Source organism: Pseudomonas sp. SF2 (genome assembly GCF_036858055.1).
Classification (GTDB): Bacteria; Pseudomonadota; Gammaproteobacteria; order Pseudomonadales; family Pseudomonadaceae; genus Aquipseudomonas.
Window position 1 is genome coordinate 133829 of record NZ_JAMBDI010000039.1, and the last position, 46690, is coordinate 180518.

The 46690-nt window shown below is 62.2% G+C and carries 43 protein-coding genes, 1 tRNA gene and 2 pseudogenes; 23 read left to right on the forward strand and 23 right to left on the reverse strand.

Going from position 1 to position 46690, the window contains the following annotated elements:
- Nucleotides 1–65: 65 nt before the first annotated feature.
- Together M2S36_RS20865 and M2S36_RS20870 are read right to left on the reverse strand one after the other, a co-directional pair.
- Entirely contained in the window at nt 66–530 is a 465-nt protein-coding gene (locus M2S36_RS20865) for a protein YgfX (RefSeq protein ID WP_333957774.1), read from the reverse strand.
- Complete coding sequence (locus M2S36_RS20870) at nt 514–768, reverse strand: FAD assembly factor SdhE (RefSeq protein WP_003252043.1); 255 nt, start codon at nt 766–768, stop codon at nt 514–516. The genes M2S36_RS20865 and M2S36_RS20870 overlap by 17 nt, the downstream gene beginning before the upstream one ends.
- A 133-nt stretch (nt 769–901) precedes the next feature.
- On the opposite strand from M2S36_RS20870, the gene ygfZ reads away from it, so the two are divergent.
- Nucleotides 902–1843, forward strand: a complete 942-nt coding sequence (gene ygfZ, locus M2S36_RS20875) for a CAF17-like 4Fe-4S cluster assembly/insertion protein YgfZ (RefSeq protein ID WP_207833001.1) — start codon at nt 902–904, stop codon at nt 1841–1843.
- A gap of 55 nt (nt 1844–1898) precedes the next feature.
- Nucleotides 1899–2705, forward strand: coding sequence for an HDOD domain-containing protein (locus M2S36_RS20880; protein WP_207833003.1), 807 nt, complete (start codon nt 1899–1901; stop codon nt 2703–2705).
- A gap of 109 nt (nt 2706–2814) precedes the next feature.
- Here the strand turns inward: M2S36_RS20880 and M2S36_RS20885 are convergent, their stop codons facing one another.
- Both M2S36_RS20885 and M2S36_RS20890 read right to left on the reverse strand, forming a co-directional pair.
- On the reverse strand, nt 2815–4194 hold the full coding sequence (locus M2S36_RS20885) for a sensor histidine kinase (RefSeq protein ID WP_207833005.1): 1380 nt from the start codon (nt 4192–4194) through the stop codon (nt 2815–2817).
- Nucleotides 4187–4858, reverse strand: coding sequence for a response regulator (locus tag M2S36_RS20890; RefSeq protein ID WP_063913183.1), 672 nt, complete (start codon nt 4856–4858; stop codon nt 4187–4189). Before M2S36_RS20890 ends, M2S36_RS20885 begins: the two co-directional genes overlap by 8 nt.
- A 200-nt stretch (nt 4859–5058) precedes the next feature.
- Between M2S36_RS20890 and M2S36_RS20895 the strand changes: the two genes are divergently transcribed.
- The 5 genes from M2S36_RS20895 to M2S36_RS20915 all read left to right on the forward strand — a co-directional run bounded on the left by M2S36_RS20895 (nt 5059) and on the right by M2S36_RS20915 (nt 10575).
- On the forward strand, nt 5059–6348 hold the full coding sequence (locus tag M2S36_RS20895; RefSeq protein ID WP_207833022.1) for an OprD family porin: 1290 nt from the start codon (nt 5059–5061) through the stop codon (nt 6346–6348).
- 46 nt (nt 6349–6394) lie between these two features.
- Nucleotides 6395–7375, forward strand: coding sequence for a Bug family tripartite tricarboxylate transporter substrate binding protein (locus M2S36_RS20900; RefSeq protein WP_207833007.1), 981 nt, complete (start codon nt 6395–6397; stop codon nt 7373–7375).
- Nucleotides 7376–7574: 199 nt separating this feature from the next.
- Complete coding sequence (locus M2S36_RS20905) at nt 7575–8033, forward strand: tripartite tricarboxylate transporter TctB family protein (protein WP_233694164.1); 459 nt, start codon at nt 7575–7577, stop codon at nt 8031–8033.
- A gap of 3 nt (nt 8034–8036) precedes the next feature.
- Nucleotides 8037–9551: a tripartite tricarboxylate transporter permease gene (locus tag M2S36_RS20910; RefSeq protein WP_207833012.1), complete on the forward strand. Its 1515-nt coding sequence runs from the start codon at nt 8037–8039 to the stop codon at nt 9549–9551.
- A complete protein-coding gene (locus tag M2S36_RS20915; RefSeq protein ID WP_207833014.1) occupies nt 9544–10575 on the forward strand; it encodes an AbrB family transcriptional regulator in 1032 nt (343 codons plus the stop codon). The genes M2S36_RS20910 and M2S36_RS20915 overlap by 8 nt, the downstream gene beginning before the upstream one ends.
- 120 nt (nt 10576–10695) lie before the next feature.
- Here the strand turns inward: M2S36_RS20915 and ung are convergent, their stop codons facing one another.
- The gene (ung, locus tag M2S36_RS20920; RefSeq protein WP_063913189.1) at nt 10696–11388 is read right to left on the reverse strand and encodes a uracil-DNA glycosylase; all 693 of its coding nucleotides are present in this window, start codon (nt 11386–11388) and stop codon (nt 10696–10698) included.
- Between the two features lie 126 nt (nt 11389–11514).
- Here ung and M2S36_RS20925 point away from each other — a divergent pair, with 126 nt between their 5' ends.
- The gene (locus tag M2S36_RS20925) at nt 11515–12621 is read left to right on the forward strand and encodes an enoyl-CoA hydratase/isomerase family protein (protein WP_333957778.1); all 1107 of its coding nucleotides are present in this window, start codon (nt 11515–11517) and stop codon (nt 12619–12621) included.
- A gap of 147 nt (nt 12622–12768) precedes the next feature.
- Here M2S36_RS20925 and M2S36_RS20930 read toward each other — a convergent pair whose 3' ends face one another.
- Nucleotides 12769–13218 (reverse strand): hypothetical protein, encoded by a 450-nt coding sequence (locus M2S36_RS20930; RefSeq protein WP_241105957.1) that lies wholly within the window; start codon nt 13216–13218, stop codon nt 12769–12771.
- Between the two features lie 143 nt (nt 13219–13361).
- On the opposite strand from M2S36_RS20930, the gene M2S36_RS20935 reads away from it, so the two are divergent.
- The 6 genes from M2S36_RS20935 (at nt 13362) to M2S36_RS20960 (ending at nt 18808) form a co-directional block, all read left to right on the forward strand.
- The gene (locus tag M2S36_RS20935) at nt 13362–13574 is read left to right on the forward strand and encodes a cysteine-rich CWC family protein (protein WP_207836556.1); all 213 of its coding nucleotides are present in this window, start codon (nt 13362–13364) and stop codon (nt 13572–13574) included.
- Between the two features lie 9 nt (nt 13575–13583).
- Nucleotides 13584–14276: a pseudouridine synthase gene (locus M2S36_RS20940; RefSeq protein WP_233687027.1), complete on the forward strand. Its 693-nt coding sequence runs from the start codon at nt 13584–13586 to the stop codon at nt 14274–14276.
- Between the two features lie 367 nt (nt 14277–14643).
- Nucleotides 14644–15531 carry a (R)-3-hydroxydecanoyl-ACP:CoA transacylase gene (phaG, locus tag M2S36_RS20945; RefSeq protein WP_207836576.1) on the forward strand — a complete coding sequence of 296 codons (888 nt, stop codon included), beginning with the start codon at nt 14644–14646 and terminating at the stop codon, nt 15529–15531.
- Between the two features lie 111 nt (nt 15532–15642).
- A tRNA-Gly gene (locus M2S36_RS20950) sits at nt 15643–15716 on the forward strand.
- 164 nt (nt 15717–15880) lie between these two features.
- Nucleotides 15881–17587, forward strand: coding sequence for a SulP family inorganic anion transporter (locus M2S36_RS20955; RefSeq protein WP_333957779.1), 1707 nt, complete (start codon nt 15881–15883; stop codon nt 17585–17587).
- A 210-nt stretch (nt 17588–17797) separates the two neighbouring features.
- Nucleotides 17798–18808 carry a DUF4917 family protein gene (locus M2S36_RS20960; protein WP_233687028.1) on the forward strand — a complete coding sequence of 337 codons (1011 nt, stop codon included), beginning with the start codon at nt 17798–17800 and terminating at the stop codon, nt 18806–18808.
- Nucleotides 18809–18840: 32 nt separating this feature from the next.
- On the opposite strand, the gene M2S36_RS20965 is transcribed toward M2S36_RS20960, so the two are convergent.
- The 14 genes from M2S36_RS20965 to M2S36_RS21030 form a co-directional block, all read right to left on the reverse strand.
- Nucleotides 18841–19884, reverse strand: a complete 1044-nt coding sequence (locus tag M2S36_RS20965) for a tetratricopeptide repeat protein (protein ID WP_207836582.1) — start codon at nt 19882–19884, stop codon at nt 18841–18843.
- Between the two features lies 1 nt (nt 19885).
- A complete protein-coding gene (locus tag M2S36_RS20970) occupies nt 19886–20854 on the reverse strand; it encodes a type II secretion system F family protein (protein WP_207836585.1) in 969 nt (322 codons plus the stop codon).
- 26 nt (nt 20855–20880) lie between these two features.
- Nucleotides 20881–21867, reverse strand: coding sequence for a type II secretion system F family protein (locus tag M2S36_RS20975; protein ID WP_241105959.1), 987 nt, complete (start codon nt 21865–21867; stop codon nt 20881–20883).
- Nucleotides 21864–23306, reverse strand: a complete 1443-nt coding sequence (locus M2S36_RS20980; RefSeq protein ID WP_207836593.1) for a CpaF family protein — start codon at nt 23304–23306, stop codon at nt 21864–21866. The genes M2S36_RS20975 and M2S36_RS20980 overlap by 4 nt, the downstream gene beginning before the upstream one ends.
- Before the next feature lie 3 nt (nt 23307–23309).
- Entirely contained in the window at nt 23310–24527 is a 1218-nt protein-coding gene (locus tag M2S36_RS20985) for an AAA family ATPase (protein WP_333957780.1), read from the reverse strand.
- Complete coding sequence (locus M2S36_RS20990) at nt 24521–25027, reverse strand: TadE/TadG family type IV pilus assembly protein (protein WP_333957781.1); 507 nt, start codon at nt 25025–25027, stop codon at nt 24521–24523. Before M2S36_RS20990 ends, M2S36_RS20985 begins: the two co-directional genes overlap by 7 nt.
- The gene (locus M2S36_RS20995; RefSeq protein WP_207836608.1) at nt 25027–25497 is read right to left on the reverse strand and encodes a TadE/TadG family type IV pilus assembly protein; all 471 of its coding nucleotides are present in this window, start codon (nt 25495–25497) and stop codon (nt 25027–25029) included. Before M2S36_RS20995 ends, M2S36_RS20990 begins: the two co-directional genes overlap by 1 nt.
- A gap of 9 nt (nt 25498–25506) precedes the next feature.
- Nucleotides 25507–26850 (reverse strand): TadE/TadG family type IV pilus assembly protein, encoded by a 1344-nt coding sequence (locus M2S36_RS21000; protein WP_233687032.1) that lies wholly within the window; start codon nt 26848–26850, stop codon nt 25507–25509.
- 14 nt (nt 26851–26864) lie between these two features.
- Complete coding sequence (locus tag M2S36_RS21005; RefSeq protein ID WP_063913206.1) at nt 26865–27146, reverse strand: hypothetical protein; 282 nt, start codon at nt 27144–27146, stop codon at nt 26865–26867.
- A gap of 15 nt (nt 27147–27161) precedes the next feature.
- Nucleotides 27162–28673 (reverse strand): type II and III secretion system protein family protein, encoded by a 1512-nt coding sequence (locus M2S36_RS21010; RefSeq protein WP_233687033.1) that lies wholly within the window; start codon nt 28671–28673, stop codon nt 27162–27164.
- Nucleotides 28674–28736: 63 nt separating this feature from the next.
- The gene (gene cpaB, locus M2S36_RS21015; RefSeq protein WP_063913207.1) at nt 28737–29549 is read right to left on the reverse strand and encodes a Flp pilus assembly protein CpaB; all 813 of its coding nucleotides are present in this window, start codon (nt 29547–29549) and stop codon (nt 28737–28739) included.
- 12 nt (nt 29550–29561) lie between these two features.
- A complete protein-coding gene (locus M2S36_RS21020; protein WP_207836622.1) occupies nt 29562–30896 on the reverse strand; it encodes an AAA family ATPase in 1335 nt (444 codons plus the stop codon).
- Nucleotides 30897–30911: 15 nt separating this feature from the next.
- Nucleotides 30912–31430: an A24 family peptidase gene (locus M2S36_RS21025; protein ID WP_233687034.1), complete on the reverse strand. Its 519-nt coding sequence runs from the start codon at nt 31428–31430 to the stop codon at nt 30912–30914.
- 36 nt (nt 31431–31466) lie between these two features.
- Nucleotides 31467–31661: a Flp family type IVb pilin gene (locus tag M2S36_RS21030; RefSeq protein WP_207836634.1), complete on the reverse strand. Its 195-nt coding sequence runs from the start codon at nt 31659–31661 to the stop codon at nt 31467–31469.
- 445 nt (nt 31662–32106) lie between these two features.
- Between M2S36_RS21030 and M2S36_RS21035 the strand changes: the two genes are divergently transcribed.
- From M2S36_RS21035 to M2S36_RS21045, 4 genes and pseudogenes are all read left to right on the forward strand, one after another.
- Nucleotides 32107–32988 (forward strand): helix-turn-helix domain-containing protein, encoded by an 882-nt coding sequence (locus M2S36_RS21035; RefSeq protein ID WP_207836638.1) that lies wholly within the window; start codon nt 32107–32109, stop codon nt 32986–32988.
- Nucleotides 32989–33072: 84 nt separating this feature from the next.
- Nucleotides 33073–33186 (forward strand): annotated as a pseudogene (locus M2S36_RS25165) (DUF4917 family protein); the annotation flags it as partial.
- A gap of 562 nt (nt 33187–33748) precedes the next feature.
- On the forward strand, nt 33749–34723 hold the full coding sequence (locus M2S36_RS21040; RefSeq protein WP_233687035.1) for a hypothetical protein: 975 nt from the start codon (nt 33749–33751) through the stop codon (nt 34721–34723).
- 76 nt (nt 34724–34799) lie between these two features.
- Nucleotides 34800–35567 carry a sulfite exporter TauE/SafE family protein gene (locus M2S36_RS21045; RefSeq protein WP_207836647.1) on the forward strand — a complete coding sequence of 256 codons (768 nt, stop codon included), beginning with the start codon at nt 34800–34802 and terminating at the stop codon, nt 35565–35567.
- A gap of 146 nt (nt 35568–35713) precedes the next feature.
- On the opposite strand, the gene M2S36_RS21050 is transcribed toward M2S36_RS21045, so the two are convergent.
- Both M2S36_RS21050 and M2S36_RS21055 read right to left on the reverse strand, forming a co-directional pair.
- Complete coding sequence (locus M2S36_RS21050) at nt 35714–36928, reverse strand: class I SAM-dependent methyltransferase (protein ID WP_207836649.1); 1215 nt, start codon at nt 36926–36928, stop codon at nt 35714–35716.
- A gap of 288 nt (nt 36929–37216) precedes the next feature.
- Nucleotides 37217–37834 (reverse strand): TPM domain-containing protein, encoded by a 618-nt coding sequence (locus M2S36_RS21055; RefSeq protein WP_207836673.1) that lies wholly within the window; start codon nt 37832–37834, stop codon nt 37217–37219.
- Between the two features lie 186 nt (nt 37835–38020).
- On the opposite strand from M2S36_RS21055, the gene bglX reads away from it, so the two are divergent.
- The 4 genes from bglX to M2S36_RS21075 all read left to right on the forward strand — a co-directional run bounded on the left by bglX (nt 38021) and on the right by M2S36_RS21075 (nt 45143).
- The gene (bglX, locus tag M2S36_RS21060; protein ID WP_063913214.1) at nt 38021–40312 is read left to right on the forward strand and encodes a beta-glucosidase BglX; all 2292 of its coding nucleotides are present in this window, start codon (nt 38021–38023) and stop codon (nt 40310–40312) included.
- Between the two features lie 147 nt (nt 40313–40459).
- Nucleotides 40460–42217: a sensor histidine kinase gene (locus M2S36_RS21065; protein WP_063913215.1), complete on the forward strand. Its 1758-nt coding sequence runs from the start codon at nt 40460–40462 to the stop codon at nt 42215–42217.
- Nucleotides 42211–43545 (forward strand): sigma-54-dependent transcriptional regulator, encoded by a 1335-nt coding sequence (locus M2S36_RS21070; RefSeq protein WP_233687036.1) that lies wholly within the window; start codon nt 42211–42213, stop codon nt 43543–43545. The genes M2S36_RS21065 and M2S36_RS21070 overlap by 7 nt, the downstream gene beginning before the upstream one ends.
- A gap of 278 nt (nt 43546–43823) precedes the next feature.
- Nucleotides 43824–45143, forward strand: coding sequence for an MFS transporter (locus M2S36_RS21075; RefSeq protein WP_063913444.1), 1320 nt, complete (start codon nt 43824–43826; stop codon nt 45141–45143).
- A gap of 277 nt (nt 45144–45420) precedes the next feature.
- On the opposite strand, the gene M2S36_RS21080 is transcribed toward M2S36_RS21075, so the two are convergent.
- Nucleotides 45421–46173 carry a COG4705 family protein gene (locus tag M2S36_RS21080; protein WP_233694151.1) on the reverse strand — a complete coding sequence of 251 codons (753 nt, stop codon included), beginning with the start codon at nt 46171–46173 and terminating at the stop codon, nt 45421–45423.
- Nucleotides 46174–46516: 343 nt separating this feature from the next.
- Between M2S36_RS21080 and M2S36_RS21085 the strand changes: the two are divergent.
- Nucleotides 46517–46690 (forward strand): annotated as a pseudogene (locus M2S36_RS21085) (heme utilization protein); the annotation flags it as partial.

The following is a 46690-nucleotide window of genomic DNA, read 5'->3' on the forward strand; positions in this document are numbered from 1 at the left end:
CCGCGAAGCGCCGCGCGGGCGGCGCTCGATCTCGCAGGCGCTGAAGCTGCCACGACGAACACCTGTCAGCCCTGACTCGCCCCCACCCCTGCCCACCTGCGCCGGCTGAACTTCAACCGCACCCGCAAGCGCCGGTGCTCATCAGCCCCCAGCGCATCCAGTGGCACGCATTGGCTCTCCCCCAACCAGCACCCCGCCCGCACAAAGCGCAACACTACAAGCCCTGGCAACGCCACACTGTCCCGGCACAAGCGCACCGGCTGCCAGCCACGGGCACGGCTGAACACCTGCCAACCGCGCACATCACGGCGCAAGCCAACAACAGCATGTTCATGCGTCAGCAAAATACGTCGGGGAATGGCCCAGCCAGCGTGGGCAATACAGGTAGCGACAACAGCAAGGGCCAACCACCCGGGCAGCGGGCTCGCCCATACGGCGAACCACGCCAGTACCTGGCAACCCAGGTAGGCCGCCAGCAGCAGGCGCGAGCCTTGCCAGCGGCACTCGAAGCACTCACTTGGGCTGAACACGGTCCAGGATGATGCGGACCATGCGCTGCAGCTCCGGGTCTTCGGACTCGGTGCGCTCCATGAACCAGCCGAACATGTCCTGATCCTCGCAGCTCAACAGACGCACGTAGAGTTCGCGGTCGGTCTCGTTGAGCGTGGGGTAGACTTCCTGGGTGAAAGGCACCAGCAGTACGTCCAGTTCCAGCATGCCGCGGCGGCTGTGCCAGAAAAGCCGGTTGAGTTCAGTTTGTTCGACCATGGGGCCCTCCTCGAATGGCCCGCCAGTATACAGCCAGGCGAGCGAAGCGACACCGGGCGTTGGTCTAGTCACCTACCTATTTTGTTACCGGCGTTCTATGATGGCCGCCAGTCTTTAGCCACCGCGATGACCCATGGCCGATTCCGCTTTCTTCTGCCCCCTGTCCCACGAGGGCATCCTCGCCGTCCGCGGCTCCGATGCAGGCAAGTTCCTGCAGGGCCAGCTGACCTGCAACATCAACTACCTCAGCCAGGAACACGCCAGCCTCGGCGCCCGCTGCATGGTCAAGGGGCGCATGCAGTCGAGTTTCCGCATCCTGCCCGAAGGCAACGGCTACCTGCTGGCCATGGCCAGCGAGCTGCTCGACGCCCAGCTGGCAGACCTGAAGAAGTACGCCGTGTTCTCCAAGGCCACGCTGACCGATGAAAGCGCTGCCTGGGCACGCTTCGGCCTGCAAGGCGGCGATGCGGCGCTGCAGGCGCTGGGGCTCGATGTGCCTGCAGCAGCTGGCAGCACCGTGCGCCACGACGGGTTGATCGCCATTGCCGTGTCCGCTGGCCGCGTGGAGCTGTGGGTGCCTGCGGAGAACGCCGCCAGCATTCGCCAGGCGCTGGCCGCCGCATTGCCCGAAGGCAGCCTCAACGACTGGCTGCTGGGGCAGATTCGTGCCGGGATCGGCCAGGTCATGGGGCCGACCCGCGAGCTGTTCATCCCGCAGATGATCAACCTGCAGGCCGTGGACGGCGTCAGCTTCAAGAAAGGCTGCTACACCGGCCAGGAAATTGTTGCGCGCATGCAGTACCTGGGCAAGCTCAAGCGCCGCCAGTACCGCCTGGCACTGGACCAGCAGGCCATTCCGGCCCCGGGCGCCGAGATCTTCTCGCCCACCCATGGTTCGTCGGTCGGTGAAGTGGTCATGGCTGCCGGCAACGGCACAGGCTGCGAACTGCTCGCGGTGCTCAGCGCCGAAGCGGTGGAAGACGACAACCTGCACCTGGGCAGCCTTGAAGGCCCGCGCCTGCAGGTGCTGACCCTGCCCTACGAACTGGACCGCGACCGGGAAATCCAACGCTGACCAGCCTGCCCCGCCGACGTGGCGGGGCCGCACCACCACTGCGGTAGACACGCCCATGAACAAGCTGGCCGAGATGGTTCAAGCACAGTTGCTCGATGCCATCGAAAAGGATGACCTGGTCCTGCCGACCCTGCCCGAGGTTGCCTTGAGCATCCGCGAGGCAGCGGAAGACAGCGAGATCAGCGTAGCGGCCCTGAGCAAGGTGATCGGTCGCGATGCGGCCCTTTCAGCGCGCCTGATCAAGGTCGTCAACAGCCCGCTGCTGCGCGCGGCGGTCGAGGTCACCGACCTGCACACCGCCATCACGCGGCTGGGCATCAACTACAGCTGCAACCTGGCCATTGGCCTGGTGATCGAGCAGATTTTCCATGCCCGCGCGCCGGCGGTTGAGCAAAAACTGCGCGACATCTGGGCCAACAGCCTGGATGTGGCGGGTATCAGCTACGAAATCTGCCGCCGGTACACGCAACTCAAGCCCGACCAGGCCACCCTCGGCGGGCTGGTCAACCAGATTGGCGCGCTGCCGGTGCTGATCTATGCCGAAGAGCACAACGAACTGCTGTCCGACCCGGTGTGCCTGCATTATGTGATCGAGCAGATCCAGCCGGTGCTGGGCGACAAGATCCTCAAGGCCTGGGAGTTTCCGGAGCAACTGGTCAATCTGCCGAGCCAGGTACAGGACCTGGACCGACAGACCGGCAAGATCGACTACATCGACATCGTGCAGATCGCCCGCTGCATCAGCCAGCCCGGGCGCCACCGGCCGCTGGCGGCACTACCGGCATACCGCCACCTGGGCTTGCCGTTTGGTACCGAGCTGGAAGTGGATGAACTGATCGAGGCGCGGAGCATGTTGCGCTGACCGGTGTCAGCCTGTGCCGGCCTCTTCGCGGGTATAGCGCAGCCTTCAGCAGCGGCGCGGTCTCTGTGGGAGCGGGTTTACCCGCGAAAGGGCCGGTACAGGCAACACATCAATCCGCGATAAAACTCACCCGCACCCGCAACCCGCCCTTCGCACCGTCATGCAGGCTCACCTGCGCCAGGTGCGCCCGGCAGATCTCGCCAACGATCGCCAGGCCAAGCCCACTGCCCTGCGCACTGCGCCGGTAGAAGCGCTCGAACACCCGCTCACGCTCGGCCTCGGGAATCCCCGGCCCGTCGTCCTCCACCTCCAGCACCGCCGGCGCCAGCACCCGCAAGATCACGTTGCCGCCCGCCGGCGTATGGGCCAGGGCATTGTCCACCAGGTTGCTCAACAGCTCGTTGAGCAGCGTCGGCTCACCCTTCAGCCACACCGGCGCCTCGGCCTCCAGGGCCAGCGCTACCCCACGCTTGTGCGCCAGCGGTGCCATCGCCATGCCCAGCTCACGAGCCAACTGGCCCAGGTCCAGGCGCTGCGCGCCGCCTTCGGCAATCGCCCGGGCGCCGTTCTCGACCCGCGCCAGCGACAGCAACTGGTTGGCCAGGTGGGTCAGCCGATCAGTGCCCTGGGCCGCAGCCTCCAGCGTCTGCCGCCACTCCTGCGGCTCGGCCGAACGCAAGCCCAACTCGATCCGCGCCTTCAGCGCGGCCAGTGGTGTGCGCAACTCGTGGGCTGCATCGGCAATGAACTGCGCCTGGCGCTCGAACTGGCCGCGCAAACGCTCGGTGAAGTGGTTCAAAGCCCGCACCAGCGGGCTCAGCTCACGCTGCACCTGCACCACCGGCAAGGCCCGCAGGTCGTCCGGCTGGCGCTCTTCCACCGCGGTGCGCAGGCGCTCCAGCGGCCGCAACGCGGCACTCACGGCAAACCACACCATCACCAGCGCGCCCAGCGCCAGCATGCCCAGGCGCAGCAGGGTGTCGGCCATCAAACCACGGGCCATGCGTATCCGCGCTTCCTCGGTTTCGGCCACACGGATTTCCGCCATGCCGTTCATGTTCGGCTCGCTCACTGGCTTCAGCAGGCTGACCACGCGCACGTCCTGGCCCAGATAGGTGGCGTTGTAGAACCGCGCCAACGCCGGGTAGTCGTCGGTACGTGGCGTGCCCGGCGGCGGCGCTGGCAGGTTCTCGTAACCGGAAATCAGCCGCTGCTGGATGTCCAGCACCTGGTAGTAGATGCGCCCGGCACTGTCGTAGGCGAAGGTGTCCAGGGCCACGTAGGGCACATCCGCGCTCAGCGAACCATCCCGCTGGGACAGGCCGGCGGCAATGGTCCGCGCCGAGGCCAGCAGGGTCCGGTCGTAGGCAGTGTCGGCAGCCTCGCGACCGTTCCAGTAGGCGCTCAGGCCGCTGGCCAGCATCAGCACCACCAGCAGCAAGGCCAGGTTGCCGAGCAAGCGCCCGCGCAGGCTGCCGTTGTCACGCATCGCGGTGCTCGAGCAGGTAGCCCAGGCCACGAAAGGTGACAATGGCCACCGGCTGGCCGTCGAGCTTCTTGCGCAGGCGGTGGATGTAGATTTCGATGGCGTCGGGGCTGGCCTCTTCATCCAGGCCGAACACCTGGGCGGCCAGTTGCTCCTTGCTCATCACCCGGCCCGGACGGGCGATCAGCGCTTCCAGTACGCTTTGCTCGCGTGAGGTCAGGGTCAGGTTGTCGCCACCCAGCGTGAAGCGCCGGGTGTCCAGGTCGTACACCAGCGGCCCGCAGCGTTGCTGGCGCTCGCCACCGAGCACGCTGCGGCGCAGCAGGGCCTTGACCCGTGCTTCCAGCTCGGTCAGCTCGAACGGTTTGGCCAGGTAGTCGTCGGCGCCCAGGTTAAGGCCGTGGACCCGGTCCTTGACGTCGCTGCGTGCGGTCAGCATCAGCACCGGCAGGGTCTTGCCACGGCCACGCAAGCGCGCCAGTACCTCGAAGCCGTCCATGCGCGGCAAGCCGACATCCAGCACGGCCACGGCGTATTCCTCGCTGGCCAGGGCCAGGTCGGCGGCCACGCCGTCATGCAGCACATCAACGGTCAGGCCATGGCTCTTCAAGGCCTGGGCCACGCTTTCGGCCAGTTGCAGGTGGTCTTCGACCAGCAGCACACGCATCGGAATCTCCCTGCTCGGGTGGGACGGTGGCGCGGAGTGTACCGCTGTCGGCAGGCCTGTGAAGCCCCTGTCGACAAACCTTTCACGCTGAAAGGTTAGCGAAAGGTTGGTTACCTAGCATCGCACCACGGTCGCCCTTCGCGCCGAAAAAAGCACCAGCAAGGTGCAACGAATAAGAACAATAAACGGAGCCATCAGTGATGCTGTCATTGCAGCCGCAGGCGTTTGCGCCTACCCGTCCCTTTGCCGCACGCCCCTCCGCCATCGCCAGCGCCCTCGCGCTTGCCGGTGTCGCCCCGCTGAGCCAGGCCGCCTTCTTCGAAGACAGCACGGCCACCTTCGAAACCCGCAACATGTACTTCAACCGCGACTTCCGCGACGGCACCAGTGCGCAGCAATCCAAGCGCGACGAGTGGGCCCAGGGCTTCATGCTCAACTTCGAGTCTGGCTACACCGATGGCACCGTGGGCTTCGGCCTGGATGCGCTGGGCATGCTCGGCATCAAGCTCGACTCCAGCCCCGACCGCACCGACACCGGCCTGCTGCCGACCCACGATGACGGCAAGGCCGCCGACGAATACTCCAAGCTCGGCCTGACCGGCAAGGTGAAGGTGTCGCAGACCGAACTGAAGATCGGCACCCTGATCCCCGAACTGCCGACCCTGCAGCCCAACGACGGGCGCATCCTGCCGCAAACCTTCGAAGGTGGCCTGCTCACCTCGAAGGAGGTCAAGGGCCTGACCTTCACCGGCGGCCGACTGGACAAGGCCAAGGACCGCAACGACACCAACTGGGAAGACCTGGCCCTGAACAACAAGAACGGCCGTTTCGGTGGCTCGTTCAGCGCCGATAACCTGGACCTGGCCGGCCTCGACTACCAGTTCACCGATCGCATCACCGGCAGCTACCACTTTGCCCAGCTCGACGATATCTACCGCCAGCACTTCATCGGCATGGTCGCCACCCAGCCGTGGGGCCCGGGTACCTTCGGCGCCGACCTGCGCCTGGCCGTGAGTGACGACGCCGGCGCCGCCAAGGCCGGCAACATCGACAACACCACTGTCAACGGCATGCTCAGCTACGCCCTGGGCGGGCACAAGGTCAGCGCCGCCTGGCAGCAGCTGTCCGGCGACAGCGCCTTCCCGTACGTCGATGGTGCCGACCCGTACCTGGTCAACTTCGTCCAGATCAACGACTTCGCCGGCGCCGACGAGCGCTCCTGGCAAGCGCGCTACGACTACAACTTTGCCGCACTCGGCGTACCCGGCCTGACCTTCATGACCCGCTACATCAGCGGCGACAACGTCAGCCGCGCCGCCGGTGGCGAGGGCAAGGAGTGGGAGCGCAACACCGAACTGAAGTACGTGGTACAAAGCGGCCCGTTGAAGAACGTCGCCGTGCGCCTGCGCAACGCCACCTTCCGCTCCAACTTCGCCCGCGACGCGGACGAGGTACGGCTGCTGGTGAGCTACAGCGTGGCGCTGTGGTAACCCCATAGCGATAACTTGATAACAACAACGCTCACGGAGATTGACGATGACCTTTTCACTGCGCCGCCTCGTCCTCGCTACCGGCTGCCTGCTGCTGGCCGGCAACGCCCTCGCTGCCGAACCTAAACGCCCCGAATGCATTGCCCCCGCCTCGCCCGGTGGTGGCTTCGACCTGACCTGCAAGCTGGTACAAAGCGCCCTGGTGCAGGAGAAGATTCTCAGCAAGCCGATGCGCGTCACCTACATGCCCGGTGGTGTCGGCGCGGTGGCCTACAACGCCGTGGTCGCCCAGCGCCCGGCCGATGCCGGCACCCTGGTGGCCTGGTCCAGCGGCTCGTTGCTGAACCTGGCCCAGGGCAAGTTCGGCCGCTTCGACGAGAACGCCGTGAAATGGCTGGCCGCCGTCGGCACCAGCTACGGCGCCATCGCGGTGAAGAGCGACTCGCCCTACAAGACCCTCGACGACCTGGTCGCAGCGCTGAAAAAAGACCCGAGCAAGGTGGTGATCGGCTCTGGCGGCACCGTGGGTAGCCAGGACTGGATGCAGACGGCGCTGATCGCCAAGGCCGCCGGCATCAACCCGCGCGACCTGCGCTACGTGGCGCTGGAAGGCGGCGGCGAAATTGCCACGGCGTTGCTGGGCGGGCATATCCAGGTCGGCTCGACCGACATCTCCGACTCCATGCCACACATTCAGAGCGGCAACATGCGCATCCTCGCGGTGTTCTCGGAAAAGCGCCTGGACGAGCCCGAGATGAAAGACATCCCCACCGCCAAGGAACAGGGCTACGACATCGTCTGGCCAGTGGTGCGCGGCTTCTACCTGGGGCCAAAGGTGAGCGACGAGGATTACGCCTGGTGGAAGCAGTCGTTCGACAAGATGCTGGCCTCGGAAGACTTCGCCAAGCTGCGTGACCAGCGCGAGCTGTTCCCGTTCGCCATGACCGGCGAAGAGCTGGACGGCTATGTGAAGAAGCAAGTGGCTGACTACAAGGCGCTGGCCAGGGAATTTGGCCTGATCCAGTAACACTGGCCGGAGTCACCACAATCCCTGTGGGAGCGGCCTTGTGCCGCGATGGGCCGCACGGCGGCCCCTGTCTCAGCCGATGCGATGCTTCAGACAGATCGCAGTGGCAGGTTTGCGGCCGCTTCGCGCCCGATCGCGACGCAAGGCCGCTCCCACAGGATTTGCATCTCGCTTGAGCGATCCCAACGAGGACTCTCTGATGATCCTGCAACGCATCTTCGCCCTGGCCCTGCTGGCGGTGTGCGCCGCCCTGGCCGTGATGGCCTGGCCTTACCAGGCGGCGTTTTCCTATGAACCGGTGGGCCCGCGCGCCTATCCGCTGTTGATGCTCGGCCTGATGGGCCTGGGCCTGCTGTACCTGGCGTTCCGCCCCACGCCCATCGTGCGCAAGGACGACGAGCCGGAACTGGACCGTGAAACCCTGACCAAGATCGCCGCCTGCGTCGGCCTGCTGATCGTTTTCGCCAGCACCTTCGAAGCCCTGGGCTTCATCCTCAGCGCCATCCTGGTCGGCGTGCCCATGGCCCGCCTGTACGGCGGCCGCTGGCTGCACAGCTTCATCGTGGTGGCGGGCATGAGCCTGTTCCTCTACTGGCTGTTCGACCGCGTCATGGACGTGCCCCTGCCCCTTGGCCTGCTGAGCGCACTGGAGAACTGACACATGGATACCTTGAGCTACCTGGGCCAGGGCTTCGGCGTCGCCCTGTCCCCCTACAACCTGGTCACCGCCCTGTCCGGCACGCTGATCGGTACCGTGGTCGGCCTGCTGCCGGGCCTGGGCCCGATCAACGGCGTGGCCCTGCTGATCCCCATCGCCTTCGCCCTCGGCCTGCCGCCGGAATCGGCGCTGATCCTGCTGGCGGCGGTGTACCTGGGCTGCGAGTACGGCGGGCGCATCAGTTCGATCCTGCTCAACATCCCCGGCGAAGCCTCGACGGTAATGACCACCCTCGACGGCTACCCGATGGCCCGCAATGGCCTGGCGGGCGTCGCGCTGTCGCTGTCGGCCTGGAGTTCGTTCATCGGTGCGCTGATTGCCACCTGCGGCATGGTGCTGTTCGCCCCGCTGCTGGCGAAATGGGCAATCGCCTTCGGCCCGGCGGAGTACTTCGTGCTGATGGTGTTCGCCATCGTCGCCCTTGGCGGCATGGCCGGCGACAAGCCGTTGAAAACCTTCATTGCCGCACTGATCGGCCTGTTCCTGTCGGCAGTCGGTATCGATGCCAACAGTGGCGTGTACCGCTTCACCGGCGACAGCGTGCACCTGGCCGACGGCATCCAGTTCGTGGTGCTGGTGCTGGGCCTGTTCTCCATCAGCGAAATCCTCCTGCTGCTGGAAAAGACCCACCATGGCCACCAGGCGGTCAAGGCCACCGGGCGCATGCTGTTCAACCTCAAGGAAGCGGCGTCGGTGTTCATGGTCAATATCCGCTGCGGCCTGCTGGGCTTCATCATGGGTGTGCTGCCAGGTGCCGGTGCAACACTGGCGAGTGCCGTGGCCTACATGACCGAAAAACGCCTGGCAGGTGAAAAAGGCCAATTCGGCAAGGGCGACGCCCGTGGCCTGGCCGCCCCGGAAACCGCCATTGGCGCCTCCTGCTGCGGCGCCCTGGTACCGATGCTGACCCTGGGCGTACCCGGCTCGGGCACCACCGCGGTGATGATCGGCGCACTGACCCTGTACAACATCACCCCTGGCCCACTGTTGTTCGAACAGCAGCCAGACATCGTCTGGGGCCTGATCGCCTCGCTGTTCATCGCCAACATCATGCTGGTGATCCTCAACATCCCGATGATCCGCATCTTCACCCGCATCCTCGCCGTGCCGAACTGGGCGCTGGTGCCGGTGATCGCCATCATCACGGCGATCGGCGTGTATGCAGTGCATGCCACCACCTTCGACCTGTTCCTGATGGTCGGCATCGGCATCATGGGCTATATCCTGCGCAAGCTGGACTTCCCGCTGTCGCCGATTCTGCTCGGCTTCATCCTCGGAGGGCTGATGGAGCAGAACCTGCGCCGGGCGCTGTCGATCTCCAACGGCGAACTGGGCATCCTCTGGTCGAGCCCGATCAGCATGTCGGTGTGGGTACTGACCCTTTGCATGCTGACCCTGCCGCTGCTGCGCATCTGGCGCAAACGCAGCCTGCAGCGCCGGGCGATGGCCGATGCCTGATCGCTGGTTGCCGTTGTTTGTCGCAACCGGGCTGGTCGGCCTTGCTGGCGGTTTTGCCGCCAGCAAGGTCGGCTGGCCTTTGCCGTGGATGGTCGGCTCGCTGCTGGCGATCATCCTGGTACGCTGCCTGACACGCTGGCAGCTGCCGGAAATCCCCAATGGCCGCAAGTGCGGGCAGTGGATCATCGGCATCGGCATTGGCCTGCACTTCACCCCGGCGGTGATCGAGCAGGTGGCCAGCCATTTCGCGCTGATCTTCTTCGGCGCACTGTTCACCACCCTGTCCAGCGTGATCAGCGTATGGCTGCTGCGGCGCAGCGGTGAGGATCGTGCCACTGCGTTCTTCGCCAGCATGCCGGGCGGTTCGGGGGAGATGGTCAACCTTGGCGCGCGCAATGGCGCAGTGCTCAGCCAGGTGGCGGCGGCGCAGAGCCTGCGCGTACTGGCGGTGGTACTGTGCGTGCCGGCGCTGTTCAAGTTCCTGCTGGGTGACGGGGTGCCGTTGAATCACACCGGCAGCGTGAACTGGGGCTGGCTGGCATTGATTGCCCCGCTGGGCATTGCCGCTGCGTTGCTCTGGCAGCGTTTGCGCCAGCCCAACCCGTGGTTGTTCGGGCCATTGCTGGTGGCAGCGACGGTGAGCCTTGCCGGCAACCTGCAGATTGCCCTGCCCAATGGCGCCAGCCAGATCGGCCAGTGGCTGATCGGCAGCGGCCTGGCCTGCCACTTCAACCGGGCGTTCTTCCGCCGCGCACCCTGGTTCCTTGGGCGTACCCTGGTGGCTACGGCGTTGTGCATGGCGATTGCCGGCAGTGCGGCCTGGGTATTGAGCGTGATGAGCGGGCTGGATTTGCGTTCGCTGACGCTAGGGATGATGCCGGGCGGGATTGCCGAGATGAGCCTGACGGCAGAGACCCTGCAGCTGTCGGTGCCGCTGGTGACGGCACTGCAGGTGATGCGCTTGTTGTTCGTGCTGTTTCTGGCGGAGCCGTTGTTCCGGGTGTGGAATGCAACCCCGGAATGACTGTGACGGCCTCTTCGCGGGTAAACCCGCTCCCACAGGGACCACACAGGCCCTGAGGGTAGCGCTGTACCTGTGGGAGCGGGTTCACCCGCGAAGAAGGCGACGCGGTCTTTCAGGTGATCACAGCGGCGGCAATGCCCAGTTGATCGGCGCCAGCCCGCGCTGCTGGAGGAAACTGTTGGCCCGGCTGAAATGCCCGCACCCCAGGAACCCACGGTAAGCCGACAACGGCGACGGATGCACCGACTTCAGCACCAGGTGCTTGGTCCCGTCGATCAGCTTCTGCTTGCTTTGCGCATGCGAGCCCCACAACAGGAACACCACGTTCGGGCACTGCTCGCTGACCACCTGGATGACCCGGTCGGTAAAGAACTCCCACCCCTTCTTGGCATGCGACGCGGCATTGGCGCGCTCCACGGTCATGGTCGTGTTGAGCAACAGCACACCCTGCTCGGCCCAGCTCTGCAGGTAGCCATGATTGGCAATCGGGATGTTCAGGTCGCGCTGCAGCTCCTTGTAGATGTTGACCAGCGACGGTGGCGTGGCCACGCCCGGCTGCACCGAGAAGCACAGGCCATGGGCCTGGCCCGGCCCGTGGTAAGGGTCCTGACCGAGGATGACCACCTTCACCTGGTCCAGCGGCGTCGAGTTGAGGGCATTGAAGATCAACGGCCCTGGCGGGTAGATCTCTTTGCCGGCGGCGTATTCGCTGCGCAGGAACTCGCGCAGCTGATGCATGTAGGGCTGGTCGAATTCGGCGCGCAAGGCGGCCTTCCAGCTGGGTTCGAGTTTGATGCGATCGTCGTCAGTCATGGGGCCTTCCATAAACAATGGCGCGACACTAGGTAAGCCCTTCCCGCTTGTCAAACGATCCGACCGACGACCGGCATGTTCGGCCAGGCAAGCCATACTTGTGCGATGACTTGCGCGAGGTTGTCCATGGCCATTCATTGCGAGGTACTCACCGGCGCCGATGGCGCCCGCATCGGCATCGCCACCCTGGATGCGCCCAAGGCGCTCAATGCGCTGAACCTGCCGATGATCGAGGTATTGGGCGAACAGTTGCACGCCTGGGCTCGCGACCCGGGGATCGTCTGCGTACTGCTACGCGGCAACGGTGCCAAGGCCTTCTGCGCCGGCGGCGATGTGCGGGCGCTGGTGCAAGCCTGCCGCGACCACCCCGGCAGCGTGCCGCCGCTGGCCGCCACCTTCTTCGCCGCCGAATACCGCCTGGACTTTGCCCTGCATACCTATCCCAAGCCGCTGCTGTGCTGGGGCCATGGGCATGTGCTGGGCGGTGGCATGGGCCTGCTGCAGGGCGCCAATGTGCGCATCGTCACCCCCAGCAGTCGGCTGGCCATGCCGGAAATCAGCATCGGCCTGTACCCGGACGTGGGCGCCAGCTGGTTCCTTACCCGCCTGCCGGGCAAGCTGGGGTTGTTCCTCGCTCTGACGGGCGCGCCGATCAATGCCCACGACGCCCTTGACCTGGACCTGGCCGACCGCTTCCTGGGCGAACACCAGCAAGATGCGCTGATCGAGGAACTGCTGCAATTGAACTGGCAGGAACAGACCGCCCTGCAACTGAACAGCCTGCTCAAGGCCGAACAGCACCGCGCCTGCGCCGAGTTGCCTGAAGCCCAGTGGCTGCCGCGACGGCAGGTGATCGATCAGTTGCTTGACGTGGCCGATGCCGCCGCCGCCTGGCGCGCGCTGGAGGGGCTCAAGCACCACGACGACCCGCTGCTGGCAGATGCCGGCCAGCGGTTGCATGAAGGTTGCCCGCTGACCGCCCACCTGGTGTGGGAACAAATTCGCCGGGCACGGCACCTGTCGTTGGCGCAGGTGTTCCAGATGGAATACAGCATGAGCCTGAACTGTTGCCGCCACCCGGAATTCAGCGAAGGTGTGCGGGCGCGCTTGCTGGACAAGGACAACCAGCCGCGCTGGCACTGGCCCGATGTGGCGCAAGTGCCGGCGGCGGTGGTCGAGGCGCATTTTGCCAAGGTGTGGGAGGGGCGGCATCCGCTGGCGGATCTCGGGTAGCTTCGAGAGTCTGGGGCTGCTTTGCAGCCCATCGCGACACAAGGCCGCTCCCACAGGTACAGCGATGGTTTCCAATGCTGCGCCGTACCTGTGGGAGCGGCCTTGCGTCGCGAAAGGGGCGCAAAGCGCCCCCGGTTTTCAATTCACCTACCGCTGCCAGTTCCCCCCTTGCCCGTGCCCACGCCGCCCGTCCCAACGCCGGTCACCGTCCCCCCGCCCGTTGGAGTGCCAACGGTCATTCTGGTAGCGCTGGCTGCCACCGCGATAATCATGACGGTCCCGGTCGCGCCCATAGTCATACCGCTGGCGGTTGCCATAGTCATGGCGCGGGTTGCCATGCCACTGCTGCATCCGCGGCTGCGGATAAGACCGGTAATGAGGCGCTGGCGCCGAGCGGTAGTAGTAGCGCGGCGCCGGCTGATAGTAATAGCGCGGTTGCGGCGTCACGTAATAACGGTCATAGCGGTAATAATCCGGTGATACGTAACGGTCGGAATAGTAGTGGTCAGACCGGTAATAGCCCCCGCTCTCGTAGTACGGAACGCAGGCGGAAGTCATCAGCCCCAGCAGGGCGATCAACAGGATTCGATAGAACATGGCGGCCTCCTGGACCGCTGGAGTGCCCGAACAGCGGCGCTGGCGAGCGTCGATGTGAAATGCGATCATCGACATCGAATAAGACAGTGGCGCCGAAGTGCAGTGCCATTTCTGCAACAATTTGATACATGTGAGCGGCAGCCATGCATGACAACCAGCACTGCCCCGCCTGTGGAGCCCTCAACCAGTGCAGCCTGGCCGACCCGCGTCGGGCCACCCAGGCCTGCTGGTGCTTCGGCGTGAGCATCGACCCTGCCGTGCTCCAGGCCCTGCCCGCCGAGCTGCGCGACAAAGCCTGCCTGTGCCCGCGCTGCGCCGCCGTTGAAGAACAACTCCGCTCACCCGCTTCCCACTGACCGTTTGCCATGCGCCTCGACCGTTTCCTCGCCAACCTGCCCAACCACAACCGCCAGCAAGTCCGCTTGATGCTGGCGCAACGCCGCGTGCGGGTAGATGGCCAAGTGGTCAGTGACCCGCTGGCCGAGGTGCGCGAATTCAGCCGTGTGGAGCTTGACGACCAGTTGCTGCAGGCTGGCCGCCCGGCGCGCTACCTGATGCTGCACAAGCCCACGGGCTGTGTCAGCGCCACCCAGGACCCGCAACACCGCACCGTGCTCGACCTGCTGCCTGCCGCGTTGCGTGAGGACCTGCACATTGCCGGGCGCCTGGACTTCAACACCACCGGCCTGATGATCCTGACCAACGATGGCCAGTGGTCACGGCGGCTTACCCAGCCCGCGACCAAGCTGCCCAAGCACTACCTGGTGGAAACCGAGGACGAGATTGGCGAGCACTATGTGGCCAAGTTCCTCGAAGGTTTCTACTTCGCCTTCGAAAACCTCACCACCCTGCCCGCCCAGCTGGACATCCTGGGGCCGCGCCTGGCGCGGCTGGCAATCGTCGAAGGGCGATATCACCAGGTCAAGCGCATGTTCGGCCATTTCGACAACAAGGTAGTGGGGTTGCATCGCGAGAGCATGGGGGCGATCCGGCTGGACCCGGGGTTGGCGCCAGGGGCATTTCGTGAGCTCACGGCGGATGAAATAGCCACGGTCTAGTCAGCCTGTGCCCGCGAAGAGGCAGGAACAGACCGCACGGGGTGCGTCATACGACCGCCCAGCGGCAAAAGTCACATTTTCCCCCGAACGGCACTTGCGGGATTCCCCACCCACTGCTTGAATCCAAATCGTCAGTCTGCATGTGACTACCAAGTCACGATTGCGGTCGAAGACACCTTTTGTCGGCCACCCGGGGCCTCGATGCCTTGGGGCACGGCAAATTGCCCGCCAAAAACAATACCGTCGACGCACGTGCCAAGGATCGACACAGGGCCCCCCGGTTTCTCTTCAGGCAAATGCCTACCTGTCATAAAGAACGTGCACCCTAGGTGACGCGAATACCCTTTTTGCGCCAGGAGTCGATGACATGAGGCCAGAAATCGCTGTACTTGATATCCAAGGTCAGTATCGGGTTTACACGGAGTTCTATCGCGCGGATGCAGCCGAGAAAACGATCATCCTGATCAACGGCTCGCTGGCCACCACGGCCTCGTTCGCCCAGACGGTACGTAACCTGCACCCGCAGTTCAACGTAGTACTGTTCGACCAGCCATACGCGGGCAAGTCCAAGCCTCACAATCGCCAGGAACGCCTGATCAGCAAGGAGACCGAAGCACATATCCTCCTTGAGCTGATCGATCACTTCCAGGCAGACCACGTGATGTCGTTCTCGTGGGGTGGCGCAAGCACACTGCTGGCGCTGGCGCACCAGCCGCGGTACGTGAAGAAAGCGGTGGTAAGCTCGTTCTCGCCGGTGATCAACGAACCGATGCGCGATTACCTGGCCCGTGGCTGCCAGTACCTGGCCGCCTGCGACCGCTATCAGGTCGGCAACCTGGTCAACGACACCATCGGCAAGCACCTGCCATCACTGTTCAAGCGCTTCAACTACCGGCACGTCAGCAGCCTGGACAGCCACGAGTACGCGCAGATGCACTTCCACATCAACGAAGTGCTGCAGCACGACCTGGAACGGGCCCTGAACGGCGCGCGCAACATCGACATCCCGGTGCTGTTCATCAACGGCGACCGCGATGAATACACCACGGTCGAAGATGCCCGGCAGTTCAGCAAGCATGTGGGCAAGAGCCAGTTCAGCGTGATCCGTGACGCGGGCCACTTCCTCGACATGGAAAACAAGGCCGCCTGCGAGGACACCCGCAGCGTCTTGCTCGGCTTCCTCAAGCCGACCGTGCGCGAGCCTCGTCAACGCTACCAGCACGTACAACAGGGGCAGCATGCATTGGCCATCTGAGCGCATCGGCGCCCCGTAGGTGATACCCGCAGGCTATGGGGTGCCGACAAGCTTTTTTATAACTTGGGCTTCTAATTCGTGGAGGGTTCTGGTAAAAAGTGCAGCGCAGATGCGGGTATAGTTTAGTGGCAAAACGAAAGCTTCCCAAGCTTTAGTTGAGGGTTCGATTCCCTCTACCCGCTCCACATCGCATTACCGCATGGCGTTCCATTAACGTCATCGCTGTCAAAAGGAGCCTTGGCTCCTTTTTTCGTTTCTGCCCCCTCCGTTGACCTGTCCCATGGCCATTTGCCTGCCGATCCGCTTCAATGCGTGGATGGTTTCGTGAAACATTTCGAAAGGACGACGCATGTTTCTCTCCCGCTGGCTACCGGGCCTTGCCAACCTGCTGCACTACCGCCGCGAGTGGTTCCACGCCGACTTGCAGGCTGGCCTCTCGGTGGCGGCGATCCAGATTCCCATTGCCATCGCCTACGCGCAGATCGTCGGCCTGCCGCCGCAGTACGGCCTGTACGCCTGCGTGCTGCCGATGATGGTCTACGCCCTGATCGGCAGCTCACGCCAGCTGATGGTTGGCCCCGACGCCGCCACCTGCGCGATGATCGCCGGCGCCGTGGCGCCGTTGGCCATGGGCGAGCCGCACCGGATTGCCGAACTGTCGGTGATCGTCACCCTGCTGGTCGGGGTAATGCTGATCGCTGCCGGCGTGGCCCGGGCCGGGTTCATCGCCAGCTTCTTCTCGCGGCCGATCCTGATCGGCTATCTCAACGGCATCGGCCTGAGCCTGATCGCCGGGCAGTTGTCCAAGGTGGTGGGGTTCAAGATCGAGGGCGACGGCTTCATTCTCAGCCTGATCAACTTCCTCCAGCGCCTGGGCGAAATCCACTGGGCGACGCTGCTCATCGGCATCGCCGCACTGGGCCTGCTGATCTGGCTGCCACGGCGCTACCCGCGCCTGCCCGCGGCACTAACGGTAGTGGCGCTGTTCATGCTGCTGGTCGGCCTGTTCGGCCTCGATCGCTTCGGCGTCGCCATACTCGGTCCGGTACCTGCCGGCATCCCGCAGCTGGCCTGGCCACACAGTAACCTGGCAGAAATGAAAAGCCTGCTGCGCGATGCCCTGGGTATCGCCACCGTCAGCTTCTGCAGCGCCATGCTCACCGCACGCAGCTTTGCCGCCCGGCACGGCTACGCGATCAACGCCAACCACGAATTCGTCGCCCTGGGCGTAAGCAACCTGGCAGCCGGGGTTTCCCAAGGCTTTGCCATCAGCGGCGCCGACTCGCGCACCGCGGTCAACGACATGGTCGGTGGCAAAAGCCAGCTGGTGGGCATCATTGCTGCGCTGGTCATCGCCCTGATCCTGCTGTTCTTCACCGCACCGATGGCGTGGATCCCGCAGGCTGCGCTGGGCGCCGTGCTGCTGATGGCCGGCTGGGGGCTGATCGATATCAAGTCGCTTAGGCACATCCGCCGCCTGAGCCGCTTCGAGTTCTGGCTGTGCCTGCTGACCACGGTTGGCGTGCTGAGCCTGGGCGTGCTGCCCGGCATCGTGTTTGCCGTGACCCTGGCGATCCTGCGCCTGCTGTACAGCATCTACCAGCCCACCGACGCGGTACTGGGCTGGCTGCCGGGCACCGAAGGCCAGGTGGACATCCACAAACACAAGGATGCCCGTACCGTGCCAGGCCTGGTGGTATACCGCTTCGACGACGCGATCCTGTTCTTCAACGCCGACTACTTCAAGATGCGCCTGCTCGAAGCGGTGCAGAGCCAGGACCAGCCCAAGGCCGTGCTGTTCGACGCCGAAGCGGTAACCAGTATCGACGTCAGCGGCATCGCCGCCCTGCGCGAGGTACGCGACACCCTGGCGGCCCAGGGCATCTTCTTCGCCATCGCCCGCGCCCGCGGCACCTTCCTGCGCATGCTGGTGCGCTCGGGGATGGCAAGGGAGATGGAAGACAAACTGCTGTTCGGCTCGGTGCGGGCGGGCATCCGCGCGTATCGGCTGTGGCGTAACAGGAGTCGCAGTGTGAAGGTCGCTGAGCAAGGTTGAAGAGATGCATTGTTGCCACTGCCCCTGTCGCCGGCTAGCCAGCTCCCACAGGTACTGCCCTCGAATTCAGTGCAGTACCTGTGGGAGCGGGTTCACCCGCGAAGAGGCCGGCATTGCCGACACAAGGCCCTTGCCTGGATACAACCCTCGCACACCTTGCATGACATGCTAAAGTCGCCCCCGTTCCCGCTCCACCCAACGGACCCCAGCATGCCCGCACTCGACGCCACCCTCACCCCCTGGCCAGAACTCGCCGCCCTACACCCTTGCGACGCACTACTGCTGGGCAACGGCGCCAGCCGCGCGCTGTGGAAGCCGTTCGGTTACTTCTCGCTGTTCGAGGAAGCGCAACGCGCCGGTCGCAAGAAAGGCCTGGCCGTCAGCGACCAGGCATTGTTCAAGTCGCTGGGCACGGAACTGTTCGAGCCGGTACTCAGCACCCTCAACACCACAGTGCGCGCCAACGCCGCACTGGCCATCAACTCCACCGCGCCGCTGAACCGCTACTACTCGATCAAGGAAGCGCTGATCCACGCCGTACGCACGGTGCACCTGCCGTGGCCACTCATGCCGGCGGCCACCCTGGCAACCCTCAACCAGGCCCTGCGCGGCTACCGCAGCGTCTACACCAGCAACTATGACCTGCTGCTACCCTGGGCCGTGCAACACGCCCCGCACGGCTTCGCCGAACTGTTCGACGAGCAAGGTTTCTTCGACGTGCGCCGCACCAGCGGCGAAGGCACCCGGGTGCTGCACCTGCATGGTGGCCTGCACCTGCTGAAGCTGCCCGACGGCACCACCCGTCAACGCAGCGCCGACAGCGCCGAACTGCTCGATGGTTTTGCCGTGAACATCCCGGGCGAAGTGCCGCTGTTCGTCAACGAAGACCGCAGCGACGAGAAACTGCGCGCCATCCGCAACTCGGATTACCTGGGCTGGTGCCTGGGGCAACTGGCGCGGGAAAGCCAAGGGCTATGCCTGTTCGGGCAGCACCTGGACAGCAGTGACCAGCACCTGCTCGAAGCCATCCGGCTGGCCCGACCGACGCATCTGTCGATTGCCATAAGGCCGTTGAGCGAGGCATCGGTGATCAACCAGAAGCAGCATTTCATCGATCGCTTCGGGGATATGCCGGGGACAGCGCTGCATTTCTTTGATGCCGGTACGCATCCGTTGGGGCAAGCAGCGCTGGCTATTGAAGCACCGCTCACCCACAGGTGAAATGAACCCATCAGGGGCCGCTTTGCGGCCCATCAAGGCGCCGATGCCGTTGTCACCTGCACGGCCGGGCCAACTGCAATGGGCTCGGGCATCGCCACATCGCCGCCCATCTGGCGGATTTGCCGAATCTGCTGGACCCTGTTCAGGTTTTCCCAGGCGATGGGATAGTGCCCCGGCGACAACTCGATGGCGCTGCGGAAAAACTGCTCGGCCACATCCAGCTTGCCTTCCACCAGGCAGACATAGCCGACATCATTGCTGGCTTCGGCACGCTTTTCGACCTGTTCGAAGGCAGACACAGCCTCCTCATAGCGCCCCATGCGAGCCAGCAGCAACCCATAGTTGCGCCAAAGCGGTTTGTAGGTCCCGTCGTAGCTCACGCCACGTTTGTAGCGTAGCTCGGCATCGGCCCATTGCCCGGCCATGTAGTAGGAATACCCCAGGCTGTTCTGCACCAACGCCGAACGTGGATCGATGAGCTCGGCCAGGCGGTAGTACGTCTGCGCCTCGGCGAAGTTGTCGGCCAGATCCGCGAGCACCCCCAGCCCGTTGTAGGCCTTGAGCGGTGACTTGCTGTCGACCCTGAGCGCAGCCGCCCCTGTCTGGGTATTGGCCGGGTCCTTGGTGAAGCGCTGCTGATCCACGGCAACTGCCTTCAACAGCATCGCCTTGGCTTGCTCATGTTTACGCATGGACAGATTCAGCAGGCCCATTTCGGTCAGGGCATCGGGGTTTTCAGGTGCCTTGCCCAGCACCTCGGTGAAGGCCATCTCGGCCAGCTGGTTATTGCCGCGTTCGCGGTGGATACGGCCAACCCAGACCAGCGCCTCATAACGTTCGGGTGCCAGCTCAAGGACGCGCAAGTACTGGTACAGCGCCTGGTCCAGGTCACCGGCCTGGTAAGCCATTGCCGCCACCTGCATCGCCTGGTCGGGCGAGTTGCTTTGCGACTGCACCTGGTAGAGCACCGAATTGCCAGCGGAGTAGACAGAACGTACACCATTCAGGTCTGGCCCCGTGCTCTGGCAACCTGAGAGCACGGCTATCATCGTCAACAGCAAGCTGATCCTGTTCATGTCATGGCTTCCCGAACGTTTTAAGTATCCCGATGATCACCGGGCCGATGGCTACCAGAAAGAAGCTTGGCCACAGACAGAAAATTAGCGGAAAAACCAGCTTTGTCCCGATTTTCGCGCCCATTTCCTCGGCGGCCTGCATGCGCCGGTCACGAAACTCCTCGGCATAGATGCGCAAGGTAGCCGCTACGCTGGTACCGAAGCGGATGCTCTGGGCCAACAAGCTCACCAGGCCCTGGATGTCTTCCAGACCGGTGCGATCAGCCAGTTGCCTGAGCGCTTCGGTACTGGAAATGCCGGCGCGGATCTGCGCATTGACCAACGCCAGTTCCTCGGCCAGCTCGGCCTGGCTGACCGCCATTTCTTCGGCCACCCGCTCGATAGCCTGGGGTAACGCCAGGCCCGACTCCACGCACACCACCATCAGGTCCAGGGCGTCAGGAAAGGCCGCACGCAACCGCCCCTGCCGAGCCGTCTTGCGCTTGTCGACATACATTGCCGGCAATAGCCATCCGCTAGCAGCCCCCATGGCCACCACTCCCATGCCCGTCATCAGGGAAAGGTTCGGAACCAGTGGCAATACCAACAGCGAAACGCCTACCAGCAGCAACGGCAACAGCAAACGCACTGCCCAATACACCTGTACCGCCGACGCCGAACCATAACCCGCGTGGGTCAACAGGGTTCGAGTGGCTGACACCTGTCCATCCGTAGACGGGGTAACGCGCCGACCAACCCGCTCCAGTAGAAGCTGAAGGTTTCCTGGCGCCTCCCGCCCGGGCGCAGCGCTGGAGTGGTCACGCTTGATCAATGCAAGACGGCGTTGCAGCGGGCTCTGCAACCCCAGCACAAGCAACGTCACGGTGATGACCGCAATGACCGTGCTCATCCCGATCGCACCGACGATCAGCAGGCGTGCCAATGCCTCGTTGTCCGTCACCCCACTCAACAAACCGAGCAAATAGTCCATGACCGACGCCCCCATGCGAGAACTGCCTAAATCTGGATACGGATAATTTTACGAATCCAGAAAATCCCCACCAACATTGAGCCAAAAGCCCCCATGACCAACATTTGCCCAGTGGGATCCTTGATCAGTAACGTCAGGTAGTCCGGGCTCGTGATAATGATCGCTGCCGCCAACAGGAAGGGTATGGCCACCAACACCCAAGCCGACATACGCCCTTCGGCCGACATGGTCTTGACCTTGCGCTGAAAGCGGAAACGCCCGCGGATCAGGTTGCTCAGGCGCTCCAGTACTTCGGTCAGGTTGCCGCCGGTCTCTCGGTGAATGAGGATCGAGGTGACCAGCATCATCACCGTCATGCTGGGCATCCGCTCCAGCAGGCCAAGCATGGCCCGGCGCACATCATTTCCGTAGTTGATATCGGCGAAGGTCAGGCCGAATTCCTGCGCCACCGGCCCCTTGTGTTCCTCTGCCACCAGGCGCAGGGTTTCATTGAAGGGGTGTCCGGCGCGCAATGCCCGGCACATGGCCTCCAGCGCATCCGGCAAACCCTCTTCGAACTGGGCGAAACGCTTGCCACGGTCATGGGTGATTTTCAGCAGCGGCAGCCAGAACGCCACGAACGCAGCCGCCAGCGCCAACCACCAGTAAGGAAAGAACAGCCAGGCCAGCATCCCGGCAGCCGCTGCCAGCACGAGCCCCAACAGCAGTACCCGATAGGCCCGGTACTCATGCCCGGCCTGCTCGATCATTTGCGTCAGCGTCGCCATGAAGGGTAACTGCTCGAGCCACGCCTCCAGCGGCGACAAACGAGTCAGGTATTTCTGCCGCAACACGGTCTGCATGTTCGGCAGATGGCTTGCGCGCTCCAGGATCACCAGTCGGCTGCGGATACGTTTACGTACCTTGCCCGCCTCGCCGAACACCGGCACCACCAACCCTTGGCTGAGGAGAAACACGGCAATGAACACCATGCCGAGAAATATCAGGATGTATTCACCGGGTATCTGGCTCATGGCTGACGAGCCTCCATCCATTCAGGCCTGAACATCGTCAGCGGCAGTTCGATCCCGCGCTTGGCCAAGGCATCGCGAAAGGCCGGGACCATGCCACTCGGCCGGAAGTCGCCAAGCACCTGGCCCTGCTCGCCCACACCATTGCGGACAAAAGAGAAGATCTCGGTCATGGTGATGATTTCGCCTTCCATGCCGTTGATCTCCTGCACGCTTACCAACCGCCGCTTGCCGTCTTCCTGCCGCTCCAGCTGGATCACCACATCGATGGCCGATGCGATCTGCTGACGCATGGCCTTGATCGGGAACGTGGCGCCAGACATCAGGACCATGTTCTCGACCCGGCCCAATGCATCGCGCGCGGTGTTGGCGTGGATGGTAGTCAGTGAGCCATCGTGGCCGGTGTTCATCGCCGTCAGCATGTCCAGCGCCTCGGCACCACGCACCTCACCGATCACGATACGGTCCGGGCGCATCCGCAGGCTGTTGCGCACCAGCTCCCGCTGGCCCACCTCGCCGCGCCCCTCGATGTTCGCAGGCCGTGTTTCCAGGCGCACCACATGTGGCTGCTGCAGTTGCAGCTCGGCAGAGTCCTCGATGGTGACAATGCGCTCGTTGTGGGGAATGAAACTGGACAGCACATTGAGCATGGTGGTCTTGCCACAGCCGGTGCCGCCCGAGATCAGCACGTTCAGCCGGCCCCGCACGATCGCCTTGAGCAGCAACGCGATGGCCGGGGTCAGGGCGCCCGCCTGGATCAGGCTGTCGGTATTGAGCAGGTCCACCGCGAAACGGCGGATCGAGATACTTGGCCCATCGATGGCCAGCGGCGGGATGATCGCATTGACCCGTGAACCATCCTTGAGGCGGGCATCGACCAACGGCGAAGACTCGTCGATACGCCGGCCGAGGCTGGAGACGATGCGGTCGATAATGTTGAGCAGGTGCTGATCGTCGCGAAAACGCACATCGGTGCGCTGCAACTTGCCGAACCGCTCGACGTACACCGAGTCATGCCCGTTGACCAGAATGTCGGACACCGTGTGGTCGGCCAGCAGCGGCTCCAGCGGGCCAAGGCCAAGCACTTCATCGGTGATCTGCTTGATGATCAGCTGGCGGCTGGCGGAGCTCACCGGCGCCGAATGCTCATCGAGCAGACGTTGGCAGATATCGCGGATCTGCCGCACGGCCTCGGCCTGCTCGAGCGAGTCGAGCAAGGACAAGTCCATGACCTTGAGCAGTTGCTGATAGGTCTTCTCCCGCCACTCGGCTTCCACCTGGGTGACCTGGCTTCTGGTTTCAAAAAGAACGTCCGGCGCTGAATGCTCCCAGGCCATCAACGCCTCAGCCGGATCCTTCGCAGCGCCACCCTGCTTCGACGGCGTCGATGCCTCGGGGGTGACTGCCTGTTTGCGCAAACGGTTACGGAAATCGCTAAGCATGGTTCACCCCCGAAAAACACGCTTGAAGGCGCGTTTGAACAGTCCGCTGTCAGTGGCCACCTGCTTGCCAACCAGTTCCTCGGCCATCCCACGCAGCGCCTGGGTGATCGCCGACCGAGGTGCTTGCAGGCCTAATGGCACACCCGTGTTCTGACTCTGGTTGATGACGCTGAAGTCATTGGGCAGCTTCACGATATTGGTGCAGCGCATCGCCTCGCCGATATCCTTGAGGCTGACCGGTGCCGCCTTGTCGTAGCGGTTGACCACCACCTCCAGCTGATTGCCGCGTACGCCCAGGTCATCGCGCAGAATGCGCGCCAGGGAACTGGCGTCGCGCAGGTGGTTGACGCTCTGCTGCACCACGACGTACACCCGGTCCGCCTGCTCCAGCACTGACGCGGTGATGTGGTCGATCTGCCGTGGCAGGTCCGCCACGACCCAATCATAGTTGGCGCGCGCCAACTGCAGCAGCGCATCGAGCTGTTCGGCCTGGACATCCTGCGGCAAGCACAGCTCATTGGCGCGACTGCCAAGCACATGCAAGGACGGGCTGAAATGGCTGCAGAACCCGCGCAGTGCCACCCCGTCCATCTCTTTTATCTGCTGCAACACATCCAGTTGGGTGTGCGACTGCGCGACATCCAGGTGATGCGACACACTGCCAAACTGCAAGTCCAGGTCAAGCAACAGCGCGTTGCCCTTGAGGCTGAGCTGATGCGCCAGGTTACAAGCCAGTACCGTGCCGCCGGAGCCACCCTTGGCATTCATCACGGCGATCAGTTTCCCGGTTGCCGTACTGCTGGTCTGGGTCTCCATGACCATACGGTTCAAGGCTGCCATAAGCTCCGTGGCAACGATGGGTTCCGGCAGAAAATCGCGGGCACCGGCCTGCATTGCCAGGCGCATGCCTTCCCGATCGTCCAGCAGGCCGCACACCAACAGCGGCGGGCGTTCATGGGCCGGGCGTTGCAACAGGGCTGCCAGCTCCTCACGCCACAAGTGGCCAACGCGCAAGAGCAAGAAGTCGGGCTTCCGGTCCAGCCCGAAAAGCGGGTCGGAATGCCCATTGCTCACCTGGCGAACATTCACCTCCAGACCGGAGATGCGCTGACAGATTTCTTGCAACTGACGCAAGGCCAAGGCGTCAGAGCTGCTGATCAACAGACGCATCCCGGGCTTGATGGAGGTAGCGGATACGGAAGACTCCCTAAGATTCAGCATGGCGTGATCTCCGGTGCGACATCCGCCTCGGTATGACGCCCGAGGCTTTCGCGAGGTAAGGTCGCCTTGAATACTGGCAGGGTAATGGGCACCCCAAAACCTGGAATAAACAGGCTGAATTGAAAGTTCTGCAGGGTCAGCTGGACATAGCGGACAGCGGCAAACCCGGTGGCACTCACCAGATCACCGGGGTTGGCTACCAGCGCGCCGTTCTTGTCCAGGTAACGCAGGGTCAGGTCCCCGGTGTCCAAGTCGGCCAGCAGGGTACTGGCGCCACTGTCGCCGGCGCTGTTGAATATCGCCCGACGCAGCACTACCGGGTCGCTGATGTTGCAGACCGCTGCCAGACGTGCGCCACGCCGAACGGATTCATTCAGCACGTTCACGGTGTAGTACAACCGGCCTATTTCCAGCACCCCGAACAACAGCGTGAACAGCAATGCGCTGATGATCGCGAACTCTACGACGTAGACGCCTTCCTGCATGCCTCTGCGCTTCATCACAGTGCCCTCATCACGGTGGTGGCGACCAATGGGAAGTTCAGCGCCGTGCTGCCGCCAATAAAGGCAGGAATGCCGTTGGCGACCAGCGGGGAAAAGACAGAGCTGATGGTCACCTGCACGTGGTCGTTGGTGCCTGCCACCTTGGCCACCTGCACAGTGATGTTGGCCGGCATGCCGGTCAGGCTGCAGGGCGGCGCGGAAGGTGCACCGTACACCGCCACTTTCTTGGTCATGCACTCGAGATCAGCGCTCACCTCGACCTTGCCCAAGGTCGAGTTCCAGGCCTGGCTGGCGACGAAGCGCGCGGCATCACGGCTGCCTTGCAGCAGACTGTTGTACTGGTAAAGCATGCGGCCAAATTCGCCAAAGGCCAGCAAGGTCAGGAGCAACAGCGGCAGGGTGATGGTGAACTCGACGATTGCCACCCCTTGCTGGCGCTGCGCACGCTTGAGCCGGTGAAGTTCCATGACAGTTCCTCAGGAGTCGATGCTCGGTGTGCCACTGCCGTTGAGAAAGGTTTTGTACAGCTGGATGATCTGCGGGCCGGAATCGTCTTGCGGCGTGGGCCCAGGTACGTTGTCGCCTTCGCATTGCTTGACGAACTGGCCGAAGATCTGCGAATTCCCGCCCGAATTATCGGCCGGCTGCACTACATAGAAGCAACCGAAACCGAGGACCGGAATCGAGGATGCCCCCGCGTTCTTGCCCGAGCAGTTGCCCACTACGATCTTCAGTATCCGCCGCTCGAAAACTCCGTTTGACTGGCACCCCGTCCCCCCGCCGGCGACACATGCGGCGCTCTGAGCGGCATAATCGTTATAATCGAACAGCGACGTACCGCCAGCAGAGAGGTTGCCATTGCTCGAAGTGACAGGTTGGCCCTGATGCTCCAGTCGCGCCGGCGTGGTGCTGTCGTTGTACTTGATCTTCGGGTTGTCGTAGGTCGTCACCAGGTCGGGCGGATAGTCCGTCCCCTTGAACGACCCTGTGTAGTCGCCAAAGCGCGTATTCAAACCTTGAACGGAAGGGCCCACCGTGTTGCCTGGCTTGGTGTCGACGTTTTCCCCGACATTGCGGCAAACCGAGCCGCCGCCAGCCATGAGTTCGCCAACCTCCTTGCCGCCCGAGCCAAAATCGAGCAGCTGGAAATTGCCGGGGCCAATGGGGTCACTGTTCTTGGCGGCTGACTTCAAGACCTCCAGGTCACCGAAACGATAGCCCCAGAACATGCCCGCATCCGGGTTGTATTGAGCCGGGTTGCCACACACCAGCAGCGGCGCAAGATCGCATGGGCTGGTCGGGCTCGGCCCGGCGGTGGCAATCGCCGTCACGCTCTTGGCCCCCACGGTTCCCGTACCGATTGACTGGGCGAAGCTCCAGAAAAAACCCGCCAGTGAGTAATTCGATACCGAGACCCGCACATAAGTGGCATTGACCGGCCCCGGGAAGGAGAAAGGCCCATAGACATTGTCTGCCAGCTCCACCACGGCGAATGCTCCAGGGTTGCCGCCTATTGCCGTCAACAGTTCGTTGTTGCCTGCGGCCTTGGCATTTTCGTTCAGGGTGAAGAGCGCGGCGGCTCGCGCGGTACTGGCACTATTGCCAGAGCCCATCACCTGGCTCAGGGTCTTTGCGCCACTCAGGGCGGCAGCGTCCACAGCATTCTGCAAGCGTGTCTTGTTCAACAGCATGTGGCCCCCGTCGAGCACCAACGCTGCCATCATCAATATCGCTACCAGAGCGATCACGATCATGACAGTCACTGCCCCCCGCTGTTGGCCTGGCCGCGCGGTGAACATCCGTTGAGCTCGAGGAGACATGGTCACACCCTCAATCAGCGAGTTGAATCAGTGACTTGGATCTGGATCGGCTGACCGACCTGCTGCGCATCGCCAGTCGCCCCCCGATAACCATTGATCACATTCTCCAGCAATGGCCCATCGGCGCCGGCGGCAGGCAGTTCGGTGCCTGGGTTGGCGGCCACTTGCTTGTCGGCAATCTGCTGGTAGGTGGTCTGGTAGACGCTGTAGCCCAACGGACCAACGCGCCCTTCGTCATACGTCATGCAGCCGGACAACCCCGATACAAGCGCGCAACCCACGATCATGCTTTTCATGCTGGTTCTCTCCGATCAGTTCACATCATGGCCAAAGTTGCCACCGCTGACCCCGAGGCTGACGGGCACCGCGCGCCCAGGCTCACTGCCCTTGGTCTTGCCGAGCAGGTAGAAGTCCAGGTCACTGGGCTCGACGAACTTCTCGGTGGGCAGGCGCACCGCCTTGGCATCCACAGGCTTGGCGAGGTGCGGCGTCACCAGGATCACCAGTTCGGTTTCACCGTTGATGAACGATTGGCTGCGGAACAGGTGCCCGAGTATCGGCAGGTCCCCCAGCCCTGGGAAACGGCTGACGAAATCGCGGGTGTTCTCACTGATCAAGCCGGCAATGGCGATGGTCTGGCCATTGCCAAGTTCGACCGTGGACTCGGCACTGCGCTTGGTCAGCGACGGAATGACCTGGGTAACACCATCGCCCAGGACACTGCTCAGGCCCGTGTCCAGCACCAGCGAGTTGACGTTGGAAAGCTCGCTCACCGAGACATTCAGGTTGAGGTTGATGCGCCCGGAGTCGAGCACCACCGGCAGGAACTTCACCCCGACCCCGAATTCCTTGTATTCGACGGTGATGCCGTCATCCTCGGTGATCGGCACCGGGAACTCGCCACCTGAAATGAACTCCGCCTGCTGGCCGGTCAGCGTGGTGAGGGTGGGTTCAGCCAGCACTTTGGCCGAACCATTGTCCTTGGACGCCTCCAGCACCACGTTGAAGAGGAAATCGTCGGACAGGAACTGGGCGAACAACCCTTTGCCGCCACCAATCAACGAACCAGGCGAAAGGATCGACCCGCCACCGGGAGTCAGGCCCAGCCCTTGACCATTGTTGAACCCGCCACCGCTCCAGTTGCCGGAGGTGCCAAGGGCATTGAAGCGCACGTTGAGGTTCTTGATCAGGCTGCGCTGCATCTCCGCCACCTTGACTTCCAGCATTACCTGCTGGCTGCCACCGACACTGAGCAGGTTGATCACCTCCAGCGACTGGGTCGGCGTCGCCTCAGCAGCTTCACCCTTGCCTTGCACCACGCTGGCGGTTTGCGCGGCATAGGTCTTGGCAACCTTCATCGCCGTGTCCATGGCGGCAGCGCTGCGCACCTGGCCACGCAGCACCAGCGCGCCCTGGGCACTGAACACCTCGATGTTTTCCTCGGGCAGCAGCTGGTGCAGTTTGGTCTTGAGCCCGGTGAGGTCATGCACGACCTCCACATCCAGGGTCTCGATCAAGCGGTTGTTGCTGTCCCAAAGCAACACGTTGGTAGTGCCCAGAGAACGGCCGAGCAGGTAGAGCTGGGTCGGGCTGGTGATGAGGATGTCGGCAATATCCGGGTTGCCGACCGAGATTTTCCTGACCGGTGTACGAGCGCTGATCGTCCGCGACTTGTAGATGGGTACCTGGATCATGTTGGTATTGGCCGCCGGCATGGCGCTGTATCCCGCCCCCGGTCCTTCAGCCTGCGCCACGCCAGCGAACAGCAGCTGCGTACCCAGCCCACACAACAGGTACAGCCCTAGTCTCTGCAAAGTATTCATTGACTACTCCCTGCGAGGTGATCTTGTTCCTGCCGAAGGTTAGCTATTCGGAAGCCAGCTGCCTTAAAACCTTGCTTTTGCTATCTCGACTTCAGTCCCGCGGATGATGGTGACCGCGCCAACGCCACTGCTGCGATTCACCACCGGTTTTGGTTGCGGCCTGGCGGCTGGCGGCGCGGCCTTGGCCGGCTCGACAGTGGCAACGACTGGTGGCTGCTTCTGAGCGTCCAGCGGGTTGCGCAGGGCCAGTTGCAACCTCCCTTCCGATTGCGCCTTGACCAGGACCTCGGCCTCTTTGGCCGACATTTCCAGGGTCACGGCACGCACCACCACCGGTTGCGTCTTGTCCGTCCCCGCGGTCTGGTCCACGGCCAACACCCGCAAGTCCTGGAGGATGGTCGTGGACTCTGCTTCATTACTGCTGCCATTGCTTTGCCTGGTCGCCAGTACATCGACCCGGTTACCCGGCAAGAGGAAGCCCCCCACCCCGACCACGTCATCGACACGCACCGAAATGGCACGTTTGTCAGGAGCGATCAACGAAGCCAGGGTACTGCCACCCAGGTGCTCGGCCAGGCGTGCGCTGCGCAGGACATCGCCGCGCAGCAGGGCGAAGGTGGCGATCTTGCCCAGCACCTTTTCGTTGCTGTCGAAGGCATCATCAGGTACCGCATCCTTGGGCATGCGCACGATGGCAACCTGCTGGGCCTCGATCATCTGCCCGAACGGGATCTCCACCGTGGCGACCACCACGTTCTTCATGTTGTCATCCGGGGTGGTGTTGAGCCGCCCATTGAGCCAGTTGTTGGCCATCCAGGCGGCACCAAGCCCCAGGGTCAGGGAAACAGCAATCAGGGTAAGCGTACGGGCGCTCATGTCTGCAACTCCTTATCCGAGGAAGTCGATCTGAACGAAGTAGCTGTGCCAGGCCCATTCCAGCTCCTGCGGCGACAGCGGACCATCGCCGCCCTGGTATCGCTGGCGGTCGAGCGCCATGCTCAGCAGGTCGCGAGGGTGGCATGGCACCAGCGGCACGCCTTCGGCCTCGTACAGCGTCTGTAGCGCATAGCGCAACAGCGACGGATCGTAAGCCAGGCCCAGGCGTTCGCATTCCTGGCGCCAGATGCGTTCGTACTCATCGACTTTCAGGTAGCTGAACTGCAGCTTGTAGCCAATGCGCCGCAAGAAAGCCTCGTCAGCCAGCTCCAGCGGGTTGAGGTTGGTGGAGAACACCAGCACCAGATCGAACGGCAGCTCGCAATGACGCCCGCCGCCAAGGTTGAGGAAGTCGCGCTTCTCTTCCATCGGCACGATCCAGCGGTTGAGCAGTTCGGCCGGGGCCATGCGCTGGCGCCCCATGTCGTCGATGATGAACAGGCCATTGCTGGCCTTGAGCTGCAGGGAGGCCTGGTACTGACGGGTAATGGGATCGAAACGGACATCCAGTTGCTCCATGCCCAGTTCACCGCCGGTGATAACGACCGGGCGCTTACATCGCACCAGCCGGCGATCGATTCCTTCGTTGAGCAACAGGCTGTTCGGTTGGCTCTCTTCCTCCAGGCGCTGATGCACCTGGGGGTCATACACCTCGATGACCGACTCGTTGATCTCTATGGCATGAGGGACCCAGATGTATTCGGCGAACAGGCGAATCAACCGGCTGCTGACGTAGGTCTTGCCGGTGCCTGCGGGGCCGTAAATCATGATTGCGCGCCCGGAGTTCAGCGCTACGCCCAGTTGATCGAGCATGCTCTCCGAAAGCACGACACCGGTGAAGGCCGTATGCATGTCCTGCGTAGTGATGCGTCCATGGTGAATGGTCTGCAGCTTGAGCAGGTCACGGTAGGCACTTACCGGGAAGGGCGCCGCGCCGATGTAGCCGCTGCGCGCCAGTGCATCACGGGCGGTACCGCGACCACGTTCGGTCAAGCCGTAGCGCAGCACCTGCCCCCCCGTTTGCACACCGACCTGGCCCAGTACTTCGACGCGGCCATCCTTGCGCAGAAAGGCCAGCACTTCTTCCACCACCGCACCGGTCAGCGCCAGGCGCTCCACCAGACGCGACAGGTCCAGCGTACCGGCGTCATGCAGGTGCTTGCACAACAAATCACCGAGAAAGCTTTCTGCCAGGCCAGTCTCGCGAACCGTACGTGGCTGAGGTGCCAGGCCCTGCACTGCGTCCTTGGCACAGGCGCAGGCACCACTGTCTCTGAGTGCGTACATTGTTAGCCTCCCAGGCTATAGGCCAAGCGGTTGCCAATAAAGGCTGACAAGGGTTCCGGACAGGATCGCGACTGAATAAGGGAACGGTTTACCTGCCACCTCATCCGCCTTCGGCGCAAAATAGGCCTGCGCAGTCAAGATCAACCAGTAGCGTTCTAACGTCTGTTTCAACTGTCCGCGCAGGAGCACTATCAACATCCCGCACACGCCACCGGCGATCAGGCTAAAAAGTGCTGCTGAAAGTGCGTCAGGCGGTGTAAGAAAACTACCGACCATGGCCATAAGTTTGACGTCGCCGGCTGCCATGCCCCCCAGCGCGTACATCGGAATAAACACGGCAAATCCGATAAACATACCCAGTACGCCATAACCTAGCCCGGTAAGTTCTGCGGAATAAACCTGGCCTGCCAACCCCAACCCCAACCCCAGCAAGACCAGAAAGTTGGGAATGCGGTGGTTACGAAGATCCCCGACCACCGCAATACCCAGCAGCCCTAGCAGCACGACAATGGCGAACAGAGACTCTGCTGACATTGCTGCATCCCCCTTGGGGCTTAGTTAAGAATGAGTTCAAGGGGCAGCGGTGCCTCCAAGCGCAGTGATCAGCCCGTTGATTTTCCCCTTGACCGCGGTTCCCAAGTTGGTGAACGCAGTAATAAGGGCGAGGGCAACCAACCCACCTGCTACCGCATATTCCACGACGGTCAGGCCATCTTCATCTTTGACGAACTTCATCAACGAAGCCTTGAAAGTTTGCATATTCATTTCGCTCACCTCGCTAAGGACATTATTTTTATTCCCAGGCAGTGGTGTTTTGCACTACCTGTTGGGAATCCTAGTCAGAGGGTGACAGTGGTGGTTAGGAGATTTTTGCGAATCGCTAGGACTTTTTTGCGGCCATTTGCCAGCATCGAAAAAAGTGACAGGCCACCAGGGAAACAAGCGGGAAAGGATAATGTGAGAAGCACTTTCGAACGCATTTGCACTCGATTCAGCGTAAGCGTACGGCCCACTCAGTCAAAGGCGACAAGCGGTCGTTCTGGCCAAACACCAACAAAAATCCGCAGCCCGTCTAACATCAGGGCTTTAGACAACACATAGAACGCAATAGACAAAAACTAGCTAGCCTAATAACCAAATCAATCGGCGAGCTGATGGCATGTTGTCAATACTGCAGCACGTAGGGACACCCTCAGGAGCAGGTTAAGTCATGATGTCTAACCCGGGCAAAAAGCCCCTGTTGTTGTGGTTCGATCTGACACGTGATCGCTCCACCGAAGCCTTGATGGCACAGTTCAGTCATGTCTGCGATTGCAAGCTGGCAAAGACGGTCGCGCATTCCGAACGTCAGCAGGCAGACATGATCTGCATGCATTTCGATCGTCCCGACACCCTGAACCTCAACCTGCTCCTTGAGGTAAAACGCAGCTCGCCTGCCATCCCGATCACCATGCTCACAGTGCAGCACTCCGAAGAACTGGCCGTCTGGGCCATGCGTTCGCGTGTCTGGGAATATCTGGTATTGCCGCTTACAGCCAGCGAGATGAGTCGCTACCTCGGCGTCCTGAAGCAGCTTTGCGAAGTCCGCCGCACTATCAAGAGTCAGGGCAATTCGCAGCAGATCGACCATCTGCCGTCGCTGCCCGACAGCATTCGCCTGACTGGCGAACACCACAAGCACCAGGCGCTCAGCAAGGTGATGCCGTACATCGACCAGCATTTTCGCGAATGCATCGATCAAAAGGACCTGGCGCAGCGCTGCGGAATGACTACCGCTCGCTTCAGCCGCCTGTTCAAGGAGGTCAACGGCGTGGGGTTTCTGGATTACATCCTGAGCAAGCGCATGAACCTGGCCATGGACCTGCTGGTCAACAGCCAGATGCCGATTACCAGCATCGGCTATGAGGCAGGTTTCAAGGACCCGTCCTACTTCGCCCGCGCCTTCAAGCAGGTCAGCAACTGCACGCCCAGCGAATATCGGCAGGCCCGTCAGCCTGGAGCATCAGCCAGCGAAGCCGAGCCCCTGAAAGGTGCAAATGCGTCCGTGCCGGATAACGTGTTACCGAGTGCTGCGCTTCACAAGAGCCGCTGATAAATCATTTGCCCAAGGCTCACTCTGCTGAGAAGCAATGGCGCCAGCCTGGCGTTATGGAAGCCGTTTGGCTATTCACCAAACGCGCGTCCGGTGCACCTGTCGATTGCCATCCGGCCGTTGAGCGAGGCTTCGGTGGTCAACCAGAAGCAGCACTTTGTCGAGCGACTCAGGAGCTTGTGGGGGCCAGCGCTGCATTGACGATCACAGGGCATGCCGATCAGGGCGTTGAAATAATCCATCGCTCTCAAGAGGTCGAGGAATGCATCTATACGACTACAGGTAGAGAACTGAGAGTTCAAGACAAACTCAAGCTCCATAACCAAAAGATAACGAAGCCTGTGATCGCACCTACGAATGCAAAAACACAACCCACTTAAGAACAAAGAACTTTCCTACAGCTTTAAAAGAAACTTCCGTAGGAATAACACCGCCCACCAGCACTTAACTACCCCCAGAAACAAACACCCTAAAAAACCTGTTGACTTCAGCAAAAAAACAGTGATGTCATTATTGCACGAAATGGACCTCAAAAAACAAAGGCCAAACAGGGACAAACTCAATGTCATCCATGCATCTTTCTACCCTAACAAAAAGCTCACGCCTCTTCGTGCCGAACTTTAAATACCCTAGAAAAACCATCAGGACCTACCACCACTACCCATAACAACAATAATATTCAACACAAAATTAGCTACCTTCCACACCTTATCCATCAGTACGACATTGGCCACTCACTCGCTTGCTTATAGGTGTACACATGCCCAAAAACAACAGGAAAAGTCTCTTCAAAAACACGATATCAATGCAGGAGTTTGGACATAAATTTATCGAATCATTACCCAGCCACTTGCAAAACCTGAAAATACCTGGACGACAACTCAGCATAGACCATAGAAGAAAACCTCTACTCGCCAAGATTGAGGACATACCTGCAATTCAAAAAGCAATGATCGAAGTGCTCAACCATCCCATCACGCAGGACTCTCACCACCTTACCGAAAGTGCCTTTCAACTCTTTCTAGAAAAGAAAAATACTGACATAGGAGTTTTAAAGTTCTTCAACGGATGGAATGAGACACATAAAACGACAAGCTTGGTCTCCGCAAAGGTCATCATGCGATTGTCGAATGACACCCTATCCCTACCGCTGGAGAAGCAAAGTGGTCATTGCATCGTCATGGCCCACATGCACGAAGTTGCAAAAGATGATTTCGGCTTAGGACATGAGGGACATGATGGAATGTACCCGAACATGACAGGCGCCTTCAGCGCAACCGACTGGAGTCAAGACCGATTCTCTGTAAAGCAGTGTAACGATTTCTCCGGTTTCCTCTACAGCGTTGGCGTAGCAGGGAATAAACTTCCGATGAATTCTATCGAATATATGCAATCCATGATGAATGCCATGATGGTCTCCATCGCATCTGAACTCTGGAATGGACGCGAGTACAATTTTCTCGCCCAACACATTGAAGATAAACTTTTGGCTATCAACCCGTCACTTGGTTCAAATACCAATGATCTAAGAAACGCAAAAGGCTATGTACTCAGCCATTCCGGCGAAGTCGAGAACAAGCATGGTCTGCATGCCTTGGCCGCTGCGCAAGCGTATGGCCGGGTTACAGGACTGACCTTTGACCCAGTTCGACTGCAGACGATCATGCTTGATTACAACCAACGTGTTGGCAAGGCGTTTTATAACCTTCGCGAGGTCTTGAGCCAAATTAACTGACCGATTTGATCGGCCACACGCCTGACTGCCGTATCAAAAAGCCGATAGATCTCCACTCATAAACCTGGTGTCACCCATGGAATTCGAGCACGCTCTGATCACTCTGGGCCTTTTCGCTTTTTGCGGCGGATTAATTGATGCAGCAGTAGGTGGCGGAGGGCTTGTGCAAGTCCCCGCCCTCCTTCACGCACTGCCAAACCACAGTTTGGCCACCGTATTTGGCACTAACAAAGTCGCTGTTTTCGCGGGTAACATTTTCTCCACCCTGAGCTATGCGAAACGAATCAAGATCGTATGGCGACTGATGCTACCGACAGCACTTTCTGCGTTTGTCTTTGCATTCCTGGGCGCCTACTCCGTCTCGCTGGCGCCCAAAGCCTTGATGGAGTACATTGTCTTCGTCGTTCTGGTAGCAATGGCAATTTATACATTCATCAAGAAAGACCTTGGGCAAACCCATACATCTATACAATGCGGCAAGAAAGAAATCGTACTGGGTATTTTCTTTGGTGGCACCATCGGCTTCTACGATGGTATCTTTGGACCCGGCAGTGGCAGCTTGCTGCTGTTCATTTTCGTCAAATATTTTGGTTTCGACTTCCTGAACGCATCGGCCTCTGCAAAGTTGGTCAACCTGGGTACATTTACTGCGGCACTGCTTTTCTTCATCCCCTCCGGCCATGTGCTATGGACAATCGGTGGTGTGGTGGCTGCCTGCAATGTTGCAGGTTCGTTGACGGGTACTTTCCTGGCATTACGTTACGGAAGCCGGTTTATCCGCACCTTCTTTTTAATCCTCTTGATCTTTCTGATTGGAAGAATGGGCGTTTCGCTATTCCTGTAGGAGTACGCCAAGCCCTTTGGGAGCGCTGTGGGAGCGGGCATGCCCGCGAAGAATACAACGCGGAGGCTGGCACCGGCTTCGCCGGTGTTCGCGGGCACGCCCGCTCCCACAGAGGCACGCGTGAGCAGGTCAAACGGTGGCAACAATCAGAGCAACCCATCCGCCCGCAACAACGTTTCCAGGCAATGCTCCTGCACCCCATAGAACGCCTTGAGCTGGGCAATCTTCTCCAGCAACGCCCCGTTGTCCCCTGCCTGGCGCCGCTTCACCGCAAGAATCATCTTGTTCTTGTTGGTGTGCTCCAGCGAGATGAACTCGAACACCTTGGTCTCGTACCCGCAGGCTTCCAGGTACAGCGCGCGCAGGCTGTCGGTCAACATCTCGGCCTGCTGGCCCAGGTGCAGGCCGTACTGCAGCATCGGTTGCAACAACCCCGGGCTGTGCAGTTGCGGGCGGATCTGCTTGTGGCAGCACGGCGAGCACATGATGATCGCGGCGTTGCAGCGGATGCCGGTGTGGATGGCGTAGTCGGTGGCGATGTCACAGGCATGCAGGGCGATCATCACCTCGATGGCCTCGGGCACCACGCTACGCACGTCGCCACACTGGAATTCCAGGCCTGGGTGTTCCAGGCGCGAGGCGGCGGCGTTGCACAGGTCGACCATGTCCTGGCGCAACTCGACGCCGGTTACCTGCGCTTCGCGGCCCAGGCTGTTGCGCAGGTAGTCATGCATGGCAAAGGTCAGGTAGCCCTTGCCCGAGCCGAAGTCGGCCACCCGCAGCGCCTGCTCCACCGGCACCGGGGCGCTGGCCAGGGCGTGGTCGAAGACTTCGATGAACTTGTTGATCTGCTTCCACTTGCGCGACATGGACGGGATCAGCGCGCCTTGTGCGTCAGTTACGCCGAGGTCACGCAGGAACGGCCGTGACAGCTCCAGGTAGCGCTTCTTCTCGCGGTCATGGCCACTGCTGGTGGCAGCTTCACGCGGGGCCTGTGCGCCGTGGCGCTGGAGCATGGGCTTGCCCTTCTTGCTGAAGGTCAGCTGCACTTCACCGTCGGCGTCGAACAGGTGCGCGTTGCGGAAGCTGTCCGGCAGCAGCTCGGTGACCAGCGCCTGGGCCTGGTCCAGCGCCAGGTTGCGGGTGATGTCGCGGGTCTGGTGGCGGTAGACCAGCGACAGGCACGGCTGGCCCTTGACCTGCAACGGCTTGGCGATGATCCGTTGCAAGGTCTGGTCGGCACCGACATGGCGCGCCAGCACCAGTTTGACCAAGGTATTGCCATGCAAGGCGGCTTTCAGCAGGTCGAGAAACTGGGTGCGCGCATCCGGCGCGGATGGGGCAGAAGAACTGGCGGACATGGAGAAACGGTGCCTCGGATAGCGGGGAGCGCTTGGCGCAATGCACACATTCTACAGGGTGGCTAACTTCCTGTGGGAGATCGCCCAGTCCTTTGGGCTGCGCTGTCGCGTAGAGAGCTGAATTCGCAAGCGGCCCGCGTACCCTGTGTGCATGGCACCGGCTGCGCCGGTGTTCGCGGCTAAAGCCGCTCCCACAGAATCCCCGCTAATTCAATGAGTTATGTACAATTCTGTGGGAGCGGGCTTGCCCGCTCCCACAGGGGAAGCATCAAGCCATCGGACGCCGACTCAATCGAGAATCACCAGCCGGTTGGGCAACTCGTTACGCGCATGGGTAGGTGGCACGTGCTCGCTGAGCAGCTCGCCGCACGCCTCGATGCACTCGACAAACCCCTGCAAGGTGCGGCCCTGGCGTACCTGTTCGGCAAAGCGGGCGACGATGGCCGCGCGGGCGGAGGCATCCAGGTAGTGCTCGATGCCCCGGTCGACCAGGATCTCCACATGCCGCTCCGCCTCGCTGACGAAAATCAGTACGCCCGTGGCTCCAGCAGTACGCTGCAGGTTCTGCTCGCGAAACTGTTGGCGGGCCAGGCGCGAAGCGCGCCAGCGGCGCAATGCCCGGGGGATCAGCCAGCCGGCCAGGCGTGGGTTGCGCAGCAGCAGGCACAGGCCGACGAACAGCAGCACATTGGCCACCAGCAGGCCACGCACGCCGGGCCAGCCCAGCAGCCAGTGCATCAGGCACGGCACGGCCAGCGCCAGCACGGCGGCCCAGAACAAAGGCCAATAGGCGTAATCATCGGCACGGCGGGCCAGCACCGTCACCAGTTCGGCATCGGTGCGCCGCTCGGCACGGGCAATGGCTTCAGCGATCTGGCGCTGATGGTATTCGTCGAGGGGGGTCATGCCGTCGGTCTCTTGAGCGTTCTTATTGTTGTTGTCCCGGCATTCGGGGCTTCGTCCGCAGGCGACATATTCAGGCATAATCCGCCGCTGGAAGAAATGCCTGCAAATCGTACAACAATAGCCGCCTGAAAAACTCGGCCGCGCACGTATCACCGTGGATACGGCAGAGGCCCCATAACGGAATTGATGATGAAACTGTCTTTGCTGGGCCTGGCCATGGGCCTTGCCAGTCAGGCGGCCCTCGCCGCCCCCTCCGCCCCGCCCCTGCAGGACAAGCAGGCGTTCATCGACCATCTGATCAGCCAGATGACCGAAGCCGAGAAGATCGGCCAGCTGCGCCTGATCAGCATCGGGCCGGAAATGCCCAAGGATAAGATCCGCGAGGAAATTGCCGCCGGGCGCATCGGCGGTACCTTCAACTCACGCACGGCCCCCGAGAACCGCCCCATGCAGGACGCGGCGATGCGCAGCCGGCTGAAGATTCCGATGTTCTTCGCCTACGACACCGTTCACGGCGAGCGCACCATTTTCCCGATCGGTCTGGGCATGGCCGCGACCTGGGACATGGACGCCGTTGCCAAAGTCGGCCGCACCGCTGCCATCGAAGCTGCTGCCGACGCCCTGGACATGACCTTCGCACCGATGGTCGATATCGCCCGCGACCCGCGCTGGGGCCGCACCAGTGAAGGCTTCGGTGAAGACACCTACCTGACCTCGAAGATCGGCCAGGTGATGGTCCGCTCGTTCCAGGGCAGCAGCCCGGCCAACCCCGACAGCATCATGGCCATCGTCAAGCACTTCGCCCTGTATGGCGCGGTGGAAGGCGGGCGCGACTACAACACGGTCGATATGAGCCTGCCGAAAATGTACAACGACTACCTGCCGCCCTACCGCGCCGCACTCGACGCGGGTGCCGGCGGGGTGATGGTGGCGTTGAACTCGATCAACGGCGTGCCGGCCACCTCCAACACCTGGCTGATGAATGACCTGCTGCGCAAGGAGTGGGGCTTCAAGGGCGTGACCATCAGCGACCACGGCGCCATCCAGGAACTGATCCGCCATGGCGTCGCCCGCGACGGCCGCGAAGCCGCCAAGCTGGCGATCAAGGCCGGCATCGACATGAGCATGAATGACACCCTGTACGGCGAAGAGCTGCCAGGCCTGCTGAAGTCCGGTGAAGTTACCCAGGGCGAGCTGGACCAGGCGGTGCGCGAAGTGCTTGGTGCCAAGTACGACATGGGCCTGTTCAAGGACCCGTACGTACGCATCGGCAAGGCCGAAACCGACCTGAAGGACTACTACGGCAACGACCGCCTGCACCGCGACGCCGCGCGTGACGTGGCGCGCCGCAGCCTGGTGCTGCTGGAAAACCGCAACCAGACCCTGCCGCTGAAAAAGGCCGGCACCATCGCCCTGGTCGGCCCGCTGGCCGACGCCCCGATCGACATGATGGGTAGTTGGGCTGCCGACGGCAAACCGGTGCACTCGGTGACTGTGCGCGAAGGCCTGCGCCGTGCCGTGGAGGGCAAGGCCAAGCTGGTCTACGCCAAAGGTTCCAACGTCACCGGCGACAAGGCGATGTTCGATTACCTGAACTTCCTCAACTTCGATGCCCCGGAAATCGTCGACGACCCGCGTCCGCCTGCAGTGCTGATCGACGAAGCGGTGAAGGCGGCGAAGCAGTCCGACGTGGTAGTGGCAGTGGTCGGCGAATCCCGCGGCATGTCTCACGAGTCGTCGAGCCGCACCACCCTGGAAATCCCGGCCAGCCAGCGTGAGCTGATCAAGGCCCTGAAGGCCACCGGCAAGCCGCTGGTGCTGGTGTTGATGAACGGCCGCCCACTGTCGATTGCCTGGGAACGCGAGCAAGCCGACGCCATCCTCGAAACCTGGTTCGCCGGTACCGAAGGCGGCAACGCGATCGCCGACGTGCTGTTCGGCGATTACAACCCGTCCGGCAAGCTGGCCATCACCTTCCCCCGTTCGGTCGGGCAAATCCCGATGTACTACAACCACACCCGTATTGGCCGCCCCTTCACGCCGGGCAAGCCGGGCAACTACACCTCGCAGTACTTCGAGGAGCCCAATGGCCCGCTGTACCCGTTCGGCTATGGCCTGAGCTACAGCAGCTTCGAGCTGTCGGACCTGACCTTGTCCACCAACAACCTCAAGCGTGGCGACACACTGTTGGCCAAGGTAACAGTGACGAACACCGGCAAGCGTGACGGTGAAACCGTGGTGCAGCTGTACTTGCAGGATGTGTCGGCGTCCATGAGCCGCCCGGTCAAGGAACTGAAGAACTTCCAGAAACTGATGCTCAAGCCTGGCGAGTCGCGCACATTGAGCTTCCGCATCAGCGAGGAAGACCTGAAGTTCTACAATGGCCAGCTGCAGCGGGTTGCCGAGCCAGGGGAGTTCAATGTCCAGGTAGGGCTGGATTCCCAGGCGGTGCAGCAGCAGAGCTTTGAACTGCTGTAACTGACAGGTTTTGCCTGTACCGGCCCCTTCGCGGGCAAACCCGCTCCCACAGGTACTCCGCAAGCAGATGGCCTGCGCGATACCTGTGGGAGCGGGTTCACCCGCGAACAGGCCGGCCCTGATGTCCCATTCATCCGGATCCGCCCCATGCCCTTTTCCGTTCGCGCCCTGCGTCTGGGGCTGATCACCCTGCTGATCGTGCTGGGCACCGCCTTCAGCGCCGGCTGGGCCATGCACCAGGCCAAGCGCCAGGCCATGGAAGACGACGCCCGGCGTGCCAGCCAGCAGTTGGGCCTGTACGCCAATGCCCTGCACACCCTGATCGACCGCTACCGCGCCCTGCCCGCCGTGCTGGCGCTGGACCCGGAACTGATCGCCGCTCTGCGCGGCCCGGTCAGCGAACCGGTGCAGGACGCCCTGAACCGCAAGCTTGAGCGTATCAACGGAGCGGCCAATTCCTCTACCCTCGAACTGCTCGACCGCACCGGCCTGGCCATCGCTGCCAGCAACTGGCGACTGCCCAGCAGCTACGTGGGCTCCAACTACGGTTTCCGCCCCTATTTCAAGCAAGCCCGCAGCCAGGGCAGTGGCCGCTTCTACGCCGTGGGCGTGACCAGTGGCGTGCCGGGCTACTTCCTCGCCAGCGCGGTGAACGACGAGCATGGCCGCTTCCTCGGTGCCATGGTGGTGAAGCTGGAGTTTCCCGAACTGGAGCGCGAGTGGCGCCAGGGCAGCGATATCCTGCTGGTCAGCGATGCCCGTGGCATCACCTTCATCGCCAACCAGGACGGCTGGCGCTACCGCGAGCTGCAGCCACTCAGTGGCGCCGACCGTGCCGAGCTGGCCGAAACCCGTCAGTACGACAAGCAACCGCTGGTGCCGCTGCAGCACCAGGTGCTGACGCGCTTTGCCGCCAATAGCACCCTTAGCCGCGTGCAAGGCCCGGAGGGCAATGCCGAGTACCTGTGGGAAAGCCTGCCGCTGGAGGGCGAGAACTGGACGCTGCACCTGCTGCGCAAGCCGCAGGTCGCCGCCGACGGCCGCAATGCCGCGCTCGGCGCCGCCGCCGTATGGCTGAGCCTGGTGTTCGCTGCGCTGTTCGTCAGCCAGCGCCTGCGCCTGGCCCGCCTGCGCCAGCGCAGCCGGGAGGAGCTCAAGCGCCAGGTCGAGGAGCGCACCCGGGAGCTGCGCACCGCCCAGGAAGGCCTGGTGCAATCGGCCAAGCTGGCCGCGCTGGGGCAGATGTCGGCAGCCATGGCCCATGAAATCAACCAGCCGCTGACCACCCAGCGCATGCAGCTGGAAACCCTGCGCCTGCTACTCGACCATGGCCGCCATGACGAAGCACGCCGGGCGCTGGAACCGCTGGAGCAGATGCTCACGCGCATGGCCGCGCTCACCAGCCACCTGAAAACCTTCGCCCGCAACAGCCCGGTCGGCCTGCGCGAGCGCCTCGACCTGGCCACCGTGGTCGACCAGGCCTTGCACCTGCTGGAAGCGCGCATCCGCAGTGAAGAAGTGGAGGTAGCCCTGTACCTGGCGCGCCCGGCCTGGGTGCGCGGCGATGCCATTCGCCTGGAGCAGGTGCTGATCAACCTGCTGCGCAATGCCCTCGACGCCATGGCCGACAAGCGCTACAAACGCCTGGAAATCCGCATCGAGCCCGACGGCGAACTGTGGCGCCTGAGCGTGCTGGATTCGGGTGGCGGCATCGCCGAGGCCGACCTGGCCAAGGTCTTCGACCCGTTCTTCACCACCAAGCCGGTGGGCGAAGGCCTGGGGCTGGGCCTGGCCATTTCCTACGGTATCGTCCATGAGGCCGGTGGCCAACTGCAGGCCGAAAACCTGCCCGGCGGTGCGCGCCTGAGCCTTACCCTGCCCCGTGACCTGGAGCCTGTATGTTGAATTCAGTGATCGTCGTCGACGATGAAGCCAGTATCCGCACTGCGGTCGAACAATGGCTGAGCCTGTCCGGCTTCAGCGTGCAACTGTTCGCCCGCGCCGAGGAATGCCTGGCGCACCTGCCGCGGCACTTTCCCGGGGTGATCATCAGCGATGTGCGCATGCCGGGCATGGATGGCCTGCAATTGCTCGAACGCCTGCAGGCAGACGACCCCGACTTGCCGGTGATCCTGCTGACCGGCCACGGCGATGTGCCCATGGCGGTGGAAGCCATGCGCAGCGGAGCCTATGACTTCCTGGAAAAGCCCTTCACCCCGCAGCACCTGCTGGGCAGCCTGCGCCGGGCCCTGGAAAAGCGCCAGCTGGTGCTGGAAAACCGCCGGCTGCACGAGCAGGCCGACCTCAAGTCACGCCTGGAAGGCACGCTACTGGGCATGTCCCAGGGCCTGCAACAGCTGCGTCGGCAAGTGCTGGACCTGGCCAGCCTGCCGGTCAATGTGCTGATCCGTGGCGAAACCGGCAGTGGCAAGGAGCGCGTGGCCCGCTGCCTGCACGATTTTGGCCCGCGCGCCAGCAAGCCGTTCGTCGCCCTCAACTGTGCAGCCATCCCCGAGTCGCTGTTCGAGGCCGAGCTGTTCGGCCATGAAAGCGGCGCCTTTACCGGCGCTCAGGGCAAGCGCATCGGCAAGCTGGAGTACGCCAACGGTGGCACAGTGTTCCTCGACGAAATCGAAAGCATGCCACTGGCCCAACAGGCCAAGCTGCTGCGGGTGATCCAGGAACAGAAGCTGGAGCGCCTGGGGGCCAACCAGAGCATCAGCGTCGACCTGCGCATCATTGCCGCGACCAAGCCCGACCTGCTCGAAGAAGCCCGCGCCGGGCGCTTCCGCGAAGACCTTGCCTATCGCCTGAACGTGGCCGAGTTACGCCTGGCGCCATTGCGTGAGCGGCGTGAGGACATTCCACTGCTGTTCGAGCACTTTGCCCGTGCCGCTGCCGAAAAGCTTGGCCGTGCGGCCCCGCCGCTGTCGGGTGCACAACTGGCGCAGCTGCTGTCGCATGACTGGCCAGGCAACGTGCGTGAACTGGCCAATGCGGCGGAACGCCATGCGTTGGGGCTGGGTTCGCCGAACATCGAGGTGGCGCCTGCCGGGCAGTCGCTGGGCGAGCAGATGGAAGCGTTCGAGGCGCAATGCCTGCGCGCGGCGCTGCGCCAGCATGGGGGCGAAATCAAGGCGGTGATGGAGGCCTTGCAGCTGCCGCGGCGCACGCTTAATGAAAAGATGCTGCGGCATGGTTTGGTACGCGAGGATTTTATTGGGCGGGAATGAGCGAAAATCCGCCTATAGCGCTCAGCCAGTAAGCAAAAAGCCGCTCATTTTCAAGATTTTTTGGGGCTGCGTTGCAGCCCTTCGCGGGCACGCCCGCTCCTACAAAGAACTGCGACACGTCAGGCGCCACGCGGTACCTGTGGGAGCCGGCGTGCCCGCGAAGGGGCGCACAGCGCCCCCATTTGAAGCCCCATGCACCCATTTGGCACACCTTCTGCAATCACCTGTGCAAGCTGCGCCACGGCGCGCTCCACAAAAACAACGAGAAGGTATCCCTGATGGATAATGCCACCTCCCTGCCCGCCGGGGCGGCCACCGCGCCTGCCGCAGAAAAAACCACCGCCAGCCGCCTGAAGTCGATCTTCAGCGGGTCCATCGGCAACATGGTCGAATGGTACGACTGGTACGTCTACGCCGCATTCTCGCTGTACTTCGCCAAGGCCTTCTTCCCGGCCGGCGACTCCACCGCACAATTGCTCAATACCGCCGCGATTTTCGCTGTGGGCTTCCTCATGCGCCCGATCGGTGGCTGGCTGATGGGCCTGTACGCCGACCGCAAAGGCCGCAAGGCCGCACTGATGGCTTCGGTGCTGCTGATGTGCGCCGGCTCGCTGGTCATCGCCCTGACCCCGGGTTACGAAACCATCGGCGTCGCCGCGCCAATCCTGCTGGTCATCGCACGCCTGATGCAGGGGCTGTCGGTGGGCGGTGAATACGGCACCTCGGCTACCTACCTGAGCGAAATGGCCAGCAAGGACCGCCGTGGCTTCTTCTCCAGCTTCCAGTACGTGACCCTGATCTCCGGCCAGCTCATCGCCCTGGCGGTACTGATCGTCCTGCAACAGACCCTGACCACCGAGCAGCTGTATGCCTGGGGCTGGCGCGTTCCGTTCGTGATCGGTGCGCTGTGCGCCGTGGTAGCCCTGTACCTGCGTCGCGGCATGGAAGAAACCGCCTCGTTTACCAAGAAGGAAAAGGCCAAGGAAAGCCTGATGCGCACCCTGCTGCGCCACCCCAAGGAGCTGATGACCGTGGTCGGCCTGACCATGGGCGGCACCCTGGCCTTCTACACCTATACCACCTACATGCAGAAGTACCTGGTCAACACCGTGGGCATGAGCATCAGCGACTCGACCACCATCTCGGCCGCGACGCTGTTCCTGTTCATGTGCCTGCAGCCGGTGATCGGCGGCCTGTCCGACAAGATCGGTCGCCGTCCGATCCTGATCGCCTTCGGTGTACTCGGCACCCTGTTCACCGTACCGATCCTCAGCACCCTGCACACCATCCAGACGTGGTGGGGCGCGTTCTTCCTGATCATGGCGGCGCTGATCATCGTCAGTGGCTACACCTCGATCAACGCCGTGGTCAAAGCCGAGCTGTTCCCCACCGAAATCCGCGCCCTCGGCGTGGGCCTGCCGTACGCCCTGACCGTGTCGATCTTCGGCGGCACCGCCGAGTACGTGGCCCTGTGGTTCAAGAGCGCGGGCATGGAGAGCGGCTTCTACTGGTACGTCACCGCCTGCATCGCCTGCTCGTTGCTGGTGTACGCGACCATGAAGGACACCAAGCAGCACTCGCGAATTACCACTGAGTGATGCTGGCCTGGCAATACTGAAAAGGGGCGCTCCAGTGCATGGGGCGCCCCTTTTTTATCGGGCGTTTGAGGATATGTCAGGGTTGCCAGGCGTTCGTCGTGAGCGGTTCAGCGCCTATCAGATCGAGCGCCGCGCGGGCGGCGCTCGATTTCAGCAACACCGCAAACATCAAGCCATACCTCCAAAACCCTCTGACGAGCCGATTAGAAATCCTATTCGGCTCACCATGTGAGCCGAATAGCCCAATTAATCGGCTCATAAGTACCTGAAAGCAGGCTCAGGACATCTCCAACACCTGACGCGGTTCACGGCGCTGGTACCAGGTGGCCATCAGCACCAGCACCAGCAACACCCCGCCCAATACCGCCGAAGAGCCGACCGTGCCGAAGTCCAGGCCGCCCTTCTCGTGGGGCTTGGTGAGGAAGTCGCCCAAGGTGGCGCCGAACGGCCGGGTGAGCACGAACGCAACCCAGAACAACACCACGCCGGGGATGCGCGTCCAGTAGCGGGCCAGCACCACCAAGGCGATGGCACTGCCGATCAGCAATGCACCACCGGCAAACCCGAGCCCCGAGTCATCGGCCAGGTAGTCGCCCAGAGCAGTGCCCAGCGTGTTGGAAAACAGGATCGCCACCCAGTAGAACAGCTCGCCCGTGCGGTTCTTGATGCGGGTGACATCCAGTGGGTTGCCGCTCAGGCGCCATACCAGGAAGGTCAACAGCAGGATGCCGATGAGGATGGCCGAACCTGCGGCATAGCCCAGGCCCAGGGTGCGGTCCATGAAGTCGGACATGGTGGTGCCGGCAGTACTGGTAGAGAGGATCACCAGCCAGTACAGCATCGGGTGGTAGCGGCGCGAGTACAGCTGGCCGAGCAGGGTCAGCAGGAACACGCTGATCAGCAGCAGCGAGCTAAGGGCATAGCCGATGTTCAGGGTCATCGACAGCAAGTCACCTGCCGTTTCGCCAAGGGTGGTAGCGCAGATCTTCATGACCCAGAAGGCCAAGGTGATTTGCGGGAGTTTGTTCATTGTTGTGCCGCTCCGGTTTGAGGTGCGGCGATGGTGCTGAGCAGCATTTGAAAAATCGGTTGGTGATGTATGAAAAATGCGTTGAGCAGCCTTCAATGAAAGATCTTTCATCCTTAACGCCCCATTAATTCCCCCCGCTCAAGCTGAAATGGCTGGCAGAACGTCGCCTTATGGGAAGGCACATCCTGAGCCAGAACCGCTGCCAGAGCCACAGGATCCACGCCAACATATATCTAATTACTCGATTTTTAAGCACTATTATTTGCGCTTTTTAATCAAATTAATCGGCGTAGGATTAAACCCATAGAAACAAACAACCCCAAAAACCCCTGGAGCAACGACCATGAAAAACAAACTGATCCTCACCCTGGCCCTCTCGGTTTTCGCTACTGGCGCCTTCGCCGAAGATGGCTTCAACCGCACCAACGCCCACACCTTCGCAGCGACCCAGAGCCAATCCGCTGCCTACGCCGAAGACGGTTTCGACCGCACCGGTGGCCAGCGCTTCGCCGAAGAC

Bases quoted from the DNA above. Each gene is read 5' to 3' on its own strand.
- M2S36_RS20995 (WP_207836608.1), bottom strand. From the start codon at position 25,497: ATGGAACTTCACCGGCTCAAGCGTGCGCAGCGCCAGCAAGGGGTGGCA.
- M2S36_RS20940 (WP_233687027.1), top strand. From the start codon at position 13,584: ATGCGCCTCGACCGTTTCCTCGCCAACCTGCCCAACCACAACCGCCAG.
- M2S36_RS20895 (WP_207833022.1), top strand. From the start codon at position 5,059: ATGCTGTCATTGCAGCCGCAGGCGTTTGCGCCTACCCGTCCCTTTGCC.
- M2S36_RS21030 (WP_207836634.1), bottom strand. From the start codon at position 31,661: ATGAATATGCAAACTTTCAAGGCTTCGTTGATGAAGTTCGTCAAAGAT.
- M2S36_RS20980 (WP_207836593.1), bottom strand. From the start codon at position 23,306: ATGCTTAGCGATTTCCGTAACCGTTTGCGCAAACAGGCAGTCACCCCC.
- phaG (WP_207836576.1), top strand. From the start codon at position 14,644: ATGAGGCCAGAAATCGCTGTACTTGATATCCAAGGTCAGTATCGGGTT.
- M2S36_RS20890 (WP_063913183.1), bottom strand. From the start codon at position 4,858: ATGCGTGTGCTGCTGGTCGAAGACCACCTGCAACTGGCCGAAAGCGTG.
- M2S36_RS20965 (WP_207836582.1), bottom strand. From the start codon at position 19,884: ATGAACAGGATCAGCTTGCTGTTGACGATGATAGCCGTGCTCTCAGGT.
- M2S36_RS21065 (WP_063913215.1), top strand. From the start codon at position 40,460: ATGCCCTTTTCCGTTCGCGCCCTGCGTCTGGGGCTGATCACCCTGCTG.
- bglX (WP_063913214.1), top strand. From the start codon at position 38,021: ATGATGAAACTGTCTTTGCTGGGCCTGGCCATGGGCCTTGCCAGTCAG.
- cpaB (WP_063913207.1), bottom strand. From the start codon at position 29,549: ATGAGCGCCCGTACGCTTACCCTGATTGCTGTTTCCCTGACCCTGGGG.
- M2S36_RS20960 (WP_233687028.1), top strand. From the start codon at position 17,798: ATGCCCGCACTCGACGCCACCCTCACCCCCTGGCCAGAACTCGCCGCC.
- M2S36_RS20985 (WP_333957780.1), bottom strand. From the start codon at position 24,527: ATGCTGAATCTTAGGGAGTCTTCCGTATCCGCTACCTCCATCAAGCCC.
- M2S36_RS20885 (WP_207833005.1), bottom strand. From the start codon at position 4,194: ATGCGTGACAACGGCAGCCTGCGCGGGCGCTTGCTCGGCAACCTGGCC.
- M2S36_RS20970 (WP_207836585.1), bottom strand. From the start codon at position 20,854: ATGGACTATTTGCTCGGTTTGTTGAGTGGGGTGACGGACAACGAGGCA.
- M2S36_RS20870 (WP_003252043.1), bottom strand. From the start codon at position 768: ATGGTCGAACAAACTGAACTCAACCGGCTTTTCTGGCACAGCCGCCGC.
- M2S36_RS21010 (WP_233687033.1), bottom strand. From the start codon at position 28,673: ATGAATACTTTGCAGAGACTAGGGCTGTACCTGTTGTGTGGGCTGGGT.
- M2S36_RS20930 (WP_241105957.1), bottom strand. From the start codon at position 13,218: ATGTTCTATCGAATCCTGTTGATCGCCCTGCTGGGGCTGATGACTTCC.
- M2S36_RS21075 (WP_063913444.1), top strand. From the start codon at position 43,824: ATGGATAATGCCACCTCCCTGCCCGCCGGGGCGGCCACCGCGCCTGCC.
- M2S36_RS21080 (WP_233694151.1), bottom strand. From the start codon at position 46,173: ATGAACAAACTCCCGCAAATCACCTTGGCCTTCTGGGTCATGAAGATC.
- M2S36_RS21035 (WP_207836638.1), top strand. From the start codon at position 32,107: ATGATGTCTAACCCGGGCAAAAAGCCCCTGTTGTTGTGGTTCGATCTG.
- M2S36_RS21025 (WP_233687034.1), bottom strand. From the start codon at position 31,430: ATGTCAGCAGAGTCTCTGTTCGCCATTGTCGTGCTGCTAGGGCTGCTG.
- M2S36_RS20955 (WP_333957779.1), top strand. From the start codon at position 15,881: ATGTTTCTCTCCCGCTGGCTACCGGGCCTTGCCAACCTGCTGCACTAC.
- ygfZ (WP_207833001.1), top strand. From the start codon at position 902: ATGGCCGATTCCGCTTTCTTCTGCCCCCTGTCCCACGAGGGCATCCTC.
- M2S36_RS21050 (WP_207836649.1), bottom strand. From the start codon at position 36,928: ATGTCCGCCAGTTCTTCTGCCCCATCCGCGCCGGATGCGCGCACCCAG.
- M2S36_RS21005 (WP_063913206.1), bottom strand. From the start codon at position 27,146: ATGAAAAGCATGATCGTGGGTTGCGCGCTTGTATCGGGGTTGTCCGGC.
- M2S36_RS20900 (WP_207833007.1), top strand. From the start codon at position 6,395: ATGACCTTTTCACTGCGCCGCCTCGTCCTCGCTACCGGCTGCCTGCTG.
- M2S36_RS20975 (WP_241105959.1), bottom strand. From the start codon at position 21,867: ATGAGCCAGATACCCGGTGAATACATCCTGATATTTCTCGGCATGGTG.
- M2S36_RS20935 (WP_207836556.1), top strand. From the start codon at position 13,362: ATGCATGACAACCAGCACTGCCCCGCCTGTGGAGCCCTCAACCAGTGC.
- M2S36_RS21040 (WP_233687035.1), top strand. From the start codon at position 33,749: ATGCCCAAAAACAACAGGAAAAGTCTCTTCAAAAACACGATATCAATG.
- M2S36_RS20925 (WP_333957778.1), top strand. From the start codon at position 11,515: ATGGCCATTCATTGCGAGGTACTCACCGGCGCCGATGGCGCCCGCATC.
- M2S36_RS20880 (WP_207833003.1), top strand. From the start codon at position 1,899: ATGAACAAGCTGGCCGAGATGGTTCAAGCACAGTTGCTCGATGCCATC.
- M2S36_RS21020 (WP_207836622.1), bottom strand. From the start codon at position 30,896: ATGTACGCACTCAGAGACAGTGGTGCCTGCGCCTGTGCCAAGGACGCA.
- M2S36_RS21000 (WP_233687032.1), bottom strand. From the start codon at position 26,850: ATGTCTCCTCGAGCTCAACGGATGTTCACCGCGCGGCCAGGCCAACAG.
- ung (WP_063913189.1), bottom strand. From the start codon at position 11,388: ATGACTGACGACGATCGCATCAAACTCGAACCCAGCTGGAAGGCCGCC.
- M2S36_RS21045 (WP_207836647.1), top strand. From the start codon at position 34,800: ATGGAATTCGAGCACGCTCTGATCACTCTGGGCCTTTTCGCTTTTTGC.
- M2S36_RS20905 (WP_233694164.1), top strand. From the start codon at position 7,575: ATGATCCTGCAACGCATCTTCGCCCTGGCCCTGCTGGCGGTGTGCGCC.
- M2S36_RS21070 (WP_233687036.1), top strand. From the start codon at position 42,211: ATGTTGAATTCAGTGATCGTCGTCGACGATGAAGCCAGTATCCGCACT.
- M2S36_RS20990 (WP_333957781.1), bottom strand. From the start codon at position 25,027: ATGAAGCGCAGAGGCATGCAGGAAGGCGTCTACGTCGTAGAGTTCGCG.
- M2S36_RS20910 (WP_207833012.1), top strand. From the start codon at position 8,037: ATGGATACCTTGAGCTACCTGGGCCAGGGCTTCGGCGTCGCCCTGTCC.
- M2S36_RS21055 (WP_207836673.1), bottom strand. From the start codon at position 37,834: ATGACCCCCCTCGACGAATACCATCAGCGCCAGATCGCTGAAGCCATT.
- M2S36_RS20915 (WP_207833014.1), top strand. From the start codon at position 9,544: ATGCCTGATCGCTGGTTGCCGTTGTTTGTCGCAACCGGGCTGGTCGGC.